The following is a 57,671-nucleotide window of genomic DNA, read 5'->3' as shown; positions in this document are numbered from 1 at the left end:
GGAGCGGCCCTCCATCATTAAAGGAATCCATTCCTTTATTTTTTCAGGATTATCGGAAAACTCCATCCCCTGAAACTGAGGATTGTTAGCTAGAGCATCAAACCGCTTTTTCAGGAATTCCACATGATCTTCTCCGTAAACAAAGCTTACATGAGGCAAGGGGCGGATGAACTCCTCGGGATTTTGAAGGTCACCCCGCTCGACAAGGTACGACCAGAGTTGCCTGGAAACTTGAAATTGTTCATTAATTTCCACCGCCCGGCTGATGTTCAGGGAGCCGTCCGACTGTTCAGGGGTATAGTTCAGCTCGCAGAGAGCCGCGTGTCCGGTTCCGGCATTATTCCATTCATTTGAACTTTCTTGTCCGGCGGAGTCGAGCTTCTCGAACAGAGTGATGTTCCATTCCGGTTGTAATTTATTCAAAAGCGTAGCTAGTGTCGCACTAACGATGCCGGCACCGATAAGGATGACGTCAGTTGATGTGTGGTTATGATTCATGTTTTTCCTCCTTCTTATAATTAAACAGGCAGTGGCAGTATCGTATTTTTACACAACCGTGGAGGGTATTTTCCCTCTACGTACCTTGTTAGCAGCTGCGTCCTCCTTGAAGCTTTTCTTTTATTGCTATGCCACGTTGCCTTTTTTAACTTTTTTCAAATATCCTCATCCACTCTTTAAGGATAAAAAGTCTTTCTAAATAAAGTTTTTTGTGATCGAAAAGTCTACCATTCCCTACAAGGTAGATATAGTAGTTTTTTATATGATGCCAAAGACGCTTTAATCCAACAAGTGAAAGGGGAGTGGATTTTGGAAAGATTACATCACCGATTAGAAACGGCAGAAAAAGCGGTGTCTGCCTTTGAAAGTTCAGAGTTTGTCTATGGAGAAACATTCAAAAGTTAGTCCGCTGGTATAATCACACCGAATTTATGGAACTCCAGGCTATCTCAACCGAATCAAATTCAAGCAGAAACATTTTAAAAAGATCGTCTAGTTTTGTGTTGAAAATTCAATCGAGGTCTTAGAAAAAGGCTGAGTATGGACCCCCTACCCAGCCTTTTTCTTATATGATATGGACCTTGAGGCCATTTTCTGTAAATACATCAACCATTGCTTTTTCTGCCTTTTCCTTATCCGATCCATGAACTTCCAGCTTATAATCGTTCTTATCAGATAACGACACACTTAATCCTAAAAAGCTTTTGACGTCAATGACTTTGTGGGGAGTATGTAACACAATACTCGAATCAAACTTGTTTGCCGTATGAACGATGTTTAGCACTTTCCTGCTTTCTTTTGAACCTGTTTCCAATCCCTTTGCAACATTCAGCCCGGCATTCATTTTTTTCTCATCCATTCCAACCAACCTCTCTTTTATTATTTGCCTCTGTGAAATCTCCTGTGGAATTCAAGTAATATGGTTCATCTATGTTGAGCGGCATTTCCAGCACAGTTCATAGTGTTATAGAAGTATATTCATTATGTTCAAATCGAACGTGATTTTCAAGAGAATCTTTGGGATTAATATAATTAGGCAAATAAGGATAATAAAAAAATAAGTAGGGTTATATATTTATCCGAAATATATTCCTATAATGACGAACAGGCTTTCTTAAAAAATCCGCATTTTACGCGGGATAAATGTTTGTAAGGATCATGGTCACAATGGAGAGGCTTTAGCAATGATAGAAAGCGCCTGTCCAAATCAATAAAGACAGGTTTTGATTATAAATAAATCGACACATGGAGGGACTGCAGATGATCAATTTAGGTATTCGAGCACATGACCTTGAACGTTTACCTTTAGAACAATTAGTCGAAAGGGTTTCCGGAAAAGGGTTAACATCCGTTCAGCTTGCCTTGGCAAAATCGATTGGGGAGGAAAGTACGGAAACAGGCAGTTTGAGTCCGGGCTTCGCTCACTACGTAGGCAGGACATTTTCGGACAGGAGTGTTCAAATTGCCGTTCTTGGCTGTTATATCAATATGATTCACCCTTATTATGACGAAAGAAGAAAAGCGCTGGAACGCTTCAAAGAGCATATCCGCTATGCCCGTGATTTCGGGTGCAGCATTGTAGGGACGGAAACGGGTAATGTCCATCCGGAAATCCAATATACAGAAGAAAATTTTCATGAACAGCCTTTTTGGGACGTCGTACAAAGTGTGCGTGAGCTTGTATCAGAAGCCGAAAAATTCGGTGTGATAGTCGGAATTGAAGGGGGAGTCAATCACCCGATCTATTCCCCAGCCGTTATGAAGAGGTTGTTGGATTGTGTGGATTCTCATAATCTTCAAGTTATTTATGACCCTGTAAACTATTTGACCGGCGAAAACTACGAGCAGCAGGAAGCGATCATTGAGGAAGCGTTCGAACTATTCGGGGACCGAATCGCGATTATGCATGCGAAAGATTTCCGAATTGAAGACGGTACACTCCAGGTCGTCCCAGTGGGGAAAGGTCTATTAAACTACGACGCGGTGTTTAAGTATATGAAGAGAAAGAAACCGTTCGTCAACATTTTGATGGAAGAGACGAAAGAACCGTATATCAACGAAAGTATCGACTACTTAACAAACAAATGCAAGCAGGCATAAAACCAATAAAACAAAAGAATGTAGTTGTTTTTTTTGGAATTTAGCCCAAAATATTTTTACTTATGTTGATTATTTTTTGAATTATCTTTATAATGAAAGCGCAGTCAAAAAACAGAATATCAAAAAAATGATAATTCTTGGAGGTAAAGATGATACAGAGTGAAGTGACACTGAAGAAGGAAACCGTACTGGATCACATTGATTCCCTTATAGAAAACCTGGCTCAAATAAAGGATGACACAGGTGAATTTCTCTTAAACTTTGATGGACTTGTGGTGGATGACAAAAGCTGGCATGTTTGGAATTGGCCTCAGGGTGTTGGTTTGTATGGGATTTACAACTTATATAAGCTGACGAAAAATGAAAGGGCTTTAAAAACGGTAAACGAATGGTTTGACGCGAGGTTTAAAGAAGGGGTCCCGCCGAAAAACGTCAATACGATGGCTCCGTTTCTTACCTTAGCTTATATGTATGAGGACACCGGTGATCAAACCTATGTCCCTTATTTGGAAAAGTGGGCCGATTGGGTTATGTACGATATGCCTCGTACCAAAGAGAACGGTTTGCAGCATATGACCTATGGTCCGCCGAATACCGAACAGTTGTGGGATGACACGCTGATGATGACGGTGTTGCCACTGGCCAAAATTGGTCAGCTTTTGAACAAGCCCGAATATATCGAAGAAGCGAAAAGGCAGTTCTTAATTCACACGAAATATTTATGCGATACAAAGACAGGGTTATGGTATCACGGCTGGACATTTGAAGGTAACCACAATTTTGCGAATGCTTTGTGGGGCAGGGGGAACTGCTGGATCACTATCGCCATCCCGGAAATCATTGAAATGCTGGACTTGAAAGAAGGGGATTTTTTCCGGGAGTTTCTTCTCGAGACTTTGAATCGTCAGGTTGAAACGTTAGCTGAACACCAACATGAAAGCGGTTTATGGCATACGCTGATTGACGATCCGGATTCCTATTTGGAAGCATCCGCAACAGCTGGATTTGCGTATGGAATATTGAAGGCTGTCCGAAAACGCTACATTGATGAAAAATACGCGGAAGTCGCCAGCCAGGCGATTCAGGGTGTCGTAAACGAAATCAATGAAGACGGAGCCGTTCAAAAAGTTTCTGTCGGAACGGGCATGGGGGACACGCTGGAATTCTACAAAGAAATCAAAACGACGACGATGCCGTACGGGCAGTCTCTGGCTGTTTTGTGCCTGACGGAATATCTGCACACGTATATCTAATAAGCTTCACAATCCTTACACGGATCATGATGGTGGTCCGTGTAAGCCTTTAAAACTTACAGAGGAGGAAAGAGCATGAAGAGGAATGTCATCTTGTTGTTAGTAGGTGCATGTGTCCTTACGATGATTGCTGGTTGTGGCTTGAATGCTAAAGCAGGTGATCAGGTCGTCTTACGTTTTGCTTATGCCAGTAATGCACCGCCTGTCAAAGAGGCGATGGCAGAGTTTGGTCGATTGCTTGAAGAGAAAACCGATGGGGAAGTCATCGTCAAATATTATCCGGATTCCCAACTAGGCGGGGAAAGGGAATTAATTGAGTTGACTCAGACGGGGGCGGTCGACATCACTAAGGTTAGTGGATCTGCTCTGGAAAGTTTTTCTGACCGCTATTCGATTTTTGGTATCCCGTATTTATTTGATGGAGAAGAACATTTCTACAATGTCATGGAAAATGAAGAAATCATGGACCCGATTTATCAGTCGACTTCAGATCTTGGGTTTGTTGGATTGACATACTATGATTCTGGACAGAGAAGTTTCTATATGAAAGACGGCCCTGTGGAATCCCCGGAAGATATTAAAGGGAAGAAGATCAGGGTGATGCAGAGTGAGACGGCCATTGAAATGATCGAGTTGCTCGGCGGTTCCCCGACACCTATGAGCAGTGGAGAAGTGTACACCTCTTTACAACAAGGGATTATTGACGGGGCAGAAAATAATGAATTCGTTTTAGTGACAGCTGGACATGGAGAAGTGGCGAAGTACTATTCTTATGATCAGCATACGAGAGTGCCTGACATTGTGGTCATGAATGAAGCCACGTTGAATAAATTGACACCTGAACAAAGGGAAGCGGTTCATGAAGCGGCGGAAGAATCAACAGTATACGAGAAGAAAGTATGGAAAGCCGCCGTTGAAAAAGAAAAGCAGATGGCGATAGAGGAGCACGGCGTAGAATTTAATGAAGTGGATAACACACCATTTAAAGAAGCCGTACAGCCCCTTCACGACGAATTCAAAAATAATGAAGAATTCAAGGATCTATATAAAGCGATTCAAGAAATGAGCGGTCAATAAGTAAGGGGGGAATCAAATGGAAACAGTGAAAGTGTACGTGGACAAAATACTCTTGGGTGTAACGGCTGCTTTGTTCCTTATTATGGTAGCGGTTACAACATGGCAGGTCATTGCCCGATATGTTCTGAGCAACCCGAGTACTATCACGGAGGAGTTTATACGATTCAGTCTGATCTGGCTTTCGATGTTAGCCGCCTCGTATGTCGTTGGAAAAAGGAGTCACATCGCATTCACGATGATCAGTGACCGGTTCAAAGGAAAGAACAAAGTAGGGTTAGAGCTTTTCATACAATCCGCCTTTTTACTCTTTTCGTTGGCCATCATGACGTATGGGGGAGGGAAAGCTATCTCGATTACGATGTCCCAACTGTCCCCTTCCTTAGGGATACCGATGGGATACGTGTATCTGTCCTTGCCGGTATCAGGCTTGTTGATCACGTTCTACAGTATCGTGAATATGGTTCAGTTGTTAAAAAAAGATAAAACTACGCCTATGGAAAAATGGGATAGCGTGGAATACGAAAAAGCAGGTGAAGTTCTATGATCTTACAGGCTAGCTTAATTTTGGCCCTTGTTTTTGCAGTTCTACTGGCGGTAGGTATACCGATAGCGATCAGTATTGCCGTTGCGTCTTTAGCTACCATCTTACTGATCCTGCCTATCGATATAGCGGTTTTCTCCTCAGCGCAAAAGATGATAGCCAGTATTGACAGCTTTTCTTTGATAGCGGTTCCATTTTTCATTTTATCTGGAATTATTATGAATAACGGTGGGATTGCCGCGAAGTTGGTGGACTTTTCTAAGCTGTTGGCGGGAAGGGTCCCGGGTTCTCTTTCCCATACGAACGTTATCGGAAACAGCCTGTTCGGTTCGATTTCCAGCTCTGCAATCGCTGCCTCCACAGCTATCGGCGGGGTCATGGTCCCGCTGCAAGAAAAAGAGGGATACGATCGGAAATTTGCAGCGGCTGTCAATATTGCCTCAGCGCCGGCTGGAATGGTCATCCCTCCAAGCACCGGTTTCATCATTTTCTCCCTTATCAGTGGAGGGACTTCGATCGCAGCTCTATTCATGGGCGGATATGTAATCGGTGTCCTCTGGGCTCTCGCGATTATGATTGTCTCTTACATCATTGCTAAGAAAAGAAAATATCCGGTTGTGACAGAGAAATCCAATTTGAATGTGAAAAAAATCGTTTGGGAAGCTGTTCCGAGTATCCTCTTGATTTTTATCATTATCGGCGGAATACTTACTGGCGTGTTTACGGCAGTTGAAGCATCAGCTATTGCTGTCGTGTACTCCTTCATTTTGGCTTTCTTCTTTTATAAGACGATCACGTTGACACAGCTGCCACATGTGATGGCTCAGGCCGTTGAAATGACAGGAGTGATCATGCTTCTGATTGCTGCTTCTTCCTTAATGTCATTTGCTATGGCTTTCACAGGTATTCCGGCGGCGCTGAGCAGCCTGGTGTTAGGCATTTCTGATAATCCGATCATCATTTTGCTTGTCATGAACCTTCTCCTGCTGTTAATCGGTACGGTTATGGACGTAGCGCCGGCGATTCTAATTTTCACCCCGATTTTTATGCCGATTGCTACAGGTATTGGTATAGACCCTGTTCATTTTGGAATCTTCTTCATTCTCAACTTGTGCGTTGGTACCATTACACCTCCGGTTGGAACAGGACTCTTTGTAGGATCGAGTGTAGGGAAAGTGAAGATCGAACAAGTACTGAAGCCACTCCTTCCATTTTATGCAGCGATTTTCGTTTTACTTATGCTAGTCACATACATTCCGCAAATCAGCTTATTCTTACCGAACCTGCTGGGACTATAACTCATAAGCACACCTCGTCATCAATCATGGTGTGCTTTCCATAGACCCTCTCTAATTAACTGAATTTTCTCTTAATTTATAATCTATTTGGATAGCCGTTTGCAACGATTTCAAATAATACAAAAAAGGTGATGAAACATGTATTTGAATAAATCTTCTCTTGTTAAAAAGGTATGTATGATCGCTTTAGTTGTCCCTCTACTGATGATGGGAACGTTCCGTGCTTCCGCCTCTGATTGGAAAAAACACGAGGGAACAGGAAATGGGGAAGGTGTGCAGTTGGAATATCTCGACCGCGGACTGGTTGCGGCGTCTACCTCTGAAGGGGTATTCCTGAGCTGGAGGCTGTTGGCTGACGAGGTGACCGGTTCTTCCGGTACAGGTCTGACGGGTACAACTTTTCAAGTCTATCGTAACGGAAGTAAGATTGCCACAGTGGAAGACAGTACGAACTATTTGGACAAGGACGGGGCGGATCAATCGGAATATTATGTCACAGCTATAAGGGACGGGCAAGAAATCGACCAAAGTTCATCCGTTTCTCCATGGGAAAATCAGTATTATGAACTGCCGCTTGTAAAACCGGAAGATGGGACGACACCTGATGGAGAAACTTATACTTATTCCGCTAACGACATGAGCGTAGGTGATGTGGATGGCGACGGACAGTATGAATACTTTGTGAAATGGAATCCATCAAACTCGAAAGACGTCTCCCAGGTAGGCTATACCGGAAATACATATATCGATGTCTATGAGCTTGACGGAACTCTCCTTTACCGCCTTGATTTGGGAGTGAATATCAGGTCGGGGGCGCATTATACGCAGTTCTTAGTCTATGACTTTGACGGAAACGGAAAATCAGAATTGATGCTGAAAACGGCTCCCGGTACAAAGATTATTCAGTACGATGATGCGGGGAATGTAACATCGGAGGAATTCATCACCATGCCTGAAGAAGACAGGAAAAATGGCTACAGTCATAAGGACGATTACCGGATGAGCAGTGATGATTATTATGAGCACGTTGTAGAAATGTTCATGAACTGGCATGAGCATGAGGAAGTGACAAGTGGTCATTGGCCAGAGACGCTTGAGGAAGCTTTCGAAATCGAGAAACGGTACAGCTATCCGTTATCAAGAGAAGATGCGGAAAGTCTGACAGATTACTTCATGGATGAGTATGCTCCAAGTAGAAGCAGCCGTAACAACTTAAGGGAATTTGAAGGCTTCATATTGGAAGGGCCGGAATATTTGACCGTATTTAACGGGGCGACGGGTGATGAAATGGACACGGTCCATTACAAGCCGGGACGCCATGATGATGGTCTTATGTGGGGAGACTATGCGATGTCGAGAATTGAGCCCGGTAACCGGGTCGACCGTTTTCTCGCCGGAGTCGGTTACCTGGATGGGAAACAACCCTACGCCATTTTCGCGCGTGGTTACTACACGAGAGCTTCCCTTGTGTCTTACAGCTGGGACGGGAAGCGGATTGAGGAACACTGGTCGGTGGATAGTGGCTGGACTCCGATGAGCAATCCTTTCAATGACCGGCCCCATGATCAATCAGGGACGGATGTTGAATTCGGCTCCCTCACTAATCAGGGATTCCACTCATTGAGTGTGGCGGATGTAGATGATGATGGCAAGCAGGAAGTGATCTATGGAGGAGCCGCAATTGATCATGATGGTACGTTGATGTACAGTTCAAAGGATACATTACCGGCCCAAAGTGCAGCACCGGGGACTGACGCTAAACTGGGACATGGAGATGCGATGCACGTAACGGATATCGACCCGGATAGACCGGGATTAGAGATATTCTCTGTTCATGAAAATGGCGCCACTGCTCCGTATGGATATGTTTTACGGGACTCCGGGACAGGTGAAGCGATTTATGGCGGCTACACAGGGAAAGATACCGGTCGCGGAATGATCGGGGACATTGACCCTGAGCGGAGAGGCCTGGAAACGTGGGCAGTTGGAGTATGGACGGCAGATGGTGAACAAATCAGTACGGAAACACCGGGTACAAACATGAACATCAAGTGGTCTCCGGATATGACGACACAAATCGTTACAGGTGCATCGGAGGACACGCCTTCCATTGAAGACTGGCAAGAAGGGAATCTGCTCACAGCTACAGATACGTTGACCAACAATGGTACAAAAGGGAACCCTGCCCTTGTAGCCGATCTATTCGGTGATTGGAGAGAAGAATTGCTGTTGCGAACAAAGGACAGTTCTTCCATTCGGATGTATCTCAGTACAGAGGTGACGGATCACAAATTATATACATTAATGCACAACCCGCAATATCGGGTGGGAATCGCAAGACAAAACTCGGCGTATAACCAGCCTACCTACACTAGCTTCTATCTCGGATCGGATATGGACTGGAATAGCGTTCCTGTTCCAGATTTATCGACTTCCAGTTTCCTCTCGGTGTTACAAAACAGGATGGGTGAATATGAGGAAAGCGGAGAACTAACGGGTCCTTTACTCTACCAGTTAACGAACACTTTGAAACAGGTGAGGCACCATTTGGAAAAGGGATCGGAAAAGCAGGCGCTCAAATTTTTGAACAAGTATGAGGAACGGCTTAACGATGAAACGAAGCAGAAATACATCTCTCCCCAGGCTAAAAGAAACTTGACCCATTATGTTCAACTTTTAACCGATCAGTGGGAAAAGAAGGGAAATAAGTAGGACAAAAAGATAAAACATCCGTAGGCCGTCTTACAGGTGACTGGGGGCGGTCTTTCTATCGACCTCAAAGGAAGAGTGGATGCCGATTATTGTGTAGCCGGTGCCCTCTTACCTTTAAGGATATGAAGGTTTGTAAATGTTTATTTTTGTTCGTTTATATATTATAATGAGGAGTGTGAAGAAATAAGGAGGCATGAAATGATGTTATCTATTGAACGATATGAAATCATTTTAAATAAATTAGAAACGGACAAAACGGTCAAAGTCTCCCAGCTAAGCCAATTGCTTGGTGTAACGGAAAAAACCGTACGAATCGATTTAGAAGCTTTGGAGGAAAAGGGATTATTGAAGAGGATCCATGGTGGTGCTATGTTGGAGAACAAGGAAGGGGAAATCCTACCTGTCAGTGAGAGGCAATCCAGCAAGACAGAAATTAAGGACGCCATCGCAAGGGAAGCTGTAAGGATGATTGAACCACATGAAACGATTCTAATGGATGGAGGAAGTACGACGAGTGCGATTTCGGAAAGGCTCGGTGACTTCCCGGTAACCGTTATTACCAACGATATCAAAATTGCGTACATTCTTTATGATAAAGAAAATGTCCAGCTTGTTGTGCTAGGGGGCACCCGGATTCATCATTCTTCTTCATTGCTCGGAGATCAGGCTACAGAAGCTTTGAAAAGGCTGAGGGTGAATCGTCTTTTCTTTGGAACGACAGGCTTTTCTATTGAGCATGGTTTAACGGTACTTAATAGCCTGCACGCCGACTGGAAAAGGAAGATCATAAACTGTGCCGATCATGTCACTCTCGTAGCAGATTCTACGAAATACGAAAAAGTAGCTTTGGTGCAATTTGCCGAGATAACAAATGTAAGTGAACTTATAACGGACGATCAATTAGACCACTCTGCCATAAAAGAGATAGAGGATAAAGGCGTTAATGTTAGGGTTGCAATAAAAGAATAGTAGATTAATGGTGTGGAAAGGTTGAATTTTCCGAAATCAAATGGTAATATACAAACTGTAACGAACATTTTCAAACAAAAGAGAACTTTCAATTCAGGGAGGTAAATCATTTGATAGAATCGCTTTTTTCTTTAAAAGGAAAAGTTGCATTAGTGACTGGTTCCAGCAGAGGGCTGGGACAGGGGATTGCGGTCGGTCTTGCAAAGGCTGGCGCAGACATTATCGGTGTAAGTTCTGGAAATAGTAAGTCAGACACGAAGGAGCTTGTTGAGGGTTCAGGATCGAAATATTATGAATTAACGGCAGATCTTACGGATCCTGAAGCAGCCAAACAGCTGGCTTCACAGGCTACCTTATTAACTGGAAATGTGGATATTTTAGTCAACAACGCTGGAATCATTCGCCGCAATCCTGTAACGGAGCATGCAGACGAGGATTGGGAGAGTGTCATCAACATTAACCAGAACTCCGTTTTCTATTTATCACGCGAAATCGGAAAGCATATGCTGGAGCGGGAATCTGGAAAAATCATCAACATCGCTTCCATGCTATCTTTTCAGGGAGGATTGACCGTTCCGGGATATACCGCCAGTAAACATGCTGTGGCCGGGATTACTAAATCCTTAGCCAATGAATGGGCAAGTAAAGGCTTAAATGTAAACGCTATCGCCCCGGGATATTTTGCGACAGATAATACAGCGCCGATTCGTGAAAATCAAGAGCGTAAATCCTCTATTGAAGCAAGAATCCCTCAGGGCAGATGGGGAACCCCGGAAGATTTACAGGGAGCAGCTATTTTCCTCGCCTCTGATGCAGCGAACTACTTGAATGGCCACATCCTTTGCGTTGATGGTGGATGGATGAGCTCTTAATAAATTTATAGAAAGATTCAAAAATGAGAGGAGAATGGAAATGGAAGTAAGGTATGCAACTAACCCGACAGATGTTAAACAGTATGATGGTGAAAGATTAAGAAGTGAATTCCTGGTAGAGTCCCTTTTTGTAGAAGGTGAAATCAATATGGTGTATTCTCACTATGATCGAGTCATTACTGGGGGTGCTGTCCCGACAGTGAAACCTCTGAAACTAGAAGATCAGGAAACTCTGAAAACTGAATTCTTCCTGGAACGAAGAGAAATCGGCATCATCAATATCTCTGAAGGGAAAGGGAAAGTCATCGTCGATGGGGAAACTTATGAACTGAACAAACGCGACTGCCTTTATGTCGGTCGCGGAAATGAAGACGTGCAGTTGGATAGTGTCGATGCTTCTAAGCCTGCCCGTTTTTATTTAGCCTCTGCAACTGCTCATAAGGAATATCCGACAAAAAAACTTCCGATTGAAGATGCCACTCCTACGAAATTAGGATCTGACGCGGAATCTAACAATCGTACGATCTATAAATATATCCACGGAGATGGTTTGCAAAGCTGTCAACTGATGATGGGCATGACGCTTCTTGCCCCGAACAACATGTGGAATACGATGCCGCCGCACGTGCATGATCGCCGTATGGAAGCTTACTTATATTTCGATATGGACGAAGAATCCCGTGTATTCCATTTCATGGGCAAGCCGGATGACACCCGTCATATAGTGGTGAAAAATGAACAAGTAGTTCTTTCTCCCCCTTGGTCGATCCACTCAGGTGTTGGTACAAACAATTATACCTTTATCTGGGCCATGGCCGGAGAAAATTATACATTCGATGATATGGATCACGTGAAAATGGAAGAGTTAAAATAAAGGTAATCAGGGAACCATCAGAAGCGGGAGGTACTCTCTCGCTTCTGGTGGGAATTTTTTAATCTGACCATTGGAAGATCAAAATGATGAACAGGAGCGAAATCATGGATGTTATAACTCTTGGTGAAAGTATGGTTCTATTCAAGCCGGGTTCGACAGGTCCGCTCAGATATGTAGATTCTTATAGGAAAACAGTGGGCGGGGCGGAGACGAATGTTGCTATTGCCCTGACAAGGCTCGATCACCAGATAGGCAGGCTGGATTAGCAAACTCGGTCAGGATGAGTTCGGGCTGTATGTCCAGAATGTCATCCGGGGAGAAGGGGTGGACACTTCTGGCGTAGCTTTCGATAACCAGGCTCCTACGGCTGTATTTTTTAAAGAAAGAATGACCAATCAGGATCCAAACATTTACTATTACCGGCACCATTCCGCAGCGAGTTTGCTATCTCCTGATGATTTGGACGAAAACTATCTTCAATCGGCCAAATACCTTCATTGAGCGGAATCACTCCAGCTTTAAGTGAGAGCTGTAAAGAAACAGTGGATGAAGCGATCAAGCTGGCAAAAAAACATAAGAAGACCATTATTTTCGACCCGAATATACGTTTGAAATTGTGGTCGGAAGAAAAGGCCAGACAAGTACTTATGGAAATTGCCGGGCAGGTGGATATTGTGTTACCAGGCATAGAAGAGGGCAAACTTCTGACGGGATCCAGTGACCCTAAAGAAATCGCCGAAGTTTTCATAAATCAGGGAGCGAAAGTTGCCGTAGTCAAGCTTGGAAGTGAAGGAGCGTATTTTGCCACAGAAAGTGAGAATGCATATGTTTCAGGGTATCAAGTAGACGAAGTAGTGGATACGGCTGGAGCAGGAGATGGTTTCGCAGCAGGTTTCATTTCAGGGCTATTACGTGGATGGGACTATGAGAAAGCTGTCAAGTTCGGCAACCGAATCGGAGTTACGCTTTATCTGTGGAAGGAGATATGGAAGGCTATCCTTTCTGGGGGCAAGTTAACCCTGACCAATCTCAGCAAATAATTTCTCGTTAGGAAGTGTGTGTGATGATCAATAAAATTACTCTATTCCATCAGGTAGTAGAAAGTGGTGTCGTGGCTGTTATTCGTAAAGTACCGGAACATGCTGTTGAACAGGTTTGTGAAAGTCTGATTAAGGGGGGTGTAAATGCCCTTGAGGTAACCGTTGATGATCCGAATGGACTCGCTGCTATCCGAAAACTGACGACTGCCTTCAAAGGTAAGGCGATTATTGGAGCGGGAACTGTCCTGGATAGTGAAACGGCAAAACAGGCGATTGATAGTGGGGCTGAATTCATTGTAAGCCCGGTGTTGAACGAAGACGTTGTGAAAACGACGCTTCGATATGGCAAACTATCTGTTCCAGGGGTCATGACGCCGACGGAGGCCATTACGGCTTATGAGATGGGAGTCGACATGGTGAAAGTTTTCCCGGCCTCTTCCGTAGGGGCTTCGTTCATTAAGAACATGAAAGGACCGTTACCTCAAATTCCAATCATGACGACAGGTGGCGTTGATCTCGATAATGCGGCAGACTTTATAAGGGCTGGAGCAGTTGCTATTGGGGCAGGTGGAAACCTTGTCAATCATACTTTAATTGCAGAAGGAAATTTTGCTGAATTGGAACAAATGGCTACATCCTATACCGAAGCCGTAAGAGAAGCGAGATCATAACCCTTCTTTTCCGCAGCGAGATTGAGCTGCGGAAATCCATATACCTCTCGTGTCGACTACATAAGGGAGAGGGTGAACGATAATTGTCAGTGGATATCCTACATCAGCTACTTCAGGAAACAGAGGAAGAAAAATCACTGTTACAGAAAAGCAATCAAGTGAAAAAAGACCTCTATACAAATAGTGGGGATTTTATCATTCAAAGTGAGAAGTTGATGGATTCAGATAAAATGATCATGATCAGGAAACATGCAAGATATGCGGATTTTCCGAAGCATAAGCATGACTATATCGAGATGAATTATGTATACAGCGGCAAACTCGAGCAAACCGTAGGGGAGACCCCGATTCGGCTGAAACAAGGGGAATTGATTCTGCTGAATCAGTTTATTGAGCATGAAATAAAAGCATGTGAACGAGAAGATATCATTATCAACTTCATCATCCGCCCCAAGTTCTTTGAATATATTTTCACCTATTTGACGACCGATAATACAGAGAATACAATGAATGATTTCCTGATAAACAGTCTATTTGAACATACGCAGAATGGACAGTTCCTTTATTTTGCCGTTTCTGAAGTGGAGTCCATCCAGGAGCTCGTCAAACAGGTGATTAGGGAAATTATGGAGCCGAGCCTCTTGTCTCAGTCTTCAATCAAGCTGTATATGGGTTTACTCATGATTGAGCTCGTCAAACATTCTGATAAACTGAAAAAGCTTAACGACGGGAATCTTGAACATCAGATGATCATGAAAGCCTTAAAATATATTGAAGAGCATTACCGGACGGCCAATTTATATGAACTGGCAGAAGAATTGAATCAAACTCATTATTGGCTCAGCAAGAACATTAAAAAAATAACGAACAAAAACTTTAAAGATTTATTACAGGAGAAACGATTAAGTGTAGCGATGGATCTATTAAAAATCAATCATCTCTCCATTTCTTCTATTGTGGAACAGGTAGGATATGACAACATCAGTTACTTTTACCGGATTTTCAAAAAGAAATACGGAGTAACTCCGAAACAGTACCGGGACCAATTTGGAGAGATCTAGAAGTGTGGCGATAATCAAGTGCCCCACTTCTTTTTTTATGTGCCAAAAAAGGATAGAAAATGGCCTGAAAAGAGGGAGAATCCCGAATCAGGGCTGGCTGTTCCACACATTTCACATCTTTTTCTGTTGCAAATAAGGACAATAATTAAATGAATGGCGTTATTTTAAGAAACGGGATAACCCTTTATGATAAACGTAGTTAGCGCTTACACGAAGAGGTGATGATGTGAGTAAATATAGTATAGCCGTGGACATAGGAGCTTCCAGCGGCAGGTTAATGGCGGGCAAGGTGGAAGAGGACAGGTTAACCCTTCAGGAAATCCACCGTTTTGAAAATAAGATTAGCAAAAACGGAGCGTTTTTCTGCTGGGATATGGAGAAGATTTTTCATGAAATCAAAGCCGGGATAAAGAAGTGTTGTACGGCTGAAATAGAACCCGTAAGTATCGGAATTGACACGTGGGCTGTTGATTTTGTTCTGTTGGATGAGAATGATGAATTGTTGACGGAAGCTGTCTCCTATCGTGATCAAAGGACAGACGGGATGATGGAGGAAGTCCTTCAAATCGTGAGTAAGGAAACATTGTATTTCGAAACCGGCATCCAGTTTCAAACATTCAATACGATTTATCAGCTTTATTACTTGAAAAAAAATCACCCGGAAATATTGGATAAGGCAACATCATTTCTCATGATTCCGGATTATTTGAACTTTTTACTAACGGGTGTGAAAGCCAATGAATATACGAACGCCACATCCACCCAGTTAGTGAATGCCTTTACGAAGCAGTGGGATAAGGAATTGATAGAACAGTTAGGCATTCATTCTTCCATGTTTCACGAAATAAAGCCTCCTAAAACAAAACTTGGCCCCTTGAGAAAAGAGCTGGCTGATGAATTCGGTTTTGATATGGAGGTCATTTTACCAGCGACGCATGATACAGGGTCAGCTGTCCTGTCTGTCCCGTCAGTCGATGAAACGATTTATCTCAGCTCAGGAACCTGGTCTCTCATCGGAGTTGAAAATCGATTCCCGATTTGTGTCCCAAAGGCAATGGATTACAACTTCACGAATGAAGGGGGAATCGATTATCGCTTTCGCTTCTTAAAGAACATTATGGGGCTTTGGATCATCCAGGAGGTCAAGCGGAATTACCATGATCACTATTCTTTCGCGGACTTTGTAGACTTAGCCCATGAGGCGAGGCATTTCACATCTAAGGTCGAGGTGGACGATCAACGCTTTTTAAAACCGGAAAATATGGTGGAAGAAATTCGGAAGTACTGTACAGAAACGGATCAGGCCCCTCCTTCAACGCCGGGAGAAGTCGCTAAATGTGTGTTTGACAGTTTAGCAGATCGATATAAACAAGCGATCCGGCAAATTGAAGAGATTTTTGAAAAAGAGTTCTCCACGATTAATGTCATTGGTGGTGGATGCCAGAATGAAATGTTAAATCAGCTAATTGCAGATTCAACGGGGAAAGAGGTGCTCGCCGGACCGGTAGAGGCTACGGCAATCGGAAATATTGTTTCACAATTACTCTCTCTCGAGGAATTGGAGAGCATTGATCAGGCCAGGGACCTTATTAGACGATCCTTTTCTATTAAGGAATATGTGAAGGTTTCCGTATAAAAAAAAGAGGAGGAACGGACATGACCATTAAAGGAAATTTTGAATGGGCGAAAGAAGAATATGAAAAATGGGGCGTTAATGTAGAGGGAGCCCTTGAAAAATTAAAGAACGTACCGATTTCGATTCACTGCTGGCAGGGGGATGATGTCGAAGGGTTTGAAGTGAACCAGCAGGAGCTTTCGGGAGGAATCGATGTGACTGGAAATTATCCGGGTAAAGCATCGACTCCGGACGAACTCCGAAGCGATTTGGAGATGGCGCTTTCCCTGATCCCTGGTCACCATCGGATCAACCTTCACGCGATCTATGGGGAAACAAAAGGGGAAGTAGTTGAACGGGATGAACTGAAGCCAGAACACTTTGAAAACTGGGTCAATTGGGCAAAAGATAATAAACTTGGCCTGGATTTCAATCCCACCCTGTTCTCCCACCCGAAAGCGGATGACGGGTTAACGTTGTCCCACCCGGATCCATCTATCCGAGACTTTTGGATTCGTCACTGTATCGCCAGTCGTAAAATTGGAGAATATTTTGGAAAAGAGTTAGGAACACCTGCCCTGACAAATATATGGATCCCTGATGGGTACAAAGATATTCCTAGTGACCGTCTGACGCCAAGGAAACGATTGAAAGAATCACTGGATAAGGTTTTTGCAGATAAGGTTGATGAACAATACAATGTGGATGCTGTAGAAAGTAAGCTGTTCGGAATTGGATCGGAAGCCTATGTGGTAGGTTCTCATGAATTTTATATGGGATACGCCTTGAAGAACAACAAATTATGCTTATTGGATACAGGACACTATCATCCTACAGAAGTCGTATCGAATAAAATTTCGGCTATGCTATTATACAGCGATCAGGTCGCTCTCCATGTTTCAAGACCTGTAAGATGGGATAGTGATCATGTGGTTGCACTGGATGATGAACTGAAAGAAATCGGAATGGAAATTGTCCGAAACGATGCGCTGGATCAGGTTCGTATAGGGCTGGACTTCTTTGATGCAAGCATTAACAGAGTCGCAGCCTGGACGATTGGTACACGGAATATGCTCAAAGCTTTATTATATGGTCTGCTGCTTCCAAATGACCATTTGAAGGAACTGCAGGAAGCGGGGAATTTCACGGATCGTTTAGCCTTGATGGAGGAGTTCAAGACGTATCCGTTCGGTGCTATCTGGGATTATTATTGCGAGGAAATGGATGTTCCTGTCAAAGAAACATGGTTGAATGATGTCCGGAAATATGAGGAAGAAGTTCTATCCAAGCGATCCTGAAAAACGAGTACGTATAGCTTTTCAATATAAAACATCCACCACTGAAGCCCCTCAGTGGTGGATGTTTTTGTGTACGAGAGAAAAGGGATAGATTTCGGGTTAAATTCTATCCCTTTTCCCTCAAATGACTTCCTGTTGAGAAACTGTATCGACTACTGTGACTTCTATACCTCTTTCTTCCAGTTGTTGCAGGGCGGAAGGGTAGGCATTGTGATCGGTAATTACCCGGTGAATGACATCCAATTGATCGATCCGGGAGAAATCCTGAACACCAAATTTGCTGTAATCGACTAAAACATACGTCCGTTCTGCACTATTCACCATCGTTCTTTTTATGATGGCCTGATGTTCATCGGATTCACTCATCCCACGTTCTGTATGAAGCCCTTTGCATGAAATAAAAGCTTTATCAACAAAATAGGTTTTTAAAGAAGCTTCAGCTAAAGGACCAACATAAGAGAGCGATTTAGATAATAATGTTCCCCCTGTTGAAATGACCGTAATCTCTTTCTTGTCGCTCAATTCCAGAGCCACTTTAATGGAATTGGTAAGGACGGTCAGCGGTTCATCAGGTAAAGCTTTAGCCATATACCAGGCTGTTGTGCTGGCATCTAATAAGATTTTGTCCCCAGAGTTAACATGCTTTACAGCTTCCAGAGCAATCAGCTTTTTTTCTTTAATATTTATGATTTCACGCTTGGTATAAGGGATTTCTGATGAATCGGAAGGTTGAAGGCTAACGGCTCCCCCGTGACTTCTCGCCAGCTTTTTATTCTTTTCCAGCTTTTCTAAATCTCTTCGGATGGTTTCTTCTGTAACAGAAAAAATCTTACTCAATTCCGAAACCCTTACACTTTCTTGTTCATTAACAAGTTCAACAATTCTTTGCTGTCTTTCAGCTATGAGCATTTACACACCAACTTTCTATAGATCGAGGAAAATTGCCTGTTTGAATTTAAGGATAGCATATATGATCGGTGAAAAAACCTCTTTCTTTATTCGGTGAAGTACTTTTCAGGCGGGTTTACCGAAAACCTTTTAGCAAGTGCCTTTAAGTCCTGATCTGTGATCATTTGTCTGATTCCTTCTTTGTGGGCACTTGTTAGCATATAGATGTGCGCTGCTTTTTCAACGGTTTCGAGCAGTCCGAATGCCTCTGATAAGGATTTACCTGCACCGAAAATCCCGTGATGCGGCCAGACTACTAGCCGGAAGTCCGTCATTTTCTCAGCCGTTTTCCGTCCGATTTCATCTGTGCCTGGCACCATCCATGGCAGAATCCCTACCCCTTCCGGAAAAACCACGAGGCATTCTGTGCACATCTTCCAGAGCGTTCTTGTAAAAAAGACTTCATTCAGTTCATGGTTGAAGGTCATGGCGATTAAATGTGTCGTGTGGGAATGCATGATGACCCTATGAGAGGGATCCTTTTTCAAACGGGTGATATGGCTCATGAAATGTGATGCCAGTTCACTTGTAGGCGGAGCTCCGTCGCGCAGTCCCCATAACAATTCTATACTTTCACCATCGGCACTTACACGTATAATTCCGAGACACTCTTCCGGGGTTTCCCGTACATGACGGAAGTATTTCCCAGACCCTGTAACGATAAAGTATTTACCGGCAAGTTCAGGTACCGGGAAAGCTAAGTCGATAGTTCGTAGTACATGATTTACATTTAAGTAGTTCGAGACTTCTCCTTCATCCAATAGGCAGCTGATATTTCCGCCATTCAGCTCATCCCATCCACGATTCCACATATCATAGGTATTGTTCATCATATCTTGTATAAAAGGTGCGTCTAAAATGGTTTGATTTATTTGTACATTGTTCATAACACTCATCTTGTAAATCCTTTCTGCTAACTAAAGCCTTTATTTATTTTTGATATCCATTAATCCCATTAGCCCTCTTGGAAAAGCCATTGTATATGGACAAGCACCCAAATGGATTGGGATGAAAAGCATTACTTTCTTTTAAAAAAATACGGGGAGATACCTTATAAAATCTTCAAATCCTTCTGGTGGAAACGTTTTTTTAAACCACAACTGGTAATATCTATCTCCATGATAACCTTGATTAACCCTCTAAATCAACAAAAACAAAAGCAAAAAAAGGTCGTTTTTTGCCTTTTTGTTGTAAATGGTTGGTGGGATGATTATCCTTTCTTTTGGAACAGGATGAAATCTGAAGATCGAAAGGTTAGTCATTACCGTGGAGAACGCTCGAAGCTCTAGCGTTTGCCATACATTCCTTTTACTCCAGGTGGAACACTTCTTGTAAATCAAAGGAAACCGGACGATGATCCGGATGCGTTTCCATCACAGGACTCATATATTTCCACCATTTTTGATTAATTTCTGTCTCCGCCATTTCACTCCATAACTTCTCATCCTGGATCTCAAGGTACCCATACAGTTCGCTCGTCTTTGAGTTTAGAAAAATAGAATAACTTTTCACACCGTGCTTACGAAGTTCTTCTACCATCTCCGGCCAGATTTCCCGATGCCTCTTTTCATATTCTTGTTGTTGGTCTGGATAAACTTTCATTATAAATGCTTTTCTGAACATATTTTCACCTCATTTATTTAAGTCCTATTGCCTCATAGATTCTTTGAAAGTTACCTACATAATAAAGTCATACCCCCTACAAGTCAACAAAAACAAAACAAAATAAAAGTTATTTCTTTGTTTTTGTTGACTTATTTCTTTTGCAATTTTATGATGATAAAAGAAAATCCAATTCAATATAAAGGGTGGAGGATAACATGAAAGAAGTGAAAGCGTTAACAAAAGAATATCAAATGTATATTGATGGGGAATTTGTTGATTCGAGTAATCAGGAAAAGATTGAAGTAACAAACCCTGCAACTGAGAGGGTCATTTCTACCGTGCCAAAAGCAACCCTGGAAGACACGCAAAAAGCCATTGAGTCTTCCGAACAAGCACAAAAACAATGGAGAAAAAAATCATCCTCTGAGAGGGCCAAATATCTATTTGCGATTTGTAATGAGCTTCGCAACAATGTGGACGAGCTAGCTGCTGTCATTTCGGAAGAGATGGGGAAAACATTGGACCTGGCGAAGGTTGAAGTGAGTGTAACGGCAGATTATTTCGAATACATTGCTGGTTGGGCGCGCAAGTATGAAGGGGAAATCGTTCCGAGTGACCGGGAAAACGAAAACATTTTAATTTACAAACAACCGATCGGAGTGGTGGCCGGGATTTTACCGTGGAACTTCCCGTTCTTCCTAATAGCAAGAAAAGCAGCACCAGCTCTATTGACCGGCAATACGATTGTACTTAAGCCGAGCAGTATTTCTCCAAATAATGCCTTGGAATTTACGAAAATTCTTGACAAAGTAGGGCTGCCAAAAGGGGTCATCAATATTGTCACAGGGGCAGGCAGAGTAGTGGGTGAAGAACTTTCCAAAAACCCTAAAATTAGCATGATCAGTCTGACCGGAAGTACAGATGCCGGAACGAAAGTGATGGAGAAAGCATCTCAAAACATTACAAATGTCTCTTTGGAATTGGGCGGAAAAGCACCATCCATTGTCATGGATGATGCGAATATTGATTTAGCCGTTAAATCAGTCATCGACTCCCGTGTGATTAATACAGGTCAAGTATGTAACTGTACAGAGCGTGTTTATGTCCATGAAGATGTAGCAGATGAATTCATAACAAAAATTACGAAAGCGATGTCTGAAGTCACCTTTGGTAATCCGTTAGAAAATAAAGGTGTGGACATGGGACCACTTTCCAGTGAAGGTGGTTTGAAGAATGTGGAAGATATGGTAGCACGTGCGGTTGAAGGAGGCGCCAAAGTCCTTACAGGCGGAAAGCGTGGAGACGATACAAAAGGTTATTACTACGAACCGACGGTATTGGTCAACGTTGATAACAGTATGGAAATCATGCGCGAAGAAATATTCGGCCCTGTTTTACCGATCTCTATTTTCTCCACATTGGATGAAGCAATCGAACTTGCTAATGATTGTCAATATGGTTTAACTTCCGCCATTTTTACACAGGACATCAATCATATAATGAGAGCAAGCAACGAATTGGAATTCGGTGAGACTTACGTCAACCGTGAAAGTTTTGAAGCTATCCAAGGATTCCATGCGGGTTGGAAGAAATCGGGTATTGGTGGGGCCGATGGGAAACATGGACTGGAAGAATTTTTGCAAACTCATGCCGTCTATATCCAATATTAATAAATTAACTTTATATATTAGCTTGTCAATATAATACGCTCCCCTTTAGATAAAACCAGTTGGTTTTATCTAAAGGGATTTTTATATGTAAAAAAATCCTATAGTTTACGTTCGAGCAAAAAGTGCTAACAGCTTACGAGAATGGAAAAACCCCGTTCCGAAAATTGACTGTTTAATGGGCTATCAGGGTGAGGTGGTTAATAAGTATGTTAATCAGGTGTAACAGTCAGCTAATCCTCTCGAATTACTTAAAAAGTAAAACTATTAAGCCCGGATGGATACATACAATTGTATTCTTTAATTACAAAGAGAGGATTTTAAATGTTTGGTCAGATAATAATAGTGTTCAAAGGATAACAGATTAGTCGGAATTAAAGAGGTATTTGAGAGATGAAATATCATCAAAAGATCGGAAAACATCAATTGCTGAGATGCAGAAAAGCAAGGGTATTATTAAAAAGTCAAATTATATTATTTAAGTCCTATAGTGTAGGAAGTATCAGTTGTTGGGTAAAAATAATTTGAGAGAGCCCGCTGTGGAAAAGAAAATTAAAGAGACAAAAGAATTTCTATTAGCTTTCAGAAGGCTGCTATTTTTATAAGTGGAATGTTATTGTTCCTGCTATTTCAATGAGTAGCATACTCTGCTTTTACATGACTGGATTCTAACTGGTTACTAACTACACTTACAAGTCTCTCAAGAGTTTATAAACTTTTGGAAGGCTTTTTTTCTTTGTAAAAATACATGTGGTAAAGGGGCGATTTTTTGAAATAATGGTTATTCAAGACAATTAATCTCAAAACTGAGTCTTCAAGTGAAGGGTAGGATTGGACAAGACTCAGCTTCCAGATAAACGGGCTCCGTTGCCTTCTTCAGAGTCAAGTGTTGGGGGATCCACTCGTTGTTATCCTGCGTAGATGACAGCAAGCAAGCGTCCTTATACTTGCAACCCCCCTGTACATAAGAAAAGATGGCCTTTTCACTTGGGGATCTATTGAATACTTATCTATATAAAACAAGTATTTCTCTTGCTCTATCTTTAACTTTATCAATTAAATTCAATGGGGAAAGAATTTTCACTTGGTTACCAAAACCTACTATAAAATTAACAGCTTCATCTTCAGTATTGAAAGTCAATTCTAATTCTGTCCAGTAATGGTCTCTAACTTTCACATCATCTGCTTGAACGAAGCGTCCAGTAAACCTGATTCGTTCAAGAGCAAAAGGAGAAACTGTTACTTTCACACGAAACTCAGGTAGACTTTGCACGAATTGCTTTTTGGAGTTCTCCCAATGGTCAAAAAGGTTAAAATCACGAGGCCTGTTAAACTGTTCATCCATTAATTCACATTCAGTAATTCGCGTGATTTTATAGTTGCGAAATTCATCGGAGCTATTCATTGATACCACATACCAAGTGCTTGATTTGGCAACTAGTCCAAGTGGTTTGATTACATATTCTTTTGTTTCCGCATTTGCTTTTTGGTAAATAATCTTCACTTTTTTATTATTCATAACTGCTTCTTTCATTACTTTCATGGCAGGGTTTATTTCAATTTTATTATTCCTCCATCTCCCCATATCCACATGGACCCTTTCCCAAAGTTTTTCCACACTTTGCTTGGTTTCTTCTGGTAAGGACAATAGTAGTTTATCCCTGGTATCCTTTGAGGAAGGACCCATATTCAAATCATTAATAATCTTTTCAGCATGAGGCAAAAATAGTGATAGTATTTCTTTTTCCTTCAACCAACTTAATTTTTGTTTCCAGTTATCGACAAGCCGCCACCCTCCTGCTTGTCCTCTTTCAGCATAAATTGGGATACCAGCAGCACTTAATGCTCCCATATCCCTATGGATGGTCCTTTCGGAAACCTCAAGTTCTTTTGATATTTCTCGAGCAGATACGACTTCGCCATGTTGTAAAAGAAGTAAAATCTTAATTAACCTTTCAGCTCTCATCAGCTATTCTCCTTAATTTCTTTAATCATGACATTAGATGTCATATATCTAATTTAATATATAGGTACATGGAAAGAAAGGATGGGAGGAACTAAGAATTTAGAAAATCACACAACTATTTTAATAATAAACTTTTGCCAGATAAGTAATAGAAGCATAAAGGGAATTATAAGCTTATGAAAGGATGAAGAATTGTGTCCACTAACGGAAGACAAAGAAGAGTACTTTTAGATTTAGCAGTCACTTTAGATGGTTTTGTGGAAGGGAAAAATGGTGAAATAGACTGGTGTATTATGGATCCGGAGATGGAGTTCACAAATTTTTTAAATAGAATTGATACAATTTTATATGGTAGAAAAAGCTATGATTTGTGGGGGGAGTATCATGCGTCAGAAGAATCTGAGCCAGAAAAAGAATTGTGGGAACTAATCCAGAGTAAAGAAAAGTATGTGTTTTCTAGAACACAAAAAGGGCTTCATAGTAAAGCAATATATATAAACGATAATATTCTTGAAGAAGTGAATAAATTAAAAAATATGCCAGGAAAAGACATCTGGCTTTATGGAGGAGCAAGTCTTATTACAACTTTTGTGAATTTGGGACTTGTTGATGAATTTAGATTATCTGTTCATCCTGTTGTTTTAGGAGAAGGAAGACCTTTATTTGTAGATATAAAGAAGAGGTTCAACTTAAAGTTGGTTAATTCAAGGACGTTTTCATCTGGAGTTGTACAATTGATTTACGATATTGATGAAAAGTAATTGTAGTAATGTATTTTATATTTGAATAAATTATCATTAAAGGTACTTCAATAGTTCCTATATTTCCAATACGGGAAGCAAGTGGCCGGTTCTAGCACTTCCGACAAAGGCATATGAACCATCCCATGGCTTTGATTATCTTGAATTCGAGTCTTATAAAAACGGAGGCTTATCTATGAAATAGAGCAAGCTGAATTTAGGTTCTGGTGTAGTTAATAAGGGTCTTGATAGCGATCCATTTTCTGGTTGGGGGAAGTGGAGAAGGAAAACCCATAATAGATATGATGGACATATGCTATAATGGGACAAAAAATAGGAAGGGATATTATGGGAGGTCCTGCAGATTTTCGGGAACAAATATTAGAACAACTAAAATCTATTTTGAATGAACAACTCCAGTAAGGAAAAAGCGCGTGTTTACTTGACCACATCTATCTTGTAAGGAATGGTAGACTCTTCGATTTGCTCGATCAGTTTATTCCATTTAGAAGGAGAGATCGGGGAGTACGATTCGATAGCGATGTCGATATCCGAGCTACGTTTTTCTTCCTGTCGAACCCAGGAACCAAATTGATGGAAACCTTAGTATAACAAGGTTCTATGGGTCTTTATTATTGTCCTATTAAATATCCGAGTAATGGGCAGCATGATCTAAGGTCTAGCTTACACATTCCTCTTACGTAGTAAAGCTGCAAAACAAAAGAGCTTACTTCCTGATGAGGGAATAAGCTCTTTTTTCGTTCCTTACAATAAAAATAAATCGCACTTTAATTTAGTAGAGTGGCAGGGGTCAGACACCGCAATTATTACCCCCATACTTTTATATGATTTTTTCCTTTTTGCAACTTACTGATCGGTCCCAATACACTCTTTTCTGACCTTTTATCTCCTAAGTAATCCGTATCCAATGTTATTTCGCTTCCGTCTGGACTTTCAAAATCTGCATCCACTATACGTACCCTATTTAAGGTTTGAGTAGTTTGAACCTCTCCCAGCATTTTCTCGAAATCGTCTGGAAGCACGCAAGAAAGATAAACTTCATTTCCTTGTTCGGTAATACTTAATTGCGGGTCAAATTGGTCTGCTGTTATTTTTCCATCTTCTCTTTCAAAGGATTTCGCACCATTTAAGTAAGCATTGTGGTTAATATAAACAGGCTGCTCTACTTTATTAAATGCTTCATGATCTCCAGGGTTTTCATGTACTATCTCAATGTATTCCTCTAATGAGGTGGGGTAACCATTGTAATGATCAGTGCCCACATTTTCCAGACCTTCATCACTTATGAAAATATTATTGAAATAGCGATCATCCCCTCCATAGGTAGCAGCAAACCCAGCTACCTGCGTACTATGTGGGACATGATAGGGAGTTGGTCGATCAAGCATTTTCCGATGAACCATTTTCCCGCGAATTAAATTGTTTACATAGGCGCCCCCTTGAGCATGATTATCTAAGGCATAATCCGCTGTTAGAATATTGTGATCAATGATGAAGGGGCCACTGCTAACTTCGACAAACAAATCCCGGTTATTTCGATAATAAAGGTTACTGCTTACTCTTGTACCTTGTGTCTGCCAATCTAACCATGTTCCTAGAGAGCAATCATGGATCCGATTGTGATGGATTTGTACATCAATGGGTGCGTGTAGCTTTATCCCTGCTATTTCATGTCCATAAAACTCTCTCTTTAAACCGATATGATAAATATGATTATTATATATCTCACTGAACACACATCCCAGATGTCCAACAATACCGTTTTGTCCACAATCATAGATGGTGTTGTTGCGGATAATATGGGAACCAATCTTCTCTTTAGTCCAGCCGGCATGTTCAGCTAGGAAGACAGACTCTAACTGATATTGATAGCCTGGTTTATCTTTTCTTTTCGAACGATAATTATTTCCAGTGGAAGCTTCTTTACCGATACTAATGGCACTGCACTTGGAATCATGGATAATATTATCCTCGATAACCCATCCTTTACTCCAATGGGGGCCCAGTAAACCTGGTTGATCAGCAGTGGGTGGTGTCCATGGAGTCGCTGCCTGGGCCATTTCAAAACCGCGGACGGTAATGTAATTGATTCCCGTTTCTTCTGGATAAAAGCAACATTTTCGTACGTTTATTTCGACTAATTCTTGAGTAGGGTCCTCTTCGTGGAAATTAGCATAAATCGTTGTGGTATTTTCATCTGTTTCTGCAAACCAGACATATTTTGTCTGGACTGGATTGTGGACAGGGACAACCTTATCTGTCCAGTGATCCAATACTTCTGTTTGAACAGTAGGGTTTTTCACTTGTTCCATGTTTTCCGCTTCATAAAATGACTTCCCATTCAAATAAACATCTCCTAGATGTCTCCCTGGATTATATACAACCCAGTCACCAAAGATTTCTTCTTTATAGGGATTATAGTCACCAAAGAAAGCATTTGGCAGAGTGGTTTTCCAGACAGTTCCTTCTACTTGCTGCCAATCTTTAATTCTCTCGGAGCCTTTGATGGCAACTTTCTCTCCATCAGCGGCTTTATAGATGATCCTTCGTGTTTTGCTTAATCCTGAATTTTTTGGTTTCACCCATTCCCGGTACTCTCCCTCATGGACAATGATCGTATCGCCAGCTGTTGCAACAGATGCTGCCTGATTGATAGTTAAGAATGGATTTAGTTTCGTTCCCTCATTAAGATCCGAGCCATTTTTTGCTACATGATATTCAAAAGTCATTTTTACTTTTCCTCCTTTATAGCAACTCTCTAATTATTATAAGAATTGGAAAATTTAGATACTATTCAAAATATAGTATAATTTAAGACAATATTAGTGTTTTTGGTGGGAGGAAAAAATCGTGGTTTTCTTTGAGGATCATGGAGTAGAAGAGAAAGAATCGTTTGAGTTTTTCACACTAGTTAATGAGAACTTTCCTCTCCACTTTCACCGAGCGTATGAGCTCATCATCGTGAATGAAGGAGAATTACTCGTAACCGTTGATAAAAAAGAATATTTACTACAACAAAATGATGTGGCTTTTATTTTTAATAACCAGATCCATGAGTTTAAGACAGTAAATCATTCCAATATAACCATCGTAATTTTTTCACCTGAATTAATTGGGCATTTTTTTATGAACGCCAAGGGATATATACCAGAAAATAATGTCATTCATTTAAGGGAAGTCCCTGACCTGGATACATTGAACTCCATTTATTGGCAGAAGAGTTTTCTCTATGACATATGTGGAAGATTAGTTGATCATACGAGACTGACCCCAGTTGAATATTCTTCAAAAACGAAGGTGTTTTATAAAATACTGCTGTACGTAGACAAACAATATAGTTATGATTGCACGTTAAAAGCTGTTGCTAAAGACCTGCAATATGATTATGCCTATTTATCCAAGCTCTTTGTCCATATGACGAACATATCCTTTACCGAATACCTTACTCAATACCGAATCTCACAAGCTTGTTATCTGTTAAAGAATAGTCAGCAGACCATTAGTGAGATTGCAATGAACTGTGGTTATAATAATTTGCGGTCTTTTAATCGGAATTTTAAAAAGATCACTAAGCTTTCACCTAGTAGATATAGAGAAATCTCGTAACAGGCATTGTTCTGTTACACAAAAGCACCAAACGAAATGCCTATGGCAAAGGTCAGTCGTTTTGGTATTTTAAACAACTTCCGTTTGTTTTCACATTGACTCCTAATTGAATTTATCTCATAATAATTTATTAATATAGAAGATGAACAAGTAAAAGTGTAATGTTGAAAGTAATGATAGAGAACTATTAAATAGGCCCAGATAAAGTAGAGAAGTATTCATCGACTGAAAAAAGCTATGGAACCTGTCCCTTGAGTTGTTAGGCAACCTTCTAACCAATTTTTCTCCGCTAAAGGATAATAAGTGGGAATTTGGTGTATCTAACATCAATAAAAGCGGACCGCGGAGACAGTGCTCTTCCGTCCTTTGTATAAGGGTGGAAGAGCATTTTTATACATAAAAAGCGGAGGGTGAATGAAAAATGAGTAAGAAAAGGGTCGTTGTCAAAATAGGTAGTAGCTCCTTAACAAATTCCAATGGTGGGCTGAATAGTGAAAAGTTACGTGAGCACGTAGATGCCATATCACGTTTGAAGCAGCTTGGACATGAGGTGATTTTGATATCATCCGGAGCAGTTGCAGCCGGCTTTACAGATCTTGGCTATTCCTCACGCCCTGTAACGATTGCCGGTAAACAAGCAGCCGCAGCGGTAGGGCAAGGACAATTATTAAAAGCTTATACAGAAGCGTTTAAAAAACATGGCATTGTGGCAGCTCAATTATTGTTAACAAGACAAAACTTTTTGTACAAAGAACAATATCAAAATGCACATACAACCTTAACTGAACTCTTGAAGCGCAATGTAACACCTATTATTAATGAAAATGATTCCGTGTCCATTGAAGAATTGACCTTTGGTGATAATGACATGTTATCCGCGCTGGTTAGTGGTCTTGTACATGCGGATTTTTTAATGATATTAACGGATATCAATGGGATCTATGATCAAAACCCACGAATTCATCCAAATGCGAAAAAATATGACTTCCTTCATGAAATTGATGATTATTTAATAAATGAGGCTTCTGAAGCTGGTTCAAAAGTAGGAACTGGTGGGATGAAATCAAAATTAGAGGCAGCACGTACAGCATTGGTTTTAGGCGTGCACGTATTTATTGGGTCTGGGATGGGGAGTGAAAAACTTATTGATATTCTAGGTGGGAAAGGGGATGGAACATATATCGGTAGCAGCTCACAGGTTAGTATGAATAATTCCAAACAATGGGTAGCGCTACATTCCATTCCCAGTGGAAGAATTGAAGTGGACGAGGGTGCTGAAGTTGCTATATTAAAACATGGTAAAAGTCTCCTGCCTGCTGGTGTAACAAATATTATTGGTGATTTCAAGGCCAACGATGTAGTGGAGGTAGTTAACATTCAAGGGGAACTAATCGGAAAAGGTAGTGTGAATTTTTCTTCCAATCAATTATTAGAAGTTAAGGGATTATCAAGCGCTGAAGCAATGATAAAAGCCGATAATGGCCAAAAGGTTGTTATTCATAGGAATTATTGGGTAAGTCATAATAGAATGAGAATGCAGTAGGAGTGAGTTAATTGCCCGTACTTTAGTTTTCATCTCGAAAACCGGTGTTATATAACGATCTTCCTTCTAATATCAAGAGCAAAATACGAACCTATGATAATTTAACAGGACTTTCTTCATCGTTTAGGTTGTTCCTCCATAAGGGAACCTTCTTTCTAAAGGAGGCGATATCAATGCAACCGAACTATCAAATTTTCGGTGATGATGAACAAATGGGTGAATCTATCGACCGAATTAAAAAACACGGAGTAGATGAAGATAACATCTACATTCTCTCTCATGACAATGACCATGTCAGACGTACGAAAAGACAAACAGATGCCAATAAGATCGGTGTAAGCGAAACTGGGCTCGGTACAGCGACAAAGAATGTTTTCCGTGGGAAAGATGATAAGTTGATTTCCAAGATGAAAGAGATTGGGTTCGAACAATCCAAGGCTAAGGAATTACACAAAGAATTAGAAAAGGGAAAAACATTATTGGTCGTAACAAATGAAGAAGATGTCCAATTTTAAAAATTGCAGGATTCTTATTTAAAAAGCGGAGTGGTCTCAGGTATCGACCTCTCCGCTTTTATTTATTGAACCAGTACTTTAATATACTGCTGCAGCAGAAAAACCCCCGTATTTGCAAAAGAAGAGATACAAATCTATAAGTTTATTGAAAGCACTTGTGGGAATCAGTCATAAAAAGGAGGAGGGGTAGAATGATTCATAATGAAAAGTATATAGAAGGTTATACAATCCATGCAACAGACGATGAACTGGGCAAGGTGGATGCATTTTTATTCGATGATGAAAATTGGGCTATCCGTTACCTGGTAGCAGATACACGAAAATGGCTGCCAGGAAGAAAGGTGCTTCTATCGCCAATTTCCATTCAAAATATCAATCACCAGGCGGACCATATTTCTTTCAGTCTGACTAAAGAACAGGTGAAAAATAGTCCAGATATTGACGCAGATCAACCTGTATCCCGCGCCCAGGAAGTACGAATGAACCAGTATTTCGGATGGGGGAATTATTGGGGAGCTCCAGGAGTATGGGGGCCAGGCTTTTATCCATATGAGTTGGCGCAGCAGGAGTTCAATGAAATGACAGAGGAAGAAGCAGAAGTGTCTCAAGTTAGAAAGACTTCTGAGGTAATAGGGTATCGCGTTTTTACTTATAATGGAGAGGCAGGAGAAATCGATAGCTTTCTTATAGATGATAAAACTTGGAAAATCCGTTATGTGGTCATACGCTCCAAAATTGAAGGAGAAGAGAAGTTCCTTCTGGTGTCTACGGACTGGATTACAGATGTTAGGTGGGCGGATGAGAGCCTTCATATCTCCGTGGAAAAAGAATCATTAGTGAAAGCGCCTGCTTATCATCCTGATCTTACCATCGATCGCGATTATGAAGAATCGGTATTTAAAGCATTCAATAAGCCTCCATATTGGATGGAATAATAACCAAAGACCTTTCTCTTTTAAAAGGGAGGGTCTTTTGGTTTTATTTAATAAATGAAAAAGGTACCTGCTAACTATAGATATACTTAGCAGATACCGTGGGATGGATATTAGAGATTCAAAATGAATAATTTGTCGCGGGTCATTGACTCAATACTGCGACGTATACCTTGAGATCCGAGGCCGGAGTTTTTTGCTCCGATGAATGGGAAATGGTCAGGACCGCGTTCTGTTTTTGCGTTCAGTTGCACGGAACCCACGTCCAGTTTTGTAGCGATTTCTCTGGCCTTTTGAACATCTTTAGTAAAAATACTTGCTTGCAGACCATATTCTGATTGGTTGGCAAGCGATACAAAGTCTTCCTCTTCGTTAATACGAATGATCGGCAGGACTGGGCCAAAAGGTTCTTCCCATGCCACATCCATATTCGAATTTACTTGATCTAATAACGTTGGATAAACTAAATTACCTTCACGTCTATTGCCTGTAATGAGCTCTGCACCTTTGTTCAACGCATCATCGATCAAATGTTGGACAAAGTCAGCTGCATCGTTATTGATCAAGGGAGTCACTGTCGCATTATCTTCAGGAGATCCGACCGAGAGAGCTTCAACCTTCTGCTTAATTTTCTCTGTGAGATCGTTAGCAATAGTGTCAGCTACTAGTACACGCTTAATCGCTGTACAACGTTGACCTGAATAAGAGTAAGCACCACTGACGATGTGTTCAGCTGCTAGATCAAGATCAGCATCCTCCAGCACAATCGCTGGATCCTTACCACCGAGTTCTAATACGACAGGAACCATTTTTGCCTTTTGGGATATGGCTTGTCCTGTTTCTGTGCTCCCAGTAAATGTAATCATATCAATGCTCGGGTGTGTAACGAGAAAATCACCAATCTCTGAACCTTTTCCGGATACAAATTGGATTATATCAGTAGGCAGGTCTGTTTCCAGCAAAGCTTCGATCATCAGCTGACCGCTCAATGCCCCTTGGGAAGCTGGTTTGAAGACAACGGCATTTCCGGAGATGAGTGCGGGAGCAATTTTGGAAGCAGCTAAGTTAACCGGATAGTTGAAGGGAGATATGGCGAGGACAACACCGAGTGGCTCCTGCTCTACCATGGCCAGTTTGCTTGATGATCCTCCTCTGGAAGAATCCCCTTTCAACATTTCACCGTGGATGCGGCAACCCTCCTCGGCGGTGTAACGGATTAAATCCGCTGTCCGTACAACTTCTTTGATAGCGGAAGCCAGGTTTTTACCTACTTCTTTAGAAATTACCTCTCCGATTTGATCTTGTTTTTCAACTAACCGATCTGCCCACTCGTGTAAAATATCTGCCCGCTTATATACCTCTGTAGCGGACCAACTCTTTTGGGCTTCACTTGCCTGTTTTATTTTATCGTCTACTTCCTCTTGGGACATCAAAGGAAGAGAGCCAAGGACTTCGTTTCCAGAAACTGAATAGACTTTCTTTTCATTTTTGATTGCGATGCTGATAATTAATCAATCCTCCTAATATATTTGACTATTCTGATTATTAAGTATATTTTAATAGTCTGCAAGCTTTATGGAAGCGGTAACATCTCTTGTTTAAACGCTTACAATCGTTACAAGATTCCATATGATCCAGTATCCTTTCATTTTCACATAAGTGTTAAAAATTGTAAGTTAGAGTGAGGCATTTTATGAAAAGGGGAAGGAAAGGAATGAGTGTAATCCAACTATAATTCTTGGAAGGAAGGTCCTTTTAAATTTTATTGAGGATAATCCTTACAGAATAGGGTAATGGTATTATTTATGGGCAGATACATACAGAAAAAGGAACTCTAAATACCACAGAAGTGGGAGTTAAGAGTTCCTTCCTCATTTTTTAGAGGTTTCTTTTATTACGCCCTTTTAATTATATTGAGGCTCTTTCAGACAATTCTTTCGCTCATTCCGTATGGTGGCCTGAGCTGCTGCAAGCCGTGCAGAAGGAACACGGAAAGGGGAACAACTTACATAATCCATTCCTAAGTCAAAACAAAATTGAATGGATTCTTTCTCTCCGCCATGTTCACCGCAAATCCCTGCTTTTAGGGTAGGATTTGCTTCTCGTCCCAGTTTCACACCACTTTCTACGAGTTTACCAACACCTTCTTGATCTAACGAAACAAATGGATTCCTTTTTAGTACATCACTTTCCACATAATGCTGAAGAAACTTGCCTTCTGCATCGTCGCGGCTAAATCCAAACGTTGTTTGAGTTAAATCGTTGGTTCCAAAAGAGTAGAAGTCTGCCTCTTCGGCAATTTGATCCGCTGTTAGTGCTGCTCGCGGTGTTTCAATCATGGTTCCAATAAGGTAGTCGAAAACATGTCCTGTTTCTTCCTGAACCTGCTCACCGATATTAATCACCAGTTGACGCATCTTTTTCAATTCATTCACATGGCTGACTAAAGGAATCATGATTTCGGATTTAACGTCGATGCCTTTATCCATCACATTGGACATCGCATTAAAAATAGCCATGACTTGCATTTCGTAAATCTCCGGATACATCATACCTAAGCGGCAGCCCCGATGCCCTAACATAGGATTTGATTCTTCTAATAGCCTGACTTTTCGTAGGAGGTTTTGCTTTTCTTGTAGCTCGGATGAATGAGGGTCTTCAAGATGCATCCTTGTCACATCAACGAGCAGTTCTTCTTTGTCCGGTAAAAACTCGTGGAGTGGTGGATCTAATAAGCGAATAGTAATCGGATATCCTTGCATCGTTTCAAAAATTTGTTCAAAATCCTCTTGTTGCATAGGTAGGAGTTGAGCTAGAGCGTCTTTCCGTTCCTTGGTAGTTTCAGATAGAATCATATTTTGTACCGTTGGGATGCGTGAGGCGTCCATAAACATATGCTCTGTACGACAAAGGCCAATCCCTACTGCACCAAATTCTAGAGCTTTTTCAGCATCGACTGGATTATCAGCATTTGCTCTGACCCCCATGTTTGTTTCTTCATCAGACCAGCTAAGCAGTAATTGGAATTCTTCTGAAAGCTCTGGTTCGATCATTGGAATTTCGCCCAGGAAGATTTCACCTGTGGAACCATCAATCGTAATGGTATCCCCGTGGTTTACAGTCGTAGGCCCTGCGATGAATTGGTTGGACTCTAAGTGGATCTTTATGGAGTCGCAACCGCATATACAAGCTTTTCCCATGCCTCTAGCTACAACAGCGGCATGGCTTGTCATACCTCCGCGGCTGGTAACTGTTGCTTGGGCAGCCACGATTCCATGAATATCATCCGGTGTTGTTTCAGGGCGAACCAGGATGACTTTTTTTCCATCCTTGGAAAGCTCCTCGGCTTCATCTGCATCAAAGACGACTTGACCTGTGGCTGCACCAGGGGAAGCGGGTAAGCCGACAGCTAGTTGTTCTCTTTTCTGTTCCGGATCGATTCGGTGGTGGAGCAATTGGCTGATCTGATCAGGATCCACACGTAAAAGGGCTTCCCGTTGATCCATGATTTTTTCTTTTACCATTTCAACAGCGATTCTAATAGCTGCTTGGGCGGTTCGTTTACCAGTCCGCGTTTGGAGGATATACAAATTCCCGCGTTCCACCGTAAATTCAATATCCTGCATATCTTTATAATGGTTTTCTAACAGCTCACAAGTATTCACCAATTGCTGATAAACATCCGGCATTTCCTTCTGGAGGCTTTCAATCGGCTGAGGAGTGCGTATACCAGCCACAACGTCTTCCCCTTGCGCATTAATCAAATATTCCCCATAAAGTTTAGACTCACCGGTGGATGGGTTGCGGGTAAAAGCTACTCCTGTACCAGAATCATCCCCCATATTTCCAAATACCATGCTTTGAATGTTGACTGCTGTACCAAGGTGGCCAGGAATATCATGAAGGCGGCGATATAAAAACGCCCTCTGGTTATTCCAGGAGTCAAATACGGCATTGATGGTAAGGAAAAGTTGCTCCTTTGGATCTTGGGGAAAGCTTCTTTTTTTAGTTTTATACACAAGGGATTTGAATTCTTCAATCACTTGCTTCCAATCATCTGCTTGCAATTCTGTGTCGGAATGGTAACCTTTTTCTTCACGGATATCTTCTAACCGTTGTTCAAAAATATAGTTATCTACATCGAGGACGACATTGCTGAACATTTGGATGAATCTGCGATAGGAATCATAAGAAAATCGGGGGTTGTTTGTAAGTTCTGCCATCCCTTTTACCGTTTCATCATTCATCCCAAGGTTTAAAACGGTATCCATCATTCCAGGCATCGAGTGTACGGCACCTGAGCGGACAGAAACAAGAAGTGGATTTGCCAGATCCCCCAGCTGTTTCCCTGTTCTGGATTCAAGGTTCCGGAGTGCCTCTAATACTTGAGATTCGACCTCTGGCGAGATAATCTGCCCTGCATCGTAATAGGCGTTACAAGCAACAGTGGTAATCGTAAAACCGTAAGGAACTGGTAGACCAATCCGGGTCATTTCAGCTAAATTAGCTCCTTTTCCTCCCAACAGTTCCTTCTTTCCACCTTCCGATTGATCAAACATGAATACAAATTGGTTATCCATTACGCAAAGCTCCCCCTTTTTTTAAACATAGCTAAAATATGATCAGCCGTCTCTTCTATGGCCTTATGAGAGACATCAATGATTGGACAGCCGATTTTTTTCATAATGTCTTCCGCACAAGTTAGTTCCTCAAAAATTCTATCTAATGAGGCATAGTTTGCTGAATTTGTTAACCCCAGACCCTTTAATCGTTCCCTGCGGATTTCATTTAATTTTTCAGGTGAAATCACTAATCCAACACACTTTTTCCTTGGGATTGTAAATAGTTCCTGAGGAGGTGGAATCTCTGGGATGAGGGGTACATTGGCTACTTTGAATTGCTTATTGGCTAAATACATAGACAGAGGGGTCTTTGATGTACGTGAAACTCCAATGAGAACGATGTCTGCTTGTTTTAACCCCCGTACTTCCTGTCCGTCATCATACTTCACAGCAAACTCAATAGCTTCTACTCTTTTAAAATAGTCCTCATCCAGCTTTCTCATTTGTCTTGGTTGATGGTTAGGTTGCATATCAAATTTTTGAGTGAATGCATCCATCAGGGGATACATCAAATTGACAGCAATGACTCCTTCGTCTTTTGCTCTGTGGTCAATATATTGTTTTAAATCCTGAAGGACAATGGTGTAAGCAATGATGGAATGGTTATACTTCGACACAGTAATGACATTATTAATATCCTGCTTGTCCTCGACATAAGAAAAATGCTTAATCTCAATTTCCTGCTCAAAAAATTGGCTTGCTACAGCCTTTACCATGACTTCCGCTGTTTCCCCGACCGAATCTGACACGATATAGACAGTCTCTTTTTTAGTCACTATCCATCTCCCTATTCTATTAGTATTGGAATTTGCCGGATGAATCGGCTTGTGTAAGTATTGATCTAATATATTTCCTCTTGCTCGCCTCCCTCTATGATACATTCTTTTGTCAATTATGTCATACTATTAATCCTTTTAAAATAAAAATGACATACTATTAGGGTGAATGTATAGTATCATTGTTTTTGATTTGTGACAACAGAAAGATTTTTATATTTGAAAAAATAAAAAACCTCTCAAGAGTTCATAAACTCACGAGAGGCTTTTCGCATACGATATTTCTTTAAGAGGTGCGGTAGGGGTTATCTAATTTAACCTGTATCTATTCTTTAACCAAACAGGAACATCTTCATAGATATATAATGTTTGCATTCTCGAATGTTCCAAAAATAAGAGAAAGGGAACATCAAGCTTTCCTTCCTAACCATAATATTCCTGTAATTAAAATGAACGCAGTTAAAGCTAAAAAAGGAATCGTAATAAACCCGAACCAATTGATATACTCTGCTGTGCATGGTACTCCTTGAGTACATGGTTTTATGGCAGCAAAACCAGGGACTTTTTGCTCCAGGTAATGAAAGAGGGAAATCCCTCCTCCGATAATGGAAAGAGGAAGGGTATATTTAATGATTTGCCTTTCATTAAAGAAAGTGGCGATCCCCAACAAAATACTTAGGGGGTACATAAAGATACGCTGATACCAGCATAATTCACATGGAATAAATCCTTTTATATCACTAAAATACAAACTTCCTAATGTTGCGATAACGGATATCAACCATGCAAAGTACAAGTGATAAGATTTTTTACTAGCTCCGTCTTTTCCTGTATTCATTATTTGTCCTCAAGTTCTTCATCAATTACGGACTTAATCTTCTCATAATCGAAGGGGTTTTCTAAGATCTGCCCGTTAATCATGACAGTAGGGGTCTGTTGGATTTCATATTGTTCCACTAAGTCCTCATCGATGCTTACCGCTTCTTCTACTCCATCGGTGGTGAGACTTTCCTTAAATTTTTCTTCATCTAAATTCTCCACACTGTTTTTAGCAACTTCCACCAGCTTGTCTTCTGTAATCCATTGTTCATCGTGGCTTTCTGGCTGCTCCGAGAATAAATTTTTATTAAAATCCCAGAACGCTTCAGGAGCAAGCTGATAAATTGCTTCTCCTCCTTTAGCAGCCAATGCTGATTCTTGACCATGGAATAATACATTGATAAATGAAAGGCTTGCATCGCCCGTGTCAATATAGTCTTCCTTTAATTGAGGATAAATTTGATCGCTCCAAGCTTTGCACGAAGGACATTTGTAGTCCCCAAATTCAACAATTTGAACAGGAGCATCTTCATCCCCTAACGTTGGTTGGTTTTCCGTAGATATAGGCTCCTGATTGGCGCTGGTATCAGTCACTTCTGATTGTTCTCCTCTATTATCCAGGACAACAAAGACGGTAACTAGACCGATAACAAAAACCGTTAATAAAACGATGAACTTCATAGATCCTTTTTTCTGTTCTCCCATTTGATTCACTCCTATTTTATATATGTTCTATATCATAAAGTAGCACAGGTTTAGTTTATGGAAAAGCAGACCAATATTCAAGTGACTATTTGAATGATAACATTGACACATTTGTTACAGAAGCATACACTATATGCAAATAATCAAATGAATGTTTGAATGAGGTGCGAATATGAGTGGAACTTTGAAGAAAAACACATCGGATACTTGTGATACGTTTTGTTATGATGAAGAAATTATTAATAGAGTACAGCCTGAAATCGAGAAAGTGGAAGGCGTAGAGTTGATTTTTAAAGCTTTATCGGATGCCACACGTATGAAAATTGCATATGCCTTAACACTGGAGAAGGAGCTTTGCGTTTGTGATGTTGCCAATATTATCGGCTCAACGACGGCTACGGCTTCTCACCATCTAAGGTTGTTGCGCAACATGAAGTTGGCTAAATATCGCAAAGAAGGAAAACTGGTTTTTTATTCGTTAGCTGATGATCATGTTCATCAGTTAGTGTCGGTTGCTTTACTACACTCGAAAGAAGGGTGACTGAATGGATTGGGGGGATACCATGAGTCGTATAGAAAAAGAATCACAGTCAAGTTGTTGTTCCAGCCATGGTGAGTCGGAATTCCATAAAACGAAACAAGAAAGTTCCTGCTGTTCTAATGAGGGGGCGGAAGAAGTTTCTACTACCTCAACATGCTGCGGAAGTGATGTCAAAGAGAAAGAAGCTGCCGCCACATCAACATGTTGCGAAACGGATACGAACGAAAAAGAAACTACTGGCCCTTCAACATGCTGTGGAAAGGTCACAAACATGAAAAAAGAACATAAAGAAAGCTCTTCATCCTGTTGCAGTACGGGAGAAAGTAAAAAGGAAGAAATGGATGCAGCAAATAGCCAGCCGGAAGGGCAAAAACCTTTGGAATACAAGATTCATGGGATGGACTGTCCTTCCTGTGCCGCAACCATTGAGAAAGGGTTGCAAAAGACCAAAGGAATTCAGACGGTCCGGGTTAATTATGGTACAGGGAAAATGACTGTGGCTGCCGATGAGCTTTCTGTACACGATGACATCCCTGAACAGGTTCGTAAATTAGGCTTTGAAGCGGAGCCTTTAAATAAATACAATAATAGGCAGACATATAAAATCGAAGGAATGGATTGTGGCTCCTGCGCGATGACGATTGAAAAGCATCTAAGTAGAAACCCACATATTCAAGATGTCCAGGTGAATTTTTCAACGGGAAAAATGCATGTGGCTCATACGACGAATCAAAATGAAATCATCAAAGAGGTCCAAAGATCTGGATTTGATGCTTCCCTAGATTCAATCAGTAACCAGAGGAAAGGGACTTCTGAAAAAAAGAAAAAGGGAAACTCAACCACCACCATATCCGGCCTATTCCTGGCGCTTGGTTTTATAGGTTCTTTTACAAATGTAAGTCCTGAGTTAATTACGGCCTTATATGCTGCATCTATTCTTATCGGAGGATTTAAGCCAGCGAAAAGTGCCTTTTATGCCATTAAAAGTGGTTCCTTAGACATGAATGTGCTCATGGCCTCTGCAGCCATTGGGGCAGCCCTCATTGGAGAGTGGTTTGAAGGGGCGACGGTGGTATGGCTTTTCGCCTTAGGGAACACTTTACAAAACAGGTCGATTGAGCGTACAAGAGAATCGATTCGAAGCCTCATTAATCTGACTCCATCAGAAGCCACCGTTAAGTCCGGGGATCAACTTATCCGAAAACCAGTAGAAGAGGTAGGAGTCAATGATATTATCGTCATCAAACCCGGAGAGAAAATTCCTTTGGATGGAGAAGTGTTAACAGGTACCTCAAGTATCAACCAGGCACCCATCACCGGAGAATCACTGCCAGTAGATAAACAGCAGGGAGATACGGTTTATGCAGGTACCGTCAACGAAAGTGGCTCCTTAGAAGTTAAGGTAACAAAATTAGTGGAAGATACAACGATTGCTAAAATCATTCATCTTGTGGAAGAGGCTCAGGAGAAAAAAGCTCCGACCCAAGCATTTGTTGATCGCTTTGCAAGTGTCTACACTCCTATTGTCTTTACTCTTGCACTTCTTATCATGGTGGTACCACCATTATTTGGATTCGGATCATGGGGAGAGTGGCTTTATAAAGGCCTTGCGTTATTAGTCGTAGCATGTCCTTGTGCATTGGTCATATCTACACCAGTGGCCATTGTATCTGCGATTGGGAATGCAGCTAAAAATGGTGTGCTTATCAAAGGGGGAACCTTCTTAGAGAAGGCTGGGGCTATTCAAGCGATTGCTTTTGATAAGACAGGGACGCTGACAGAAGGTAAACCAAAAGTTGCAGAAGTGATTTCTCTTCAAAACAATCGAGAAGAGTTAATTGGTATCACCCGAACCATTGAAGAACATTCCACTCACCCTATCGCCCAAGCCATCACCAGTTATGCTGTAGAGCGTAATATTGGTACGAAACAAGGGGAAGACTTCAAAGCCATAGCAGGTAAAGGTGCGCAGGCTACAATTAACGGGACAGAGTACTTTGCTGGTAATCCTAAATTGTTCAATGACATGGAGGTTCCTCTTCATGAAATAGAAGAGCGTATGGATTCATTACAAAGCCACGGAAACACGCTTGTAGTGGTAGGTACTCGAACGGAGATTCTAGGTCTGATTGCTGTTGCGGATACCATTCGTGACATTACTGTTCAATCCATTCAAAAGCTCAAACAAATAGGAATGGGAGAAATGATGATGTTGACAGGTGATAATGAAGGAACAGCTAAAAAAATCGCGGACGAAACAGGTGTCGATCGCTACTTCGCTGAGTTATTGCCTGAAGATAAAGTTACCGCCGTGAAGAAATTACAGGATGAAGGGAAGAGTGTTGCGATGGTGGGGGATGGGATTAATGATGCTCCGGCCCTTGCGACAGCTGATCTTGGAATTGCTATGGGTGGTGCAGGAACGGATACAGCCATGGAAACTGCTGATATTGTACTTATGGCAGATAATTTGGAGAAACTTCCGCATACGATCCGTTTGAGTCGAAGAGCCATGAACATCATTAAACAGAACGTCTGGTTTTCGTTGCTTACGAAACTGGCAGCGTTGCTCTTAATATTCCCAGGATTTTTAACGTTATGGATGGCTGTGTTAAGTGACACCGGTGCTGCTCTCATAGTGATTCTCAATAGTATGAGATTGTTAAGGCAGAAATAAATCCCACAAAGAAAGATACCCCTTTTTTAAGAGGTGGTATCTTTCTTTTACATTTTAAAATGGTTTTATATAAGTTTTTCTTCATTATCCATTGGAACATATAAATGTAACGCCTCAATGCGCATATATGAGCGCATATTCATATTATCAGCAGATAAAAAATGACTATTTCTTTTTATTTCTAATAAGAAGAATGACTACAAACGCGCTAAATGCCCCAGCTATAGTCATTGCCATGAGAATTACAGAGATAAAAAGTGGATCCATGCTTGTTCTCCTTTTTATTAAAATTACACTATCAGTTTAACGTTGAGAAGGAAGTCACTCAAACAGGGACAGAGGCAGTTATCACGTACGAGTGAAGAGATAAGCGATTTTCCCTCCATCCACCAACATAAGAGTCTTCTATAAAGAAACTAGTGGTCCAACCTGATTGAAACAAATAACGATAAAGTAGTATGGCATTCTAAGGCACAATGCGCTCTTCCTGAAGTCTTCTTTAATAATTTCCACATGCTTGACCCCGGATATTTTAGTCGGAAGAGAAGTGGCTAGTGTGAGTGGTTGTGATGCTCATCTTTTTGTTCTGCGCAAAGAATGGTATTTTCATGTGAATGTTCACTCGATTCTAATTGTATAGTGACGTGACCGATTCCCTTTTCACGAAGCTGGTTCTCCACTCGTTTTAACAAGTCTTGACATTCCTTGATAGTAAGATTTTTTGTAACTACCGCATGACAGGAGAGGGCGTTTTGACCACTGGTAATGCTCCAAACATGCAGGTCATGGATGTCTTCTATGTCGTCTGTGCTCTGGATGGTTTGGACGATCTCCTCTAAATCTATATTTTTCGGTGTTCCTTCCATAAGAACATGTATAGAATCTCTGGCTACTCGCCAGCCACTAATGAGCACCAATATTGCTACAATCACACTTGCCAATGGATCAGCCCATCCCCAATGAAAGAACATGATAAGAAGGGCGGCGACAATAGCACCTACAGAACCCAATAAGTCTCCAAGTACATGTAAGAACGCAGCTCTCAAATTCAGGTTGTCTTCGGTATCTCCTTGTCTCATTAATATCCACGCGACAAGGATATTCACCAGGAGTCCGATAATCCCGATGGTTAACATTCCAACGGAAGCCACTTCTGGTGGATCCATGAAACGATGGTAGGCTTCATAACAAATGTATAGAGCGATTAAAACGAGCGTCACCCCGTTGAATAGTGCCGCAAGAATTTCAAATCGTTTATACCCATAGGTTTTGCTGTAATTCGCTACCTTTTCTCCCATAATAAATGCTACTACCCCTACACCTAGAGACACAGAATCACTTAACATGTGGCCAGCATCCGATAATAAAGCCAGGCTATTGGTTAAAAACCCTCCAATAGCTTCAATAATCATATAAGTAGTGGTAATGATAAAACTTAACCATAAAGCTTTCTTATTAGCTCTATGCGTATGATCATGACCATGATCGTATCCCATGATATACCTCCTTTAATAATCGTCTTAAAACCATTGTTCACCGTATAAACCATACTAATCCCAACTAACATGGAAATCCTCGACCATCTTTGGCAGGTGATATAATCCATTATATGCACACATAATCATATATACATGTTAACAAGTGGGAAGAATTTAAGTCAATCATATGTAATCTATATAGGGGAGTTATGGTAATATATGATTGTTTCCTGCAATGGAAAGATGAAATGATACTTATTTACAATCGTTAAAGGTGTCGATATTCAATCCTTTGTTTTGCATAGTCCAACCTCTTTTTGTATGTCCTGGAAAGAGGTACCTGGAGATAAGAAGGGGAGATTACTGTTGTTTACTAGAAAAAAACTTGAAAATAAACAAGTATGGGTTTATATGATTAGTTTATTGATGGCAACGGTATTCGGCTTTCTCATGCCTGGATATGCGGAAAGCTTAGGGGCTTTTATATCTATCATTATTGCATTGTTGATGTATAGTATGTTTTCTTAGATTCCATTTACATCATTGAAACAAGCATTTGGAAATCCAAAATACATCAAAGCCTTACTAACCATTAATTTTATAATTGTACCTTGCGTGGTTTGGTTGTTATCTCAATTATTGCCTGAGAGTCCAATACTGCTGATCGGTTTTTATTTGGTACTATTAACTCCTTGCATTGATTATGTCATCGTATTTACTTCCTTAGGGAAAGGGGATGAAAAATTAGTTTTAACATTTACTCCCATTTTGTTTGTGACGCAAATGTTACTGCTACCCGTGTATTTATGGCTTTTTATGGGGAGAAACGCTGCAGGAGTCGTGGAGCCTGCTCCGTTTTTAGAAGCGTTTTTCGGTTTGATTGTTCTACCTCTAAGTGCTGCCTTGTTATTACAAATCGCAGCGAAAAGGAGAGCTTTTGGAAGAAAGGTATTGGACGGATCTGCCTGGTTACCTGTTCCTTTAATGGCTTTGACCCTTTTTATCGTCGTGGCTTCTCAAATTGTTAAATTGCCTACATACGCAGACCAGATTATGAAAGTGGTTCCTTTATACATTGTTTTTATGGTGATTATGCCTATCATAGCTAAATATGTAGCGGAATGGTTTAAATTAGGGGCCGAATCAGGCAGGGCTCTAATTTTTAGTGGATCAACAAGGAATTCATTAGTTGTACTCCCACTAGCTTTGGCATTACCGGAGATAGGGAATGTAGTTGCAGCTGTAATCATTGCCCAAACAATTATCGAACTTATAAGTGAGCTTGTTTACATTCGCGTAGTTCCAGCATTTTTGCTGCGCGATGAATAGGGAAAGAGAGGGTGCTTCCATCGTAAAGGAAGCATCCTCTTTTTCTTTGCCTAGCCTAAGTGTCTGTCATTCATTTAAGATGCCCTCTTGGATGGAAGAAATTCCTCACGATCGCTTGTCTTGGTATCGCGAACGCTAAGGATCAAGTGTCATGGACTATAGCATCTGGTTTTGCTTTTACGGATTAAAATTCGTTTTATACAAATTTCAAAAGAAAGGTTGGCAAGAGATAGTGAGTTGTGTAGAATAATACACGTACATTATTGATAATTAATAAATTAATGTTCGTATTTTATGGGAGGGGAGATAGCATGAGTTTAAAACAAAGATTCAGTTATTTAATTGGGGGCGTGATTTTAGTCTTCTTGTTGGCCGGTTGTGGAGACCAGCCAGAGGAGGCGGGAGCTGCTGACAAAGAGGAAGAAAAAGTGATAGGAATCATAGGTCCAATGGAAGTGGAAATTGACATTCTTCATTCTCATATGGAAGTGGAAGAGACTACGGAAAAAGGGGAATTAACCTTTTATGAAGGGACTTTAGAAGGCCAGCCCATCGTACTTGTGAAGTCGGGAATAGGGAAAGTGAATGCGGCTTCCGCAGCCCAAATGCTCATTAGCGACTTTGATGCGGATGTATTGGTTAACTCCGGTGTCGCAGGCGGGATTCATCCTGATCTAGGTCTTGGGGACATCGTTATTTCTACGAAGACCGTGCATCATGATATGGACGAAACGGCTAAAGATTTTAAGCCAGGGCAAATTCCATACATGGACACAAGGTATTTTGAAGCGGACCAAGAACTGATTCAGTTAGCTAAGCAAGGTACGGAAGGCCTTCCTGATTACGTGGATGTATTCAAGGGTCCGATTGCTACAGGAGACCAATTCATTGCAAGTAAAGAAAAAACAGACTGGATTTATGAAACGTTTGATGCGTATGTAGTTGAAATGGAAGGAGCGGCTGTTGGACAAGTTGCCTATTTAAATGAAATCCCATACGTAGTCATTCGCTCAGCTTCTGATGATGCTGGGGAAGAAGCTGCTGGAATTCAAGAAAACTTTGTGGAAGAAGCAGCGAAGAACTCCAGTCATGTGATTGAAGAGATGCTAAAAAGTATGTAGGAATGGAAAAGAAAAGCCTGACTTCGGATTTCTTCAAAAAATGAAGGGGCCGGGCTAGGTTGAATGAAAGACAGAAAGAATGACTTTCTGTCTTTTTTCTATTCAAATGGAGACTGGGCCCCTCTTCGTATCTATAGTTGAAATCACATTGATTTATAGTATGCTTTAAGATAAAAATTGATGTGATCTACTAGTAAATAGAAGGGATGATATTATATGGAAAAATCAAAAGTGTGGTTTATTACAGGTTGTTCTACTGGTTTTGGGCGTGAAATTGCTAAGAAGGTTATTTCAGCAGGCTATAACGTAGTGATCACTGCTAGGAATATTACTCAAATAGAAAATTTGAATCCGGATAATAAAGAAAATGTATTGATACTTAAATTAGATGTTACAGATAAAAACCAAGTTCGAGAAGCGGTTGCTCAAACTATGGGAAAATTTGGACGTGTAGATGTATTGGTAAACAATGCTGGAATAGGGTATTTCAGTTCTGTTGAAGAAAGCATCGAAGTAGAAACAAGAAAAATGTTTGAAATAAATTTCTGGGGGTTGATGAACGTTACAAATGAGGTACTCCCCCATTTCAGACGACAAGAATCAGGCCATATTATCAATCTCTCTTCTATTAGCGGGTTAGCATCTTCCCCAGCAGTGGGCTATTATAACGCAACTAAATATGCAGTCGAAGGAATTTCTGAAAGTCTTGCAGAAGAAGTCGCTTCTGTAGGGATAAAAGTAACGCTTATTGAGCCGAGTTCATTTCGTACAGATTGGGCTGGGCGTTCAGCGAATCGCACACAAACTACTATTCCAGGGTATAGAGGAACAGTGGGAAGAAGAATTGATCAACCAAGTGGTCAAGAGGCGGGAGATCCAACAAAACTAGCAGATGCGGTCATTACGGTAGCTGACTCTGAAAACCCACCCTTAAGACTATTACTCGGCGGGGATGCTTACAAAATAGCTACTAAGAAATTTACCAATCTACTAAATGATATAGAAAGTTGGAAGGAAGTAACAATGGATGCCGATTTTAAAGAATAAAAACTTAACTGGAGAAGGTGATTTTCAATTAGAGTTACGCTATAATATTGACTTTTAACGAAACGGAATAGACTAAAAAAGCAAAAATAAGAGAGCTTAAGGAAAATGTCCATTAAAGAAGAAATGATAGAAAAAGGAATGACCCAAGGTAAAGCCCTGGGTCATTTTTTAGTCGCTTATAACTTACCGGTTAGAAATTGGGCTTCTCCATTTCCGAAACTCCAATCTGCATCCTCATTATTTGTTATAGATATCATGATATCCTCAGGAGAGATGTTGCAACGTTCGTCAAGGAAAGAAGCTAAATTTTGATAAAGCTTTTCTTTTTGTTTTTCTGTTCTAGGTCTACTTGTTAAAGAAATCACTACTACATTCTTGGTGCGCTCAAACCCAAGGCCCGTATCATGGATGATCATCTCATGTGCTGGGTGCTGGTGTACAATTTGATAACGGTCACTGTCTGGAACCTGGAAAGCATCTACCATAGCTTCGTGTGAAGCGTCTAATAAAGACTGCAGTTCTTCTTTAGATCTTCCTTCTACTAGATCGAACCGAACTAATGGCATTCCTTTTCCTCCTTTGATTAAATTCACCAAAAATATACCATAAAATTTAAAAAATAAATACAATTTATCAAAAAATAATGCATAAAGTGGTGAAGTATTGGTTGTGTTTTGGTAATATGGAGTAAAGGGATTATACAACCATTATTTAATAATGAACCAACAACAAACTAGATTGGGGCTATTTGTTATGTTAAAAATTAAGCGGATTAATGAGGTGCTTCAGTATGTGCAGAAGAAGCAAACTGTCTCCTTAGATGATTTAGTCAATGAATTTAATGTCTCTAAGAATACCATTCGTAGGGACGTGCAAGAATTAGTGGATCAAGGAAAACTTAAAAAGGTTTATGGGGGAGTATCGGCCAATAAATCTTCCACAGTACCTTACCATGACCGGAAAGTACAAAATGAAGAAGGAAAGATTAAAATTGCAGAAATGGCAGCTTCCTACGTAAAAGATGGAGACATTATCTTTCTTGATTCAGGGACGACAACAGTAGAATTGCTAGAATTTATAAAGGATAAAAATCTCATTATAGTTACGAACAATCTGGATTTTACGCTTGAAGCTACTCCTTACAGCAACTTAAGAATTTACTCAACGGGCGGGATGTATGAGAGGTCTACAAAGTCTTATGCAGGTCTGGAAAGTGCAGAGGCGGTCAAAAGTTATAACTTTAGTAAAGCATTCATGGCTTCTACAGGCATTTCCTTAACGAATGGTATAACTAATTCTTCTCCTCAAGAAACGCAAATTAAAAGTACGGTGGTCGACAGAAGTGAAGAGGTCTACCTTTTAGTAGATCACAGTAAGTTCGATCATTACTCTATAACCACGTATTGTGATATGGAGGATATCGACTATTTAGTAACAGATGAAATGCCAGAAGATAAATACAAACAATTTGCTGAAAAGAATAATGTAAAGCTGATTTTTCCCTAACCTAATTCAAGTCTAACCAATTTAGTGGAGGTAATATTCTGAAAAAAGGTTGACTGAAAGCGTTTTAAGTAATATGATTAAACCAGAAGTTAACAATTAGTTAACCAATAGTTAACATAAAAGGTTTCAAAAAAGAAAAAATCTCCCTGAAATATTTATTGAAGGGTAACTGTTGGTCAATTATTTTGTAAGCGTTTGTTAATTAAATGAATTGATGGAGGGATGGAAATGAGCCATTTGCTTAAAAAGCCCCAACATGTGGTGAAATCTGAAGGAGTAACCATAGTCCACGACATTACAGGAGAGCAAAACAACTTAGAATATGTAGGATTTAAAGTAGTGGATTTGGAAAAAGGTTCATTCTATGGTGAACAATTGAATGGTTTGGAATGCTGTATAGTTGTTTTAACCGGAAGGGTTGATGTCAAGGAAGGGGAAGAAATCTTTGAGAATCTCGGTACCCGTGACAACGTGTTTGAACAGAAGCCCACGGATAGTGTGTATGTCTCTAACGATCGCATATATGAAGTGAAAGCGGTTACTGATGCTCGTGTTGCTTTATGCTATTCACCTTCCTCAGAACAGCTTCCCACTAAGCTGATTAAAGCTGACTCGATCGATGTAGAACATAGAGGGAAATACAACAACAAAAGGAAAGTTCATAATATTCTTCCGGACTCTGACCCTTCAGCTAACAGCCTTCTGGTCGTTGAGGTTTATACAGAGAGCGGAAATTGGTCATCCTACCCACCGCATAAGCATGACCAAGATAATTTACCTGAAGAATCCTTTTTAGAGGAAACGTACTATCACGAAATGGATCCTCAACAAGGTTTTGTTTTTCAGCGTGTGTATACGGATGATCGCTCATTAGATGAAACTATGACAGCTGAGAATGGGGATGTTGTCATTGTGCCAAAAGGTTACCACCCAGTTGGAGTACCTGATGGATATACATCCTATTATTTGAATGTTATGGCTGGACCTGTCCGGAAGTGGAAGTTCAATAATGATGAAGATCATGAATGGATTGTAAATCGCGATTAAGAATCTATAAGAATATGAAACCTAAAGAATATAAAGGTGGGCCTCATATGAAAGAAACGATTCGTTTAACAACCTCTCAAGCACTAATTAAATTTATAAATAATCAATATATTCATGTGGATGGAGAAGAGTTCCCCTTTGTAGAAGGTATTTTTAATATCTTTGGGCATGGGAACGTTCTCGGTATTGGGCAAGCTCTTGAGCAAAACTCTGGAGATCTAAAAGTCATCCAAGGAAAGAATGAACAAGGGATGTCACTTGCCGCCATTGCTTATAGCGAAGAAAAACTTAGACAAAAAATTTATGCTGTAACAACGTCCGTAGGTCCTGGTTCTGCAAATACGGTTACTGCAGCTGCAACAGCGCTGGCGAATAATATTCCGGTTTTGTTCCTGCCTGGTGATACATTCGCTACAAGGCAGCCAGACCCTGTTCTTCAGCAGTTTGAGCAAGAAAACAGTATATCAACAACAACCAATGATGCCTTGAAGCCTGTTTCGAGATATTGGGACCGTGTGACACGGCCTGAACAGTTAATGAGCAGCTTGATTCGAGCTTTTGAAGTTATGACAGATCCTGCTAAGGCAGGTCCAGCAACTATCTCAATCTCTCAGGATGTTGAAGGGGAAGCGTATGATTTTGATGTAGACTTCTTCAAGAAACGGGTTCATTATATGGACCGCCCGATTCCACGTGAACGTGAGCTGAAAGGTGCGGAAGAGTTAATCCGCAATAGTAAAAAGCCTGTCATTCTAGTTGGTGGAGGTGCGAAATATTCTCAAGCCCGTGAAATTCTAATGGAGCTTTCTGAAAAGCATAATATTCCTTTGGTAGAGACACAGGCAGGAAAATCTACAGTAGAATCAGACTTCAAAAATAATTTAGGTGGTCTGGGGATTACAGGAACCCTTGCTGCTAATAAAGCAGCCAAGCAATCGGATCTCATTATCGGGGTAGGAACAAGGTACACGGACTTTGCCACCTCTTCAAAAACCGCTTTTGACTTTGAAAATACTCGTTTTCTCAACATAAATGTCAATCGTATGCAGTCCTATAAAATGGATGGATTTCAAGTAGTGGCCGATGCGAAGCTTACTTTAGAGCAATTGCAGCCGCTGCTAGAGGGATATGAAACGGAATTCGGGTCAGAAATACAAGAGCTGAAATCTGAATGGTTAAAAGAACGCGAACGTTTGAGTGAAGTGGTTTACAGTAGAGAAGACTTTAATCCTGAGATTAAAAACCACTTTTCACAGGAAGTTCTGAATGAATATGCAGATGCTTTGAAAACAGAGCTCCCTCAGACAACAGCCCTATTAAAGATAAATGAAACGATTGATCCGAGTAGTGTGATTATTTGTTCGGCAGGTTCTCTCCCAGGAGACCTGCAAAGGCTTTGGCATTCTACCGTACCGAATACTTACCACTTGGAATATGGTTATTCTTGCATGGGATACGAAATATCCGGAACACTTGGCTTGAAGCTTGCGAACCCGGATAAAGAAGTATATTCCATCGTTGGAGACGGAAGTTTTCTAATGCTTCATTCAGAATTTATTACTTCACTTCAATATAATAAAAAAATCAATGTCCTTCTGTTCGATAATTCTGGTTATGGCTGCATCAACAATTTACAAATGGACCATGGCAGTGGCAGTTACTATTGTGAATTTAGAACAGACGATAACGAGGTCATGAATATCGACTATGCCAAAGTGGCTGAAGGTTATGGCGCTAAAACCTATAAAGTACATTCATTAAAAGAGTTAGAAGAAGCATTGGAAGATGCGAAAAAACAGGACGTATCCACTCTGATCGACATGAAAGTGTTACCAAAGACTATGACTGATGGTTATCAAAGCTGGTGGAATGTCGGAGTAGCGGAAGTATCAGAAAAGGAAAGCGTTCAAAAAGCTCACGATCATCGAATGAAGATGCTTGAGGAAGCAAAGCAGTATTAGAGTTTAAGGTAAAAACTGAAGATGGGAGGGTGGAAGTCTCCACTCTCCTCAATATTCATAGTTTTAGCAAGCGGTTACAATCACAATTTTTTGATTATTAAAAAAAGTTATAACCTGGAGGCCGAGGTAATGAAAAAAAATATGACCCCACGTAAGTTTTTATTTATTATCATTGTTTGTTCAACATTTGGTGGGCTTTTGTTTGGTTATGATACAGGCGTCATTAATGGTGCATTGCCATACATGTCTAAAGAAAGTCAGCTTAATCTAACCCCATTCCTTGAAGGGTTAGTTACTAGTTCCCTCTTATTCGGGGCAGCTATCGGAGCGATTATTGGAGGTAGGGTCTCTGATAGTATCGGCCGCAAGAAAACCATTATCTTTTTAGCGGTACTTTTCTTTTTTGCAACGTTAGGGGTATCTTTTACGCCTGGTGTGACATTGATGATCATTTTCCGGTTCCTACTTGGTCTTGCGGTTGGAGGAGCATCCGTGACAGTTCCTACATACTTAGCGGAAATGGCTCCATCTGAAAGTCGTGGCAGGATGGTGACACAAAATGAATTGATGATTGTGACGGGACAGCTACTAGCCTTTACGATCAATGCTATTTTAGGGAACATGTCAGAAGGGAACGACAGTGTCTGGAGAATAATGTTATTGATTGCTGCTGTTCCTGCGGTAGTATTATTCTTTGGTATGCTGCCGCTACCGGAGAGTCCAAGATGGCTGATGAAAAATGAGAAAAAAGACCAGGCAATGGGCGTGCTGCACAAAATTCGTGAAAAATCTAAAGTACGTGGTGAATATAACCAAATTGATGCTACCGTCATTATGGAGGAAAAGTTAGATAAGGCCACATACAAGGATCTAACGGTTCCATGGGTTCGCTATATTTTGTTCCTGGGTATAGGGATTGCTGTTGTTCAGCAAATCACAGGGGTCAACTCCATTATGTACTATGGGACAGAGATTTTGCGAGATGCTGGTTTTAGTACAAATGCGGCATTAACAGCAAATATTTCAAATGGGGTTATATCCGTTCTTGCTACATTTGTTGGAATTTGGCTTTTAGGAAAGGTCGGGCGCAAACCGATGCTCCTCGTTGGTCAATTCGGAACATTAACGGCATTGCTTTTGATAGGTATTTCATCTTTAGTTCTGGAAGGGACAGTCGTTTTGCCGTACGTCGTTATTTGTTTGACAGTTATGTTTTTAGGTTTCCAGCAAGGCGCGATTTCTCCAGTTACCTGGCTGATGCTTGCAGAGATTTTTCCATTGCGACTCCGCGGACTGGGAATGGGTTTATCTGTATTTTGTCTCTGGATGGTTAACTTCGGAGTCAGCTTTGTTTTTCCTATTCTTCTTGCTGGAATCGGATTGTCTTCCACATTTTTTTTATTTGCCGCTCTCGGAGTGTTAGCAATTGCATTTGTTATCAAATTCTTGCCTGAAACCAAAGGTAAAACATTAGAAGAAATTGAATCATATTTCAAAAAACGAGAAAATCAAAAAGAAGATGTAAAAACAAAAGCCTTATAAACTTAGAGGAGGATGATTATGACGATCAAAATAGGAGTTATTGGAACAGGTGCGATAGGAAGAGAACATATCGATCGAATAGAAAACATTCTATCTGGTGGTGAAGTTAAAGCGGTTACAGATGTGAACCAGGAGTCTGCTTATAAAGCTGTGAAGGACTATAACTTGGATGCTACGGTCTATCCTGATGATGTAGCTCTTGTAGGGGATCCAAACATTGATGCCGTTTTTGTGACAAGCTGGGGACCTGCACATGAGCAAAGTGTTCTCTTAGCTATTGAAGCAGGGAAATATGTATTCTGTGAAAAGCCGTTAGCGACATCTGCTGAAGGGTGTATGAGAATAGTCGATGCGGAACAAAAGCAAGGGAAACGTCTTGTCCAAGTTGGGTTTATGCGCCGTTACGATGAAGGATACGTGCAGCTAAAGGAGGCCTTGGACAATAACGAAATCGGCGATCCGTTGATGATTCACTGTTCCCACAGAAATCCAGGTGTTGATGAAAATTACAAAACCAATATGGCAGTAACGGAAACATTAATCCATGAAATTGATGCCCTTCACTGGCTTATTGATGACAATTATGAATCCGTCAGGGTAGATTTCCCTAGAAAAACAAAGCATTCCCATGCGGAATTACAAGACCCTCAGGTATTTACACTTAAAACACAAGGAGGAGTGTTGATCCATGCAGAAGTCTTTGTGAACTGTAAATATGGTTATGATATCCAGTGTGAAGTTATGGGAGAAGAAGGGATTGCTAAACTGCCAGAAGTAGCTAGCGTAGTTGTTCGTAAAGAATCTAAGCTGAGCTCTAATATCCTGAACGATTGGAAAATAAGATTTATGGATGCTTACAACAAAGAACTACAAAATTTCCTTGATTCAGTGGAGAAATATGGGGAACCTCAAGGTCCTACATCATGGGATGGATACATTGCAGCTGTTACTGCTGATGCTTGTCTGCAAGCTCAAGAAACTGGAGAAGAAGTAGATATTAAGCTTCAAGATACCCCTGATTTTTATAAAAAACAAGTGGCTGTACGTAATTAACATTTAACAAATACATTATTAATCTAATTGGGGGAGTATGGGACACATATGACCGTAACAAACTTCCCTTCCTAAAATAGTAGGAGGATCTAACCTTCATATTTCCCTGAAGATTCATATTCAAAACCTGCTGGTAATGTAGCAGATATCGGTTAAGTCCAAACAGTTAAAAAAGGAGATGTTTCCATTGCGTTTAGCATATGATCCGTCACATTATCGTGATAATACAAATTTAAAAGATACGATCGACGCAGTTGCTAGATTAGGGTACGAATACGTTGAGTTATCCCCGCGTAAAGATTTTATTTGGTTTAATGAATACCCGAAAGTTGATAAGCAGCTGATCAAAGATCTAAAAAGATATTGCTCCGATGCCGGTGTCAAAATCTCTTCTGTGCTTCCTGTCCAACAATGGTCCTCCCCCATTGAAGAAGAACGCCAAGCCGCAGTGAGAAATTGGAAGCGCTGTATAGAAGTCACTTCTGAATTAGGGGTGGACTTAATGAACAGCGAATTTGCCGGTGACAAAAGCCGTCCGGTTCAAAGTGAAGCTGCTTTTGTGAAGTCCATGGATGAGCTCATGCCACTTTTTGAAAAAGAGGGAATTAAACTCAATTTGCAATCTCATCCTCATGATTTTATTGAGTTGAACACGGAAGCTATTAAAATGATTCGAGCATTAGATAAAGAGTGGATTAAGTTGGTTTACTCTGTTCCACACGCTTTCTTTTATGATGATGGAATTGGCGATGTAGAACAACACCTGGAGGAAGCGGGTGATTTACTTGATCATGTTCTAATTGCGGATACTCTTAATCATAAAGCGGCATATGGACTGCGATATATTGTGAATCCACCTGATGCAAACGTTACGGTTCACCAACATTTGAATCCAGGTGAAGGGGAAGTGAACTTTGAAGCACTCTATCGTAAATTAAGAGAAATGGAGTTTGATGGAATTGTTACAAATTCAGTCTTCTCCTACCCTGATAAACCAGAATGGTCCAATGAAATAACCCTTAAATCCATTAAAGAGGGTTTAAATATATAATCACTCATCCTTTTTAAGGATATGGAAAATACGTGAGGAATTAAACACCTGGTCATCATCAAGAGTGGGTGCGTCACATAAGCCACTGCTATGTGACGCAGCTCTTCTAATGGTTAAGGAGGAATAGGGAATGAAATTATGTTTTAATCAGGCGACTACGCTTGAAAACTCAAACCTTGAAAAAGACTTAAATTATTGTGACAAGCACGGATATGATTATATCGAAATACGGGCGATGGATAAACTTCCTGAATATCTGGAGTCCCATTCCTTAGAGAATTTAAAGACTTTCTTTAAAGACCATCATATTAAACCGCTAGCCTTAAATGCTTTGGTCTTTTTTAATAACCGTGAAAATGAAGAACAAGTTTTAAATGAGTTTAAACAAATGGTTGAAACAGGAAGTGAACTAGGTGTTCCATATATCGTCGCGGTTCCACTTGTAACAGAAGAAAAAATTTTGCTGAAGGACATTGAAGAAAGTTCCGTTAAAATGCTTAGAGAATTTTCAAGTATTGCAGAACCATACGGTATCAAGGTTGCCCTCGAATTTGTCGGCCACCCAGAGTGCACGATTAATACGTTTGAGCAGGCTTACGATATTGTGCACAAGGTAGATCGTGAAAATGTAGGACTCGTCTTTGACTGCTTCCATTTTCACGCTATGGGTTCAAGTTATGAAGCTTTAAAAGAAGCGAATGGAAAGAAAATTTTCATTCTTCATATTGATGATACAGAAGACTTCCCAATTGGTTTATTAAGGGACGAAGACCGTGTCTGGCCTGGAGAGGGTGCGATTGATTTAGACAGGCTTTTATCTACGTTGAAAGAGATTGGTTATGAAGATGGAGTTGTATCCGTTGAGTTGTTCAGACCTGAATATTACGAAATGGATGCAGAAGATGTGATTAAAAAGGCTAAGGATACAACACTTGATGTAGTTTCCAAGCACTACGATACTCAACCAATATAAATAAGAGGATTGATACCTATGAATACGAAGGAAAACGTGCTGACGTCCCTGGTATCTATGAAGGATATGTTGTTAAAAGCAAAACAGGAAAACTATGCTGTTGGGCAATTTAATATTAACCACCTGGAATCCATCCAAGCTTTTCTAGCTGCAGGGGAGGAAGAAGGTTCTCCATTAATACTAGGAGCATCTGACCGATTAATAGATTACCTCGGCGGATTTCAAACAGTAGTCTCCATGGTGGAAAGCCTTGTTAAAGAGATGTCTATTTCTGTGCCGGTTGCCTTACATCTCGATCATGGCAAGAGCGTGGAGAGTTGTAAAGCTGCTGTGGATGCCGGTTTCACCTCTGTAATGATCGATGGATCACATTTCCCCATTGATGAAAACATCAAAATGACAAAAGAAGTTGTGGTTTATGCTCATTCTAAAGGGGTTTCCGTGGAGGCAGAGGTTGGCTCAGTCGGCGGAACAGAAGATGGCGTAGTCGGTGGTGTTAAATATGCAGATCCTGATGAATGTTTGAAACTAGTTGAGGAAACGAATGTTGATGCGTTGGCAGCTGCTCTTGGATCTGTGCACGGTCCTTACCAGGGGGAGCCGAAATTAGGATTTGAAGAGATGAAACAGATCTCTGAAATGACCCAAGTCCCACTGGTGCTCCACGGAGGGTCTGGGATCCCTATTTATCAATTACAAAAAGCGATTCACTTTGGACATACTAAGATAAATGTCAATACAGAGTGTATTCAAGCGTGGACAAATGCTGTAAGGGAAGTTCTTAACGCTGATGCACAAGTCTATGAACCTAGAATTATTCATACGCCGGCTAAAGAGGCGATGAAAGAAATGGCTAAAAGTAAGATGAGAGAGTTTATGAGCAGTAAAAAAGCATGAAGAGGAGGGGCGATCATAGGTCGTCCTTTTCAAACGAATATAAATATTTTTAAGAAAGGGGAACATGGAAATGGCTGAAAAAACTAGAATTGGACGAACGGATTTACATGTGAATCCCATTGGACTTGGTACAAACGCAGTCGGAGGCCATAACTTGTATCCAAATCTTGATGAACAGCAAGGAGTGGATATGGTAAAAGAAGCAATTGAAAATGGTGTAGATTTTCTGGATACCGCTTTTATATATGGGCCTGGGTATTCGGAAGAGTTAGTAGGAAAGGCCATCAAAGAAATGGGCAATCGCAATGAAGTTGTCCTAGCTACGAAAGGTGCCCAAAAGTTTGTTAATGGTGAGGAAGTTTTGGATAACTCCCCTATCTTTCTTAAGCAATCAGTAGAAGATAGTTTGAAGCGTCTCCAGACTGATTACATCGATTTGTATTACATTCATTTTCCTGATGAAAACACCCTGAAGAGTGAAGCTATAAGGGCTCTCAAAGAACTAAAAGACGAAGGTAAAATACGTTCCATTGGCGTTTCTAATATGAACCTTGATCAGCTGAAAGAAGCCAATAAAGATGGGCATGTAGATGTATTTCAAGGCTTATACAACCTGCTACAGAGAGATGCGGAAAAAGAATTCTTTCCATATATTCTTGAAAATGAAATTTCGTTTGTACCTTTCTTCCCATTAGCTTCAGGTCTCCTTGCTGGGAAATACGATAAACATACGACGTTCCCAGAATCTGATTTGCGCTCCAGCATGCCTCATTTTCAAGGAGATGCATTCATTCAAAACCTTGAAAAAGTAGAACAATTACGAACGATAGCGAATCGAAAAGGTGTTGAAATTCCTCATTTAGTACTTTCCTGGTACCTGGCACATGAAGCCATAGATGTTATTATTCCAGGCGCAAAAAATGGAGAACAAGTGAAAAGTAATCTAAAAACGCTTAAAGTCAATATGAATAAACAAGAATTCCATGAGATTGACAAACTATTTGCCTAGCTTCTAAAAAGGCGAGAGGGAGGATCCTCTCCCTTGTGTATTTGTTTATTCATACTCCTGACACATTGGAGAGATCTCTATGAAGCTTAGGCTGT

General features: G+C 40.8%; 49 protein-coding genes and 2 pseudogenes (1 of these 51 only partly in view). 36 read left to right on the top strand and 15 right to left on the bottom strand.

Annotated features, from left to right (window positions below; translation table 11 throughout):
• Together mqo and BMZ58_RS09370 are read right to left on the bottom strand one after the other, a co-directional pair.
• Positions 1-516: the beginning of a malate dehydrogenase (quinone) gene (gene mqo, locus BMZ58_RS09375; RefSeq protein ID WP_279626125.1), read on the bottom strand. 999 nt of this gene lie to the left of the window's left edge; only the first 516 of its 1,515 coding nucleotides appear in the window; its start codon is at positions 514-516; the stop codon falls past the left edge of the window.
• A 547-nt stretch (positions 517-1,063) separates the two neighbouring features.
• Positions 1,064-1,357, bottom strand: coding sequence for an HPr family phosphocarrier protein (locus tag BMZ58_RS09370; protein WP_244151524.1), 294 nt, complete (start codon positions 1,355-1,357; stop codon positions 1,064-1,066).
• Between the two features lie 401 nt (positions 1,358-1,758).
• Here BMZ58_RS09370 and BMZ58_RS09365 point away from each other — a divergent pair, with 401 nt between their 5' ends.
• The 16 genes from BMZ58_RS09365 (at position 1,759) to rhaA (ending at position 17,879) form a co-directional block, all read left to right on the top strand.
• Positions 1,759-2,598: a sugar phosphate isomerase/epimerase family protein gene (locus BMZ58_RS09365; RefSeq protein WP_075036276.1), complete on the top strand. Its 840-nt coding sequence runs from the start codon at positions 1,759-1,761 to the stop codon at positions 2,596-2,598.
• Between the two features lie 149 nt (positions 2,599-2,747).
• Positions 2,748-3,851, top strand: coding sequence for a beta-galactosidase BglB (gene bglB, locus BMZ58_RS09360; protein WP_075036275.1), 1,104 nt, complete (start codon positions 2,748-2,750; stop codon positions 3,849-3,851).
• Between the two features lie 75 nt (positions 3,852-3,926).
• The gene (locus tag BMZ58_RS09355) at positions 3,927-4,928 is read left to right on the top strand and encodes a TRAP transporter substrate-binding protein (protein ID WP_075036274.1); all 1,002 of its coding nucleotides are present in this window, start codon (positions 3,927-3,929) and stop codon (positions 4,926-4,928) included.
• Between the two features lie 16 nt (positions 4,929-4,944).
• Positions 4,945-5,472, top strand: a complete 528-nt coding sequence (locus BMZ58_RS09350; RefSeq protein WP_244151523.1) for a TRAP transporter small permease — start codon at positions 4,945-4,947, stop codon at positions 5,470-5,472.
• Positions 5,469-6,767 (top strand): TRAP transporter large permease, encoded by a 1,299-nt coding sequence (locus BMZ58_RS09345; protein WP_075036273.1) that lies wholly within the window; start codon positions 5,469-5,471, stop codon positions 6,765-6,767. Before BMZ58_RS09350 ends, BMZ58_RS09345 begins: the two co-directional genes overlap by 4 nt.
• A 138-nt stretch (positions 6,768-6,905) precedes the next feature.
• A complete protein-coding gene (locus tag BMZ58_RS09340) occupies positions 6,906-9,479 on the top strand; it encodes a rhamnogalacturonan lyase (RefSeq protein ID WP_075036272.1) in 2,574 nt (857 codons plus the stop codon).
• Between the two features lie 198 nt (positions 9,480-9,677).
• Positions 9,678-10,448: a DeoR/GlpR family DNA-binding transcription regulator gene (locus BMZ58_RS09335; protein ID WP_244151522.1), complete on the top strand. Its 771-nt coding sequence runs from the start codon at positions 9,678-9,680 to the stop codon at positions 10,446-10,448.
• 113 nt (positions 10,449-10,561) lie between these two features.
• A complete protein-coding gene (kduD, locus tag BMZ58_RS09330) occupies positions 10,562-11,320 on the top strand; it encodes a 2-dehydro-3-deoxy-D-gluconate 5-dehydrogenase KduD (RefSeq protein ID WP_075036310.1) in 759 nt (252 codons plus the stop codon).
• A 40-nt stretch (positions 11,321-11,360) separates the two neighbouring features.
• The gene (kduI, locus tag BMZ58_RS09325; RefSeq protein ID WP_208601415.1) at positions 11,361-12,194 is read left to right on the top strand and encodes a 5-dehydro-4-deoxy-D-glucuronate isomerase; all 834 of its coding nucleotides are present in this window, start codon (positions 11,361-11,363) and stop codon (positions 12,192-12,194) included.
• Between the two features lie 104 nt (positions 12,195-12,298).
• A complete protein-coding gene (locus BMZ58_RS21710; RefSeq protein WP_341864774.1) occupies positions 12,299-12,460 on the top strand; it encodes a hypothetical protein in 162 nt (53 codons plus the stop codon).
• Entirely contained in the window at positions 12,456-12,695 is a 240-nt protein-coding gene (locus tag BMZ58_RS21705; RefSeq protein WP_341864777.1) for a PfkB family carbohydrate kinase, read from the top strand. The genes BMZ58_RS21710 and BMZ58_RS21705 overlap by 5 nt, the downstream gene beginning before the upstream one ends.
• Complete coding sequence (locus tag BMZ58_RS21700; protein ID WP_341864773.1) at positions 12,692-13,234, top strand: PfkB family carbohydrate kinase; 543 nt, start codon at positions 12,692-12,694, stop codon at positions 13,232-13,234. Before BMZ58_RS21705 ends, BMZ58_RS21700 begins: the two co-directional genes overlap by 4 nt.
• A gap of 23 nt (positions 13,235-13,257) precedes the next feature.
• On the top strand, positions 13,258-13,905 hold the full coding sequence (locus tag BMZ58_RS09315) for a bifunctional 4-hydroxy-2-oxoglutarate aldolase/2-dehydro-3-deoxy-phosphogluconate aldolase (RefSeq protein WP_075036270.1): 648 nt from the start codon (positions 13,258-13,260) through the stop codon (positions 13,903-13,905).
• Between the two features lie 89 nt (positions 13,906-13,994).
• Complete coding sequence (locus BMZ58_RS09310) at positions 13,995-14,966, top strand: AraC family transcriptional regulator (protein WP_244151521.1); 972 nt, start codon at positions 13,995-13,997, stop codon at positions 14,964-14,966.
• Positions 14,967-15,192: 226 nt separating this feature from the next.
• On the top strand, positions 15,193-16,602 hold the full coding sequence (gene rhaB, locus BMZ58_RS09305) for a rhamnulokinase (RefSeq protein ID WP_075036268.1): 1,410 nt from the start codon (positions 15,193-15,195) through the stop codon (positions 16,600-16,602).
• A gap of 20 nt (positions 16,603-16,622) precedes the next feature.
• On the top strand, positions 16,623-17,879 hold the full coding sequence (rhaA, locus tag BMZ58_RS09300; protein ID WP_075036267.1) for an L-rhamnose isomerase: 1,257 nt from the start codon (positions 16,623-16,625) through the stop codon (positions 17,877-17,879).
• A 120-nt stretch (positions 17,880-17,999) separates the two neighbouring features.
• On the opposite strand, the gene BMZ58_RS09295 is transcribed toward rhaA, so the two are convergent.
• The 3 genes from BMZ58_RS09295 to rhaM form a co-directional block, all read right to left on the bottom strand.
• Positions 18,000-18,788, bottom strand: a complete 789-nt coding sequence (locus BMZ58_RS09295) for a DeoR/GlpR family DNA-binding transcription regulator (protein WP_075036266.1) — start codon at positions 18,786-18,788, stop codon at positions 18,000-18,002.
• Positions 18,789-18,874: 86 nt separating this feature from the next.
• Entirely contained in the window at positions 18,875-19,723 is an 849-nt protein-coding gene (rhaD, locus tag BMZ58_RS09290) for a rhamnulose-1-phosphate aldolase (RefSeq protein WP_075036265.1), read from the bottom strand.
• A 412-nt stretch (positions 19,724-20,135) separates the two neighbouring features.
• Positions 20,136-20,450, bottom strand: a complete 315-nt coding sequence (rhaM, locus tag BMZ58_RS09280) for an L-rhamnose mutarotase (protein WP_075036263.1) — start codon at positions 20,448-20,450, stop codon at positions 20,136-20,138.
• Positions 20,451-20,647: 197 nt separating this feature from the next.
• Here rhaM and aldA point away from each other — a divergent pair, with 197 nt between their 5' ends.
• Entirely contained in the window at positions 20,648-22,102 is a 1,455-nt protein-coding gene (gene aldA, locus BMZ58_RS09275; protein WP_075036262.1) for an aldehyde dehydrogenase, read from the top strand.
• Between the two features lie 1,003 nt (positions 22,103-23,105).
• Here the strand turns inward: aldA and BMZ58_RS09270 are convergent.
• Complete coding sequence (locus BMZ58_RS09270) at positions 23,106-24,065, bottom strand: helix-turn-helix transcriptional regulator (protein WP_075036261.1); 960 nt, start codon at positions 24,063-24,065, stop codon at positions 23,106-23,108.
• Positions 24,066-24,259: 194 nt separating this feature from the next.
• On the opposite strand from BMZ58_RS09270, the gene BMZ58_RS09265 reads away from it, so the two are divergent.
• Positions 24,260-24,826: a dihydrofolate reductase family protein gene (locus tag BMZ58_RS09265; RefSeq protein WP_075036260.1), complete on the top strand. Its 567-nt coding sequence runs from the start codon at positions 24,260-24,262 to the stop codon at positions 24,824-24,826.
• 417 nt (positions 24,827-25,243) lie between these two features.
• Here the strand turns inward: BMZ58_RS09265 and BMZ58_RS21750 are convergent.
• Positions 25,244-25,384 (bottom strand): annotated as a pseudogene (locus tag BMZ58_RS21750) (nucleotidyltransferase domain-containing protein); the annotation flags it as partial.
• A gap of 248 nt (positions 25,385-25,632) precedes the next feature.
• The gene (locus BMZ58_RS09260; RefSeq protein WP_075036259.1) at positions 25,633-27,555 is read right to left on the bottom strand and encodes a right-handed parallel beta-helix repeat-containing protein; all 1,923 of its coding nucleotides are present in this window, start codon (positions 27,553-27,555) and stop codon (positions 25,633-25,635) included.
• A 121-nt stretch (positions 27,556-27,676) separates the two neighbouring features.
• On the opposite strand from BMZ58_RS09260, the gene BMZ58_RS09255 reads away from it, so the two are divergent.
• The 4 genes from BMZ58_RS09255 to BMZ58_RS09240 all read left to right on the top strand — a co-directional run bounded on the left by BMZ58_RS09255 (position 27,677) and on the right by BMZ58_RS09240 (position 31,425).
• Entirely contained in the window at positions 27,677-28,432 is a 756-nt protein-coding gene (locus BMZ58_RS09255; RefSeq protein WP_075036258.1) for an AraC family transcriptional regulator, read from the top strand.
• 421 nt (positions 28,433-28,853) lie between these two features.
• The gene (gene proB / locus BMZ58_RS09250) at positions 28,854-29,975 is read left to right on the top strand and encodes a glutamate 5-kinase (protein WP_075036257.1); all 1,122 of its coding nucleotides are present in this window, start codon (positions 28,854-28,856) and stop codon (positions 29,973-29,975) included.
• Between the two features lie 173 nt (positions 29,976-30,148).
• On the top strand, positions 30,149-30,490 hold the full coding sequence (locus BMZ58_RS09245) for a YflT domain-containing protein (RefSeq protein ID WP_075036256.1): 342 nt from the start codon (positions 30,149-30,151) through the stop codon (positions 30,488-30,490).
• 191 nt (positions 30,491-30,681) lie between these two features.
• A complete protein-coding gene (locus BMZ58_RS09240; RefSeq protein WP_075036255.1) occupies positions 30,682-31,425 on the top strand; it encodes a PRC-barrel domain containing protein in 744 nt (247 codons plus the stop codon).
• Between the two features lie 110 nt (positions 31,426-31,535).
• On the opposite strand, the gene BMZ58_RS09235 is transcribed toward BMZ58_RS09240, so the two are convergent.
• The 5 genes from BMZ58_RS09235 to BMZ58_RS09215 form a co-directional block, all read right to left on the bottom strand.
• Entirely contained in the window at positions 31,536-32,915 is a 1,380-nt protein-coding gene (locus BMZ58_RS09235) for an NADP-dependent glyceraldehyde-3-phosphate dehydrogenase (RefSeq protein WP_341864776.1), read from the bottom strand.
• Positions 32,916-33,326: 411 nt separating this feature from the next.
• Positions 33,327-36,002: a pyruvate, phosphate dikinase gene (gene ppdK, locus BMZ58_RS09230; protein WP_075036253.1), complete on the bottom strand. Its 2,676-nt coding sequence runs from the start codon at positions 36,000-36,002 to the stop codon at positions 33,327-33,329.
• Positions 36,002-36,820 carry a pyruvate, water dikinase regulatory protein gene (locus BMZ58_RS09225; RefSeq protein WP_075036252.1) on the bottom strand — a complete coding sequence of 273 codons (819 nt, stop codon included), beginning with the start codon at positions 36,818-36,820 and terminating at the stop codon, positions 36,002-36,004. Before BMZ58_RS09225 ends, ppdK begins: the two co-directional genes overlap by 1 nt.
• A 409-nt stretch (positions 36,821-37,229) precedes the next feature.
• Positions 37,230-37,661, bottom strand: coding sequence for a disulfide oxidoreductase (locus BMZ58_RS09220; RefSeq protein WP_425268651.1), 432 nt, complete (start codon positions 37,659-37,661; stop codon positions 37,230-37,232).
• On the bottom strand, positions 37,658-38,344 hold the full coding sequence (locus BMZ58_RS09215; RefSeq protein ID WP_075036250.1) for a thioredoxin domain-containing protein: 687 nt from the start codon (positions 38,342-38,344) through the stop codon (positions 37,658-37,660). The genes BMZ58_RS09220 and BMZ58_RS09215 overlap by 4 nt, the downstream gene beginning before the upstream one ends.
• 172 nt (positions 38,345-38,516) lie before the next feature.
• Between BMZ58_RS09215 and BMZ58_RS09210 the strand changes: the two genes are divergently transcribed.
• Together BMZ58_RS09210 and BMZ58_RS09205 are read left to right on the top strand one after the other, a co-directional pair.
• Positions 38,517-38,885 (top strand): ArsR/SmtB family transcription factor, encoded by a 369-nt coding sequence (locus BMZ58_RS09210; protein ID WP_075036249.1) that lies wholly within the window; start codon positions 38,517-38,519, stop codon positions 38,883-38,885.
• 22 nt (positions 38,886-38,907) lie between these two features.
• Complete coding sequence (locus BMZ58_RS09205; RefSeq protein ID WP_075036309.1) at positions 38,908-41,562, top strand: heavy metal translocating P-type ATPase; 2,655 nt, start codon at positions 38,908-38,910, stop codon at positions 41,560-41,562.
• 551 nt (positions 41,563-42,113) lie between these two features.
• On the opposite strand, the gene BMZ58_RS09200 is transcribed toward BMZ58_RS09205, so the two are convergent.
• A complete protein-coding gene (locus BMZ58_RS09200; RefSeq protein ID WP_075036248.1) occupies positions 42,114-43,058 on the bottom strand; it encodes a cation diffusion facilitator family transporter in 945 nt (314 codons plus the stop codon).
• A 348-nt stretch (positions 43,059-43,406) separates the two neighbouring features.
• Here BMZ58_RS09200 and BMZ58_RS09195 point away from each other — a divergent pair.
• The 3 genes and pseudogenes from BMZ58_RS09195 to BMZ58_RS09185 all read left to right on the top strand — a co-directional run bounded on the left by BMZ58_RS09195 (position 43,407) and on the right by BMZ58_RS09185 (position 46,537).
• Positions 43,407-44,369 (top strand): annotated as a pseudogene (locus BMZ58_RS09195) (arsenic resistance protein).
• A 311-nt stretch (positions 44,370-44,680) separates the two neighbouring features.
• On the top strand, positions 44,681-45,490 hold the full coding sequence (locus tag BMZ58_RS09190) for a 5'-methylthioadenosine/adenosylhomocysteine nucleosidase (protein WP_075036247.1): 810 nt from the start codon (positions 44,681-44,683) through the stop codon (positions 45,488-45,490).
• Positions 45,491-45,706: 216 nt separating this feature from the next.
• A complete protein-coding gene (locus tag BMZ58_RS09185; protein WP_075036246.1) occupies positions 45,707-46,537 on the top strand; it encodes an oxidoreductase in 831 nt (276 codons plus the stop codon).
• A 176-nt stretch (positions 46,538-46,713) separates the two neighbouring features.
• On the opposite strand, the gene BMZ58_RS09180 is transcribed toward BMZ58_RS09185, so the two are convergent.
• A complete protein-coding gene (locus tag BMZ58_RS09180; RefSeq protein WP_075036245.1) occupies positions 46,714-47,103 on the bottom strand; it encodes a tautomerase family protein in 390 nt (129 codons plus the stop codon).
• 187 nt (positions 47,104-47,290) lie between these two features.
• Between BMZ58_RS09180 and BMZ58_RS09175 the strand changes: the two genes are divergently transcribed.
• The 9 genes from BMZ58_RS09175 (at position 47,291) to BMZ58_RS09135 (ending at position 57,576) form a co-directional block, all read left to right on the top strand.
• Positions 47,291-48,043 carry a DeoR/GlpR family DNA-binding transcription regulator gene (locus BMZ58_RS09175; protein ID WP_075036244.1) on the top strand — a complete coding sequence of 251 codons (753 nt, stop codon included), beginning with the start codon at positions 47,291-47,293 and terminating at the stop codon, positions 48,041-48,043.
• Between the two features lie 228 nt (positions 48,044-48,271).
• On the top strand, positions 48,272-49,090 hold the full coding sequence (gene iolB, locus BMZ58_RS09170; RefSeq protein WP_075036243.1) for a 5-deoxy-glucuronate isomerase: 819 nt from the start codon (positions 48,272-48,274) through the stop codon (positions 49,088-49,090).
• Between the two features lie 47 nt (positions 49,091-49,137).
• Positions 49,138-51,051 (top strand): 3D-(3,5/4)-trihydroxycyclohexane-1,2-dione acylhydrolase (decyclizing), encoded by a 1,914-nt coding sequence (gene iolD / locus BMZ58_RS09165; protein ID WP_075036242.1) that lies wholly within the window; start codon positions 49,138-49,140, stop codon positions 51,049-51,051.
• Between the two features lie 129 nt (positions 51,052-51,180).
• Positions 51,181-52,593: a sugar porter family MFS transporter gene (locus BMZ58_RS09160; protein ID WP_075036241.1), complete on the top strand. Its 1,413-nt coding sequence runs from the start codon at positions 51,181-51,183 to the stop codon at positions 52,591-52,593.
• Positions 52,594-52,611: 18 nt separating this feature from the next.
• Complete coding sequence (iolG, locus tag BMZ58_RS09155; protein ID WP_075036240.1) at positions 52,612-53,646, top strand: bifunctional inositol 2-dehydrogenase/D-chiro-inositol 1-dehydrogenase; 1,035 nt, start codon at positions 52,612-52,614, stop codon at positions 53,644-53,646.
• A gap of 187 nt (positions 53,647-53,833) precedes the next feature.
• Complete coding sequence (locus BMZ58_RS09150; RefSeq protein ID WP_075036239.1) at positions 53,834-54,697, top strand: sugar phosphate isomerase/epimerase family protein; 864 nt, start codon at positions 53,834-53,836, stop codon at positions 54,695-54,697.
• A gap of 130 nt (positions 54,698-54,827) precedes the next feature.
• Positions 54,828-55,670, top strand: a complete 843-nt coding sequence (gene iolI, locus BMZ58_RS09145; protein ID WP_075036238.1) for a 2-keto-myo-inositol isomerase — start codon at positions 54,828-54,830, stop codon at positions 55,668-55,670.
• Positions 55,671-55,688: 18 nt separating this feature from the next.
• A complete protein-coding gene (gene fba / locus BMZ58_RS09140; protein ID WP_075036237.1) occupies positions 55,689-56,567 on the top strand; it encodes a class II fructose-1,6-bisphosphate aldolase in 879 nt (292 codons plus the stop codon).
• A 70-nt stretch (positions 56,568-56,637) separates the two neighbouring features.
• A complete protein-coding gene (locus tag BMZ58_RS09135; protein ID WP_075036236.1) occupies positions 56,638-57,576 on the top strand; it encodes an aldo/keto reductase in 939 nt (312 codons plus the stop codon).
• Positions 57,577-57,671: the final 95 nt, after the last annotated feature.

The sequence above is a fragment of the Halobacillus dabanensis genome (assembly GCF_900114165.1).
In the GTDB taxonomy this organism is placed as follows: Bacteria; Bacillota; Bacilli; order Bacillales; family Halobacillaceae; genus Halobacillus; species Halobacillus dabanensis.
The sequence above is the reverse complement of the archived record's forward strand: the minus strand, read 5'-3'. Positions and strand labels throughout refer to the sequence as shown.

Bases quoted from the DNA above. Each gene is read 5' to 3' on its own strand.
- BMZ58_RS09370 (WP_244151524.1), bottom strand. From the start codon at position 1,357: ATGGATGAGAAAAAAATGAATGCCGGGCTGAATGTTGCAAAGGGATTG.
- BMZ58_RS09365 (WP_075036276.1), top strand. From the start codon at position 1,759: ATGATCAATTTAGGTATTCGAGCACATGACCTTGAACGTTTACCTTTA.
- bglB (WP_075036275.1), top strand. From the start codon at position 2,748: ATGATACAGAGTGAAGTGACACTGAAGAAGGAAACCGTACTGGATCAC.
- BMZ58_RS09355 (WP_075036274.1), top strand. From the start codon at position 3,927: ATGAAGAGGAATGTCATCTTGTTGTTAGTAGGTGCATGTGTCCTTACG.
- BMZ58_RS09350 (WP_244151523.1), top strand. From the start codon at position 4,945: ATGGAAACAGTGAAAGTGTACGTGGACAAAATACTCTTGGGTGTAACG.
- BMZ58_RS09345 (WP_075036273.1), top strand. From the start codon at position 5,469: ATGATCTTACAGGCTAGCTTAATTTTGGCCCTTGTTTTTGCAGTTCTA.
- BMZ58_RS09340 (WP_075036272.1), top strand. From the start codon at position 6,906: ATGTATTTGAATAAATCTTCTCTTGTTAAAAAGGTATGTATGATCGCT.
- BMZ58_RS09335 (WP_244151522.1), top strand. From the start codon at position 9,678: ATGATGTTATCTATTGAACGATATGAAATCATTTTAAATAAATTAGAA.
- kduI (WP_208601415.1), top strand. From the start codon at position 11,361: ATGGAAGTAAGGTATGCAACTAACCCGACAGATGTTAAACAGTATGAT.
- BMZ58_RS21710 (WP_341864774.1), top strand. From the start codon at position 12,299: ATGGATGTTATAACTCTTGGTGAAAGTATGGTTCTATTCAAGCCGGGT.
- BMZ58_RS09315 (WP_075036270.1), top strand. From the start codon at position 13,258: ATGATCAATAAAATTACTCTATTCCATCAGGTAGTAGAAAGTGGTGTC.
- rhaA (WP_075036267.1), top strand. From the start codon at position 16,623: ATGACCATTAAAGGAAATTTTGAATGGGCGAAAGAAGAATATGAAAAA.
- BMZ58_RS09295 (WP_075036266.1), bottom strand. From the start codon at position 18,788: ATGCTCATAGCTGAAAGACAGCAAAGAATTGTTGAACTTGTTAATGAA.
- rhaD (WP_075036265.1), bottom strand. From the start codon at position 19,723: ATGAGTGTTATGAACAATGTACAAATAAATCAAACCATTTTAGACGCA.
- rhaM (WP_075036263.1), bottom strand. From the start codon at position 20,450: ATGTTCAGAAAAGCATTTATAATGAAAGTTTATCCAGACCAACAACAA.
- aldA (WP_075036262.1), top strand. From the start codon at position 20,648: ATGAAAGAAGTGAAAGCGTTAACAAAAGAATATCAAATGTATATTGAT.
- BMZ58_RS09270 (WP_075036261.1), bottom strand. From the start codon at position 24,065: ATGAGAGCTGAAAGGTTAATTAAGATTTTACTTCTTTTACAACATGGC.
- BMZ58_RS09260 (WP_075036259.1), bottom strand. From the start codon at position 27,555: ATGACTTTTGAATATCATGTAGCAAAAAATGGCTCGGATCTTAATGAG.
- proB (WP_075036257.1), top strand. From the start codon at position 28,854: ATGAGTAAGAAAAGGGTCGTTGTCAAAATAGGTAGTAGCTCCTTAACA.
- BMZ58_RS09245 (WP_075036256.1), top strand. From the start codon at position 30,149: ATGCAACCGAACTATCAAATTTTCGGTGATGATGAACAAATGGGTGAA.
- BMZ58_RS09240 (WP_075036255.1), top strand. From the start codon at position 30,682: ATGATTCATAATGAAAAGTATATAGAAGGTTATACAATCCATGCAACA.
- ppdK (WP_075036253.1), bottom strand. From the start codon at position 36,002: ATGGATAACCAATTTGTATTCATGTTTGATCAATCGGAAGGTGGAAAG.
- BMZ58_RS09215 (WP_075036250.1), bottom strand. From the start codon at position 38,344: ATGGGAGAACAGAAAAAAGGATCTATGAAGTTCATCGTTTTATTAACG.
- BMZ58_RS09210 (WP_075036249.1), top strand. From the start codon at position 38,517: ATGAGTGGAACTTTGAAGAAAAACACATCGGATACTTGTGATACGTTT.
- BMZ58_RS09205 (WP_075036309.1), top strand. From the start codon at position 38,908: ATGAGTCGTATAGAAAAAGAATCACAGTCAAGTTGTTGTTCCAGCCAT.
- BMZ58_RS09200 (WP_075036248.1), bottom strand. From the start codon at position 43,058: ATGGGATACGATCATGGTCATGATCATACGCATAGAGCTAATAAGAAA.
- BMZ58_RS09190 (WP_075036247.1), top strand. From the start codon at position 44,681: ATGAGTTTAAAACAAAGATTCAGTTATTTAATTGGGGGCGTGATTTTA.
- BMZ58_RS09185 (WP_075036246.1), top strand. From the start codon at position 45,707: ATGGAAAAATCAAAAGTGTGGTTTATTACAGGTTGTTCTACTGGTTTT.
- BMZ58_RS09180 (WP_075036245.1), bottom strand. From the start codon at position 47,103: ATGCCATTAGTTCGGTTCGATCTAGTAGAAGGAAGATCTAAAGAAGAA.
- BMZ58_RS09175 (WP_075036244.1), top strand. From the start codon at position 47,291: ATGTTAAAAATTAAGCGGATTAATGAGGTGCTTCAGTATGTGCAGAAG.
- iolB (WP_075036243.1), top strand. From the start codon at position 48,272: ATGAGCCATTTGCTTAAAAAGCCCCAACATGTGGTGAAATCTGAAGGA.
- iolD (WP_075036242.1), top strand. From the start codon at position 49,138: ATGAAAGAAACGATTCGTTTAACAACCTCTCAAGCACTAATTAAATTT.
- BMZ58_RS09160 (WP_075036241.1), top strand. From the start codon at position 51,181: ATGAAAAAAAATATGACCCCACGTAAGTTTTTATTTATTATCATTGTT.
- iolG (WP_075036240.1), top strand. From the start codon at position 52,612: ATGACGATCAAAATAGGAGTTATTGGAACAGGTGCGATAGGAAGAGAA.
- iolI (WP_075036238.1), top strand. From the start codon at position 54,828: ATGAAATTATGTTTTAATCAGGCGACTACGCTTGAAAACTCAAACCTT.
- fba (WP_075036237.1), top strand. From the start codon at position 55,689: ATGAATACGAAGGAAAACGTGCTGACGTCCCTGGTATCTATGAAGGAT.
- BMZ58_RS09135 (WP_075036236.1), top strand. From the start codon at position 56,638: ATGGCTGAAAAAACTAGAATTGGACGAACGGATTTACATGTGAATCCC.